Genomic DNA, 45,872 nt, shown 5'->3' with positions numbered 1-45,872 from the left:
TGCAAAAACCGCTTACGCGGTGGCAATATGATTTGCAAAAACCGCTTACGCGGTGGCAATATGATTTGCAAAAACCGCTTACGCGGTGTTTGCCTCCCACAGCTTTTTTATGTTATTTGTGCGAAGTAAATTCGCACGAATGCAGGCCATAAAACTTCACTTGCTTCTATATTATTGCAAAAACCGCTGATTTAGGTTTTGGCTTGGCGGGCAACGATATTGATTTTTTATTGGGTTCGGTGCATAACCGCTTATTATGTTTGATAATCTGGGCAAAAAATTACAGGCGCAATTTCGCCAACTGACCAGCCGTGGCGTGCTGTCAGAAAAAGACGTCGATAACATGCTGGCCGAGGTCAGGTTGGCCCTGTTGGAGGCCGATGTCGCCCTGCCGGTGGTTACAACCCTATTGGCGGATATAAGGGGCGAGGCGATTGGCCAAAAGGTGTTGGCATCGATTCGCCCGGGCGACGCGGTGGTTAAAATCGTCCATGATTCCTTGGTAAAATTATTGGCGACTAAGGAAGGGGCGGGGGCGCGCGACAAACTCCTCAACCCAAAAACTACACCGCATATTATGATGATGGTCGGGTTGCAAGGGTCGGGCAAAACCACCAGCACCGTGAAATTGGCCAAATGGCTCGATAAAAATAAAAAGGGCAAAACCCTGGTGGCGTCGCTTGATATTTATCGGCCGGCGGCGCAGGAGCAATTGGCGGTCTTTGCCAAAAAAAATGATGTCGCCAGTTTAGAAATTGTCGCCGGCGAGGAGGTTACCGCCATCGCCAACCGCGCGGTCAAGGCGGCGAAGCAAGATGGCTACGATTATCTTCTGCTCGACACGGCTGGTCGCCTGACGCTGGATAAAGAATTAATGAACGAATTGGTTGGTTTGAAAAAAACCATCAAGCCGAAAGAAATCTTGCTGGTGCTTGATGGTTTAAGCGGCCAATCGGCGATTCAAACCGCTAAGGGGTTTAACGACCCATTGTCCCTGTCGGGGGCGATGATGACGCGGATGGATGGCGATGCGCGCGGCGGCGCGGCCCTGTCGCTGGCGCATGAAACTGGTTGCCCATTGTGGTTTGTCGGTACGGGCGAGGGTGCGGATAAATTGGAATTGTTCGACGGCGCGCGCGTTGCCGGCCAAATTTTGGGCATGGGGGATATTGTCGCCCTGGTCGAGCGGGCGCAGGACGCCGCCGATGAAGACGACATGGCCGAGATGGAGGCGCGGTTTAAAAAAGGCCTTTTCACCCTGGTCGACATGCAAAAACAAATTCGCCAGATGAAAAAAATGGGCGGCATGAAGGAAATCTTGGGCATGTTGCCCCAGGGGTTATTGCCGCAGAATGTTAAAAACCTGCAGAATGCCAACCTCGACGACACGGTGTTTGCGCGCCAAGATGCGATTATTAATTCCATGACGCCGCGCGAACGCGAACGCCCCGATATTATTTTGGCCAGTCGCAAGAACCGAATCGCCAAGGGGGCCGGCGTGCAATTGGCCGACGTCAACCGCCTGCTGAAACAATTCATGACCACGCAAAAAATGATGAAGCAGGCCGGCAAGATGGACCAGGCGCAGATGATGCGCCAGATGCAGGCGATGAAGGGGCAGATGCCGCGAGGCTTTCGTTGATTGGTAAAAATGCCTTAAACATGTTATAATTGTTTTTGAGAATATAGACATGACCAACCAACCAAAAAATCCCTTTGCCAATTTTGTAACCACGCTCCAGGTTGCGACCGACCAACCAGGGGCTTACCATTATTACCCGATTGCAAAAATCGCCAAGGATGTTTTCAACACCGAGATTACCCAATTACCGCGTTCGTTAAAAATTTTATTTGAAAATGCGGTGCGGGCCGGCGATGAAACATCGGCGCGCGAAATTATCGCCTGGCTTAAAAATCAAAAAAACGACCGCGAAATTGGTTTTCGGCCGGCGCGGGTGCTGTTGCAAGATTTCACCGGCGTGCCGGCAATTGCCGATTTGGCGGCGATGCGCGACGCGATGCGCGATTTGGGCCGCGACCCCAGCCTTATCAACCCCGATATTCCGGTCGATTTGGTGATTGACCATTCGGTGATGGTTAATGAATTTGGCCGCGCCGATTCATTATCCGACAACATGGCGATTGAATTCCATGAAAATTTGGAACGTTACCAATTTTTGAAATGGGGCCAGGGATCGTTCAACAACCTGCGCATTGTGCCGCCGGGGTTGGGCATTTGCCACCAGGTCAATATCGAATATCTGGCGCAGGTGATTTTTGCAAAAAGCGAATCGGGCGCAACGGGCGATGTCATGCTCTACCCCGACACATTGGTCGGCACCGACAGCCACACCACCATGGTCAATGGCTTGGGCGTGTTGGGGTTCGGGGTCGGGGGGATAGAGGCCGAGGCCGCGATGCTCGGCCAGCCGATACCGCTGGTTATTCCTGAGGTGATTGGTTTTAAGCTAAGCGGTAAATTGCCGGTCGGCGCGACCGCCACCGATTTGGTGTTGATGGTGACGCAGATGTTGCGCAAAAAAAATGTCGTGAATAAATTTGTCGAATTTTATGGCGATGGGCTGGCGCTTTTGTCGGCCGAAACCCGCGCCACCCTGGCCAACATGGCGCCGGAATATGGCGCGACGGTCGGCCTGTTCCCGATTGATAAGGAAACGATTCGTTACCTGACCACCACCGCCCGCGCACCCGAATTATTGGCGCGGGTCGAGGGTTACGCCAAGGCCAATGGCCTGTGGCACGATGAAACCATGGCCGACCCGGTTTTCACCGACAGCTTGGCCTTAGATTTGGCCGATGTCGAACCGGCACTGGCCGGGCCAAAACGGCCGCAAGACCGCGTGCCATTGCGCCAGGTTAAGGCCGCCAGTTTACAATTGGATGAAGAAAATAAAAAATTGGCCGACGCATTGGCCGACCCGGTGGCGACGGGCAAAACCGGCCAAGATAAGATTGAGGGCGACCTCGGCGATAAAAAAAATACCCTGCCCGACCATGCGGTGGTGATTGCCGCCATTACGTCCTGCACCAACACATCGAACCCATTTGTCATGTTGGCGGCCGGGTTGGTGGCGCGGCGCGCGGTGGCGTTGGGTCTTAAACCAAAGCCGTGGGTTAAAACGTCACTGGCCCCCGGGTCGCGCGTTGTGCGCGATTATTTGCAAAATGCCGGCCTGTCGGTCGCGCTCGACCAATTGGGTTTTAACATCGTTGGTTTTGGTTGCACCACCTGTATTGGTAACAGCGGGCCGCTGAAGGATAAAGATATCGAGGAAGAAATAAAAAGGCGCGACCTGACCGTGGCGGCGGTGTTGTCGGGCAATCGCAATTTCGAGGGGCGGATTCACCCGCTGGTCAAGGCCAATTGGCTGGGTTCGCCGCCGTTGGTGGTGGCCTATGCCTTGTTGGGGTCGACGGCGCGCGACATCACCACCGAACCACTCGGCCAAGATAAAAATGGCAAGGATGTTTTTTTGAAAGACATCTGGCCGACCGAGGCCGAGATTCAAAAAACGGTCGATGAATTTGTAACGCCGGCGATTTACCAGGCGCGTTACGCCAACATCTTTGCCGGCACCGACGAATGGCAAAAAATCAAAAACACCTCCTCGCCCGATTTTGATTGGGGGGTCAATTCGACCTATATCAAACAGCCGCCGTTTTTTACATTGGCGGCGAACGCCAGCGGTGATATTCGCGGCGCGAAAATATTGGCGTGGTTGGGGTCGTCCATCACCACCGACCATATATCGCCCGCTGGTTCAATAAAACCCGAAAGTCCGGCCGGCGAATATCTATTGAATCATCAGGTCACGGTGCAACATTTTAATAGCTTTGGTTCGCGGCGTGGCAACCACGAGGTCATGGTGCGCGGCACGCTGGCCAACATTCGTTTAAAAAATAAATTGGCGAGCAAGACCGGCGGCTTCACCAAATACAATGGTAAGGAAACCACGATATTCGAGGCGGCGATGGATTACCAAAAACATCAACAACCGCTTATTATTATTGCTGGCCGCGAATATGGCACCGGCTCGTCGCGCGATTGGGCGGCGAAGGGGGTAAGGTTGCTGGGGGTGCAGGCGGTGGTGGCGGTTAGTTTCGAGCGGATTCATCGGTCGAACCTTATCGGCATGGGGGTGGTGCCGTTGGAATTTGTCAATGAAGATGATTACAATAATTTACAATTGAATGGTTCGGAAAATTTTGAGATTGTTGGCTTGGCCGATTTGACGCCGCAAAAAATAGTAAGCTTGGTGATTTCTGGCCACGAGAAAAAAATTGAAATCAAGGTCAAGGCGCGAATCGATAACGACACCGAATTACAATATTTTAAAAAGGGTGGGGTCTTGCCATTCATGTTGCAACAGATGGCAGGGCAAGTTGCGGCCTAAGCTGGGGACTAGGCTGGGTGGTGGCGCATCGGGACATGAAAGCCATCAAAACCAGCAAGCGATAAAATTATGGTGCAATTAAATAACGATTGTTTTGCGACGGGCGGTAACAATGGCCTGCTGACCCTGGCACAGGCCTTGGCGCGGTTGGAAAAAAACCTTGGGCATGCCCTGGCGAAAAAACCCCTTGCCAAAAAAACCATGGTAAAAATTTCGGAGGCGGTGGGGCGAGTCGCGGCGGTCGAGGTGTGGGCAAAAAACCCGGTGCCGCATTTTGCCAACAGCGCAGTCGATGGTTTTGCCTTTCGCCTGGCCGATGTTGTCGCCATGGAAAAAGAATTGGAAAAGGCGATGGAAAAAAATGGTGCGGCAAAAAATTTATCGGTCACCCTGCCCGTGGTCGGGGCGATAGCCGCCAACCCGCGGCCTGGCCTGGCAACATTGCCGCCGCGCCAGGCGGTGCAGATTTTCACCGGCGCGCCCATGCCCAAAAATGCCGACAGCGTGGTGATGATTGAGGATGTGGCGGTAACGCCGGATAAAACGCCGCGCGGTAATAAAAAACCTGACGACAATAAAAATGCCGCGATGTTTATCACCCTGCCGGCGAATATGGCTGGCAAATTTCACGCCGGCGACAATGTGCGGCGGGCGGGCGACGACGTGGCGCGCGGGCAAATGTTGTTGGCGCGTGGTGATATTATCACGCCGTTGCATGTTGGTTTGCTGGCGGCGCAAGATATTCAGCAGGTGGCGGTGTTCACCGCCTTGCGGGTTGGCGTTTTTTCCAGCGGTGATGAAATAAAATCAAGCGCGACAGCAAACCACAAATTAAAAATCGGCGAAATTTTTGACAGCAATCGGCCGATGATTATCGCGCTGTTGCGGGCTTGGGGTTATGACGCGGTTGATGGCGGGGTTCTGCCCGATGACGAACCCATCATGATAAAAAAAATGACGGCGGTGGCGCGCCGCACCGATGTGATAATCACCAGCGGCGGCATGGCGGTGGGCGATTACGACATGGCGGCTGGCTTGATTAAAAAAAGCGCGATGCAATTTTGCGGCGTGGCGATGAAACCCGGCCGACCGATAGGCTTTGGCACCATCGGCGGCAAACAATGGCTCGCCATGCCTGGCAACCCGGTGGCGGTGATGATGGGTATGTTTTTTTTGATAAAACCATTCTTGGGGTTGTTGCAAGGGCGCGGCCGCATGGTGGTGGCACGCCCCAGCCTGGCGGTGGTGGATTTCGCAATGAAGAAAAAACCTGGCCGCCGCGAATGGCTGCGGGTGAAATGCAGGCAAGAAAATACCGGCGAAAATGACGGCTTGTGGCGGGCAACAAAAATTGCCAAAACCGGTTCGGCTGTGCTATCATCGCTGAGCGAGGCCGATGGCATCGTCGCCCTGGCGGAGGATGTCACCACCATTGCCGCGGGCGACCGCTTGCCATTTTACCCCATCGAACAATTGTTGGGACATTAAATTGCACACTAATTGGGACACTGAATTGCATATTGATAAAAAAAATTCACAACAGATAAAACCATGATGATACAGGTGCGTTATTTTTCTTGGGTGCGCGAAAAATTGCAAAAGGACCGCGAAACACTCGAACTGCCGGCCAACGCCAGCCGGTTGCAGGATGTTCTGGCGACGCTCGACCAACGCGGCGGCGATTATGCCTTACTGAAAAAAAATAACGGCATGTTGCGCTACGCCCTTAATTACCGCCTTGCAAAACCCAGCGACCAGATAAAAAATGGCGACGAGGTGGCGATTTTCCCACCAGTGACCGGCGGCTAAGGAACAACAACATGAAACAAAAAATTATCATCCAGCAAGAAAAAATTGACATGGCCCAGGCCTATGAATTTTTGCAGGCGCAAACGGGCGATGACAATAATGGCGCGTTGGTGGTTTTTTCGGGGGTGATGCGTGGCCGCAACGAACACGGCGCGATAAAAAAAATAACCATGGAGCATTACGACAAGATGACCGAAACAACCATCGCCGAGATTATCGCCGCCGCCCAAGAAAAATTTTTGATAAACAAAACCATTGTCCTGCACCGCGTTGGTGATATTTTGCCGCATGATACCATTGTTGTCGTTGGCGTGGCGGCGACCCATCGGTATGACGCATTTCGCGCCGCCGAAATGGTGATGGATTATTTAAAAAGCGACGCGCCATTTTGGAAAAAAGAAATAATGGTGGATGACAATAATGATGGCGATGAATTGTGGGTTGCGCAAAAACCAACCGACCAGGTGGCGCGCAAAAAATGGCAATAGATAATAATAAAAAAAACAAGGCTTGCTTACCATGGTTAATAAAAAAAAGATGAAGACAACCACCGCCCTGCCGGCTGGCGTGGTGGCGGCCAACACCGGTGTCAGAAAGCACATGGCCAGCCTAAGCAATTTTTTGTTTCGCACCCATTACCGGATAGAATTGGCCGATGTCGGCGACACCGACCTGGTGGCGTTGTTGATTGATAAATTGTTGCGCGAATCATTCTTCCCCGAGGATTTGCCGCGCCCCGAGGAAATCCAGCAAACCACCGAATATCTTTTGAGCGACGGCCGTTACCAAGCGATTTTGGCCTATAGCGAGGATAACCAAGCGGTCGGGGTGATGACGGTGGTCGAGGGGGTTTCCCTGCGGTCGAAGGGGCGTTACGGCCAAATCATGGGGGTTTATGTCTCGCCCGAGGAAAGGTCGAAGGGGGTGGGGCGCGCCCTGATGGATTTTTTAAAAGACCTGGCGCGGCAAAATAATTGGACGCGGCTTGAGGTGTTGGTGCCGGCGCGCGGCGACCCCATTACCGCCGAACAATTTTTTCAACGCGCTGGTTTTGCCAGCACCGGCAAGGCCCTGACCATCATGCTGTAATTTTTCGTTTAAGGAAAACGATTATCAACGAACAACAAAATTATTGCACAATGACCATCTGGTCGCCCAGGCCGATGCCATATTGCCGCGCTTGACCGGCCATAACCTCCAACACCCATTTCACCGGATATTGCGAGCTGATGGAGTCTTCGCTGTATGGTGTGGCGTGGCGCGCAATGTGCCGCACCCGCCCGGCGGCGTCGATAAACACCATGTCGAGCGGCAGGATGGTGTTTTTCATCCAAAAATAAACGACCTGTGGTTTGTCGAACAAAAACAACATGCCGCCATGGTCGGGCAGGCTGGTGCGGAACATTAACCCCTGGTCGCGGGTGGCGTCGCGGGTGGCATATTCAACCAACAGCGTAACCTTAGCCGCCTTGGTGTTTTTATCGTTGAAGGTAATTTTTATTTTATCCAGCGGGGTTATATCCTGCGCCACGCCATGGCGCGGCCACACCGCCGGCGCAACCAAGACACTTGCCATGACGCACAGGGTTAAAATATTTTTTATCATCTTAATTTTTTATCTTAACGAAAGAATAAAATACTTATCAATAAATAGCTAGGCAATAGAATCAACAGGGCATAAAAGCTGTAAACAAAAAAATGCGGCGTTTTTATTTTGTAATGTTCGGCCATGGTTTTTACCATAAAATTAGGCGCGTTGCCGATATAGCTGTTGCCGCCCATAAACACCGCGCCAAGCGATATCGCCATCAGGATGGTTTTTTGACTGGTCATCAGCTCGGCCGCGTTACCGCCGGCCAATTCAAAAAACACCAAATAGGTTGGCGCATTGTCAAGGATGCTGGAAAAAAAACCGGTTAGATAAAAATAACCCATCGGGTTGCCGGTGCCATCGGGCTTGGTGAGGTAACCACCAAACAGGTTGCCGTCATTATTGTTGGATAAAACCCCCAGCACCGGAATCAATGTAACAAAAATACCAAAAAATAAAATCGCCAATTCGCTTAATGGCGCAAAGCCGAAGCCATTGGCACGGTGAATCGCCGCCGGCGTGGTGCGATAGGAAATGACCGCCAGCAGAACCAACGCCCCATCGCGCAACAGCGCGGTCACGGCAACCGGCACGCCGCCCAGGTTAAACACCATCGCATTTGACGCGAAGCCACTGCATAATAAGGTGATAATAACCCCGAGGAGGAGGAGGCCGTTATAACCGGCGCGAATGGTTAATTTGCCGCTCGGTTTATTTTTTGTTTTTTTATGTTCGCCCGCCCGTCGCCAGCAATAGTTGTCGAACAGAAAAAACATCAGCAACACCAAACCGGCGGTTAGCAAAAATGGTTGCCACAGGTTTTTTAGCGGCCAGAAAAAATCGACACCGCGCAAAAAACCCAAAAACAGCGGCGGGTCGCCCAACGGGCTGAGGGCACCGCCCACATTGCCAACCAGAATAATAAAAAATATTACCAGATGCGCCTGGTGCTTCCTTTGCGCGGCCGAGCGAAGCAACGGGCGGATAAGCACCATTGCCGCCCCCATTGACCCCATGATGCTGGCCAGCAACGTGCCGAGCAATAATAATTGCAAGTTGCGTATTGGCCGGCCGTCGAAATAACCCGCGACCACAATGCCGCCGGCAATAATAAATAATGTCGCCAGCAAAATAATGAATGGCAAATAATCATGAATCATGGTTTCGAGCAAGTCATGGGTCGCACCGCCCAGGCCGCCGCCCAACAGCAATAACGGCAAAACCAACAGCACCCAGCCGAGGGTTATTTTGTCAAAATGCCGGTCCCACAGGTGGCGAAAAAATAACGGCACCAGGGCCAGGCTTAACAACAGCCCGGCAAAGGGCATGACCGGTAAGACCCCGCTCAAGAATTCGCCAAAATTATATTGTGCCAAAAAATCCGCCATGATGTTGTTATTTTATGATGACTTGTTTTATGTTTTCAAAATTGTTAAGGCAAAAACCACACCGATAATATAACATATCATGTTACAGCTTGCAAAAAATTACCACGGAAAAAACCTGCTGGTGCGGGCCGACCTTAACCTGCCGATAAAAAATGGCGTTATAACCGACGACACGCGGTTGGTGCGATTCTTGCCCTCCATCAAAAATTGGCAAGCCGGTGGCGCGGCCAAAATAATCGTGCTGTCGCATCTTGGCCGGCCAAAGGGTAAAAACGAAAGCGATAGCCTGAAACCCATCGCCGCCAAAATGGCGGCATTATTGGCGCAGGAGGTTATGTTCCTGCCCGATTGCATCGGCGATGATATTATCGCGATGATAAAAAAATCATCGGCAAAAATTTTCCTTGCCGAAAATTTGCGTTTTCATGCGGGCGAGGAAGGCAATGACGAAGGATTCGCAACGTCGCTGGCTGGGTTGGGCGATGTTTATATCAACGATGCCTTTTCCGTCAGCCACCGCAAACATGCGTCTGTTTATAGCATTACAAAATTTTTGCCGTCCTTCGCCGGCCCGTCGCTGTTGGCCGAGGTTTCAGCATTGGAAAAGGTTTTGGTGACGCCGCAAAAACCAGTGATGGCGATTGTCGGCGGGGCAAAAATTTCCAGCAAGATTGCCATATTGGAATTTTTATTACCACGGCTGGACCATTTGGTTATCGGCGGGGCAATGGCCAATACATTTTTACGGGCGCGGGGTTTGGCGGTCGGCAAATCGCTGGTCGAGGATGACCAAATACCCGTGGCACAAAAAATCATGGCCATGGCCGCCGACAAAAATTGTAAAATCCATTTACCGCTGGACGTGGTGGTGGCCGACAAATTGGCGACCGGCGCAAGGGTGGCGACAAAAGAACTCCTAATCGCCAACGCAATCGCCGATGACGAAATGATTTTGGACGTGGGGGATAAAACCATCGCCGACATTACCGCGACGTTAAAACAGGTGAAAACATTATTATGGAACGGGCCGTTGGGCGCGTTTGAAACCGCGCCGTTCGACCGTGGCACGGTGTTGGTGGCGCGGGCGGCGGCGGCATTGACCCGCGAAAAAAAATTGCTGTCGGTGGCGGGCGGCGGCGACACCGCGTCGGCCATGAACCACGCCGGCGTGGCCGACGATTTGACCTATCTATCGACCGCCGGTGGCGCGTTTTTGGAATGGTTGGAGGGCAAGGAATTGCCCGGCGTCGCCGCGTTGCAAGGGCAATAAATCCGCCCTACCACTTCGTTACTTGAGGGCAACAATTTATTTGATGAAAAAATCGCGCCGCGATTTGTTCATGGCTATATTGCTTTATTATCTTCGCTGAAGAATGCGCATAAGGCACACAAGATGTCAAAAAATTTTATGAAAAAATTGCGGCGCAATTTTTTATAAATTACCTTCCGCCAATGTTATATCGTCCGGCGTGCCGATGGCGAAAAATTTGCCGGCCATGGCCAGGCCGTAAAGTTTTTGTCGTGCCATCGCCTGGTCATAAATTTTATTCAACGAAAAATACTTGTCGGTGATATCATCAAACACCCGCGGCGTCATCACCTGCACGCCGGCGAACACCATGGCGTCCTCGCCCTTGTCGCGTTGCAACAAACCATGGGCATCGACCAAAAAATCACCATGGGTAATCGACGTCGCCACCAGCTGATTGCGCGCCACCAAGGCCAATAAAACATCCATTTCGGTCGGCGCAAAATTGTTGGCAAGGTTTTTTAACCAATCGCCGTCTTGCCAAAAACCATCGCCGTTGATAACAAAAAATGGCTTGTCGCCCAATAATGGCAAAGCATTTTTAACCCCGCCGCCGCTTTCCAAAATATCCGGTTCGTAAATTACGTGGCATGGCGTGTTGCCCAAAATATCGCGGCCCACACCGCGCATGAATGAATCAATTTGCGGCGCCAGGTGGTGGCTGTTGATAACCACCTGGCCTACGCCATAATCCTTCACCGCCCGCAACACCCGCGCCAACACCGCCACCCCCGCCACCGCCACCAATGGTTTGGGCGTGTGGTCGGTCAGGGGTAGCAATCTTTTGCCAAACCCCGCCGCCAAAATCATGGCGGAATTTATCTGCATCAATGAAAATTATAAAATTTTACAGGCGATGTCAAACCCATGGCGGTGGCCGCGCGGGTGCAACTTGCCGGCATCGCCATAACCAATATTGCACAGGAAGTTTGATTTGAAACGCCCGTCGGGGAAAAATTCCTTATCCACCGCCGCATTGTCAAACCCCGACATGCCGCAGGTGTCTAACCCCAGGGCGCGTGCCGCCAGGATAAAATAACCGCCCTGCATCGACCCATTGCGAAACGCCGCCTGTTCGGCGACGGCCGGGTTTTTTTCAAAAACGTCCTTCATGGTTGGCACGGCGGGAAATGTTTTTGGCAAATGTTCGTGAAACCGCGTGTCATAGGCAACAATCACGGTGACCGGTGCGGCCTTGGTCTGGTCAACATTCCCGGCCAGCAAAAATGGGACAAGCCGCGCCTTGGCGGCATCGGTCGTCAAAAAAACAAAATGCGCCGGTTGCGAATTGAGCGAGGTTGGCGCCCATTTCATCAGGTCATAAAGCTTATGTAGGGTGGATATCTCCACCGGTTTTTTTTGCCAAGCGTGAAATGTTCGTGCCTCGGTAAATAATAATTTTTGGCCGTCAGCCGACAATGCTGTTGATGTCATTTTTTTGGTTCTTTCTTAATGATGTGGTGATTGTTTTTATGTCACCAATATATAGCATAATGATACGACCAGCGGTAGCTAAGTTGTAAGACAAATAGGGCAGGCCAACAATGGGGCGACTATCGGGCTTGCCATCTTTCCCGCAACCGCGCTAGAAGCAAGGGCGATATGACAAATAATCTCTATTTCATTTTGGGCGGTCAGGCATCGGGCAAGACGGCGCGTGGGTTAGATGTGGCGGAGCAGGTTGCAAAAACCCCCGCCCTATCCGTAACCTACATCGCCACCGCCGTGGTGCAAGATGATGAAATGAAAAAAAAGGCAACCGCCCATGCCGCCGAACGCCACGCCCGCAACAAAAATTGGCAAATGGTCGAGGAAGCAATCGCCCTGCAGGATGTTATAAAATCAGCGACCGGTGTTTTGCTTATTGATAGTGCGGCCTTTTGGTTGTTTAATATTATCAACGCGCAAAAAAACATTGCCGATGAAATCGAACAATTAATCGCGGCCTTGGAAGCGGCGACCCACCCAATTATTGTGGTCAGCGACGAAATAAATTTTTCACCGGTCGCGGGCGATGCCGAAACCCGCGCATTTTGCCGGCAACTTGGGCAATTGCATCAACGGGTGGCGCGGGTCGCAACCCATGTCGAGCTGATGGTGGCGGGCATCCCGCATAGGATTAAATAGCGGGCAATAAATTCGCCCTATCGCTAACGCTACTTGAGGGCAACAATTTATTTGATGAAAAAATCGCGCCGCGATTTGTTCATGAACATGTTTGCTTTATATTATTTGTGTGAATAGAAGCACCAGACTTCACTTGCTTCTATATGTTACGCTCAATTTGAATCGCCCTATCGCTGACGCTACATGAGCGTGGCAATTTTATTCGGCCTTGGGTGCGTTGGGTGCGGCATCAGCCGCTGGCGCGGCGGCGGTATCAGCGGCGGGTTTTTCCGCGGCTTTTTTAACTTCGGGCTTTTTCACCGCCGGTGCCGCGGGTTTTGCCTTGGCAACCGCTGGTTTGGCGGCGGCTGGCGCAGATGCCTTTGCCGTGAAGGTTTTGCCTTGGAAACGGCGACCAAAACGGGCGACCTGGCCGCCCTCTAACACTTTTTGAATACCGCCGGTCCAGGCGGGGTGGGTGTCGGGGTCGATTTCCAATTTCATTTTTTCGCCGGCCTTACCCCATGTCGAACGGGTGGTATATGCCCCACCATTGGTGGTTTCGATAACGATTTCGTGATATTCGGGGTGAATGCCGGAACGCATGATGGTAACCTTAATTTTTTAAAAATTCTTTTGTTATTTCTTATTAAAACCCTTTAAGCAAAAACGCCAACAAAAAGCAAATGAAAAATGTCGCCGCGTTTAAAGCAAGTAAGACATGGCGGAATTTTTCATCAGTTAAATTATATAGAAGCAAGTGAAGTCTGGTGCTTGAATTCGTGCGAATGCAATAAATTTGCCCTATCGCTTCGTTAAGTGAGTGCGGTTCGCACGAATAATATAAAAAAGCTTGCTTCATGAACAAATCACGGAGTGATTTTTTTATCAGTTAAATTGCGCCGACCAAGGACATAACCGCGCCAATCAAGCCCAGGGCCAGCAAGATAAGAATGGGCAATGCCGACAAAGCAAACCCAAGGTGCCGCGTCGCCGGGTTGGTGATGTAATCGCGCCAATAAATATGACGCCCCAGAATATAAACCGCCCCCAGCACCGCAACCAAACTATCTGACCAATAATGCACCGCCAAGAACAAGGCCGGCAGGAACATAACCAGCAGTTCCATGGTATTCATCTGGACGCGAAAGGCACGTTCAAACATCGGGTTGCCGGTGGTGGCCGGTGCCTTAACGCCGGTTTTGCGGCGCGTGCGACCAACCATCAGGCCAAAGCCAAAAAATTGCAACAGGGCGAGGATGGCAACCAATTCAGTAAACATGCGATTTTTTATTCTTATTCTCCTATAGCGGATAATTGTAAAAAAATCAATAGCAGGGCTGAGCCTCCTCGCGCCACATCAGAATGCTTCAGGTAAATAAAATCGTGACGCAAAAAACCCTATTGCGCGTCGGCATAAAATACGCTACAAGCCGCCTATTGCGTTTCAACTTAATAAATAGTAACAGAAAAATAATAACTGGATAGCAACCTTATCATGCGTAAGATTTTTTTCGCCCTTTTATCACTAGCTGGTTTGTTGGGTATCATCGCCCAACCGGCCATGGCCCAGGACGCCGGCAACCAATGGGGTAACGCCAGCCCGTGGCAAATGAACATGGGCGGTGCCGCGTCGCAGGTGGCGGAGCAGGTGCAATGGTTTCACAATTGGGTGTTGATGCCGGTTATCGTCTTTATTTGTTTGTTTGTGCTGGTGTTGCTGTTTATTATTATCTTTCGTTTTTCGGAAAAGAAAAATCCGGTGCCGTCAAAAATTGCCCATAACACACCGCTGGAAATTGTTTGGACCGCGGTGCCATTGTTGATTTTGGGTTTGATGTTTATTCCGTCGATTAAAATTTTGTATTTCATGGAATCCACTGGCAAGTCAGACATGACGGTAAAAATCACCGGCCACCAATGGTATTGGTCTTACGAATATGCCGATGTGAAAGATTACGGCGGCGAAGACGGCAATCCGGTGAAATATGATTCGATTATCGCGCCTGAGGATTCATTGCCCGACGACCAAAAAAGCCTCTATAAGTTAAAGGTTGATAAAGCACTTTATATTCCGGTCAACAAACGGGTTAAGATGATATTGACGTCGCAAGATGTGATGCATAGTTTTTCGGTTCTGCCGCTGGGGTTGAAGATGGACGCCGTGCCCGGCCGCAACAATGAAACATGGGTCAATGCAACGCAACCCGGCATCTATTACGGGTTTTGCACCGAATTATGCGGCGCAAACCATGCCTATATGCCGATTGAAATCCATGTCGTCAGCGACAGCGAATTCCAAGATTGGTTAAAATCACAAAGCGGCGCACCGGCGGCACCAGACGCCAACAACAATAAAAAAGCCAGCTAGTGGGTATCATCAGAAACAACTTGCCAGCAAATACAATTACATCTAAACAAACCATCACATAAACATCGAGCAAAATCAGGAAAATATCATGGCTTATAATAATCATCATGGTGGTAATCACGGCGCGCCAACCGGTTGGCAACGCTGGCTTTTTTCAACCAACCACAAAGACATCGGGTCGATGTATCTTATTTTCGCGATTATCGCCGGCGTGATTGGCGCAGTATTTTCGATTATGATGCGCATGGAATTGCAAAGCCCCGGCGTGCAAAATATTGTCAATGCCGACGGCACACCCAACGGCCAATTGTGGAATGTTATCATCACCGCCCACGGGCTTATCATGGTGTTTTTTGTGGTTATGCCGGCAATGATTGGCGGCTTTGGCAATTGGTTCGTGCCCTTGATGATTGGCGCGCCCGACATGGCTTTCCCCCGCATGAATAATATTAGTTTTTGGTTATTGCCACCGGCCTTTGTGCTGTTGCTGTTGTCATCGGTGGTGGGCGGCGGTGCCGGCACGGGGTGGACCCTTTACCCGCCCTTGTCATCGAACCTGGGGCACCCGGGGGCATCGGTTGACTTTGCCATTTTGTCCCTGCATTTGGCGGGGGTGGCGTCGATATTGGGCGCGATTAATTTTATCACCACGATATTCAACATGCGTGCCCCGGGCATGACATTGCACAAAATGCCATTGTTCGTTTGGGGTATGTTGGTTACCGCCTTTTTGTTGGTGTTATCATTGCCGGTGTTGGCGGGTGCCATCACCATGTTGTTGACCGACCGCAATTTTGGCACGGCCTTCTTTAAGCCCGAGGCTGGCGGCGATTCATTATTGTTCGCCCATCTTTTCTGGTTCTTTGGCCACCCCGAGGTTTACATCATGATTCTCCCCGGCTTTGGCATTATTTCGCAAATTGTTTCGACCTTTTCGCGCAAACCGATATTTGGTTATTTGGGCATGGCCTATGCCATGGTTACCATCGGCCTGGTTGGTTTTGTCGTCTGGGCGCACCATATGTATGTGGTTGGCATGAGTGTTAATACCAAGGCCTACTTCACCGCCGCCACCATGATTATCGCGGTGCCGACTGGTATTAAAATTTTCTCTTGGATTGCCACCATGTGGGGCGGTTCGATTCGCTTCCGCGTGCCGATGATTTGGGCATTGGGTTTTATTTTCCTTTTCACGGTTGGCGGCGTGACCGGCGTGGTGTTGTCTAACGCCTCGGTTGATGGCGCGTTGCATGGCACCTATTATGTGGTGGCGCATTTCCATTATGTGTTGTCGCTGGGGGCGGTGTTCAGCATCTTCGCCGGCTTCTACTATTGGTTCCCGAAAATGACTGGCCGCCTGTTCCCCGAATGGGCGGGCAAGGTGCATTTTTGGACAACCTTTGTCTCGGTTAACCTAACATTTTTCCCGATGCACTTCCTCGGCTTGGCCGGCATGCCGCGCCGTTATATCGACTACGCGTCGGTCTATAGCGGTTGGAATTATGTCGCCTCGATTGGTTCTTACATGACCGCGGTGTCGACCCTGTTCTTTATTGTGATGGCGTGGCGTTCGTTGAAATACGGCGCAATAGCACCGAAAAACCCGTGGGGCGATGGCGCCACCACCCTGGAATGGACCGTGTCATCACCACCGCCATTTCATAGTTTCGACGAATTGCCAAAAATTCGCTAGGGGGAATAAGGCATAAAGATGAAGTTGGGTTATGTTATTATTTACGTGCCCAATGTAGCGGAGACCTTGGCGTTTTATGAAAAGGCCTTTGGCCTGCAACAACAATTTTTGCATGACAGCGGCGATTACGGCGAATTAAAAACCGGCGAAACGATTTTGGCCTTCGCCAGCGAGCAATTGCGCGACAGCAATGGCATGACCACCCTGAATAACCGATTACCAAAAGACGGCACCACCGCCACACCGGCCGGCGCGGAAATTGCCTTCGTCACCGATAATGTTGATGTGCAATATGAAGCGGCATTGCGCCATGGGGCGCGGGCGGTAAAAAAACCCGCCGCCAAACCCTGGGGTCAGGTGGTGGCTTACGTGCTCGACAATAATGGTTTCTTGGTGGAGATTTGCTCGCCCGTGCAATAGGGGGCAATTTATTTTTTGGTTGCAGAAAAATTTTCATTATTTCTTACCGCTTGCGATGACGATGCAAATTGTTTAAAAACCAGCCATGGTTAATATAAAAAATCGCACGATTTATTGTCGCGATAATATAGATGTTTTGCGCGGTATCAATTCCGATTCGATAGATTTAATTTATCTAGACCCGCCATTTAATAAAAAGAAAGTTTTTACCGCGCCGATTGGTAGCAGTGCCGAGGGCGCGGAATTCAGCGATATATTTAGGGAAGAGGATATTAAAGACGAATGGGTAAAAGAAATTGAAGCCGATAATTACGAACTCCATTCATTGTTAAAAGGCATAAAAGATTTTAGCAACCAATATAATTATTGTTATTGCGTTTATATGGCCATTAGGCTGATAGAAATAGGGCGAATATTAAAAAATACTGGCAGTGTTTATTTGCACTGCGACCCGACCATGAGCCATTATTTAAAATTGGTGATGGATTGCATTTTTGGTGAAAAGAATTTTAGGAATGAAATCATTTGGCATTATGACCAGGGCGCGAGGGGAAAAAATAATTTTGGCAAGAAGCATGATATTATCTTTTGGTATAGCAAAACTGAAAATTATTTTTTTAATATAGAAAAAATTTTAGAACCATTTAAGTCTAAAATGACTGAATGGCGTTATACAAAAGGCGGACAGAAAGGCAAAGAAATGCCTTTGGGTAAAGTGCCATCCGACGTGTGGGATGTAAAATTTAATTCCATGGCAAAAGAACATACAGGCTACCCCACGCAAAAACCACTGGCCTTGTTAGAAAGATTAATAAAGGCCAGTAGCAAAGAGGGCGACATGGTGCTTGACCCATTTTGTGGTTGCGCCACGGCTTGTGTGGCGGCCGAAAGGCTAGGTCGTAAATGGGTCGGGATTGATGTCAGCGTTAAGGCCTATGAATTGGTAAAAGAAAGATTGGGCAAAGAAAAACATGATATTATAAGTTGGGATAAAGAAATTCATTACAGCACGACCCCACCCAAAAGAACCGACGACGGCGATAGTATATCGCTTAACGATGGTTATATTTATATTATCTCTAACAAGGCATTTAGAAAACAATTAAAGGTCGGTATTGCCAGAAACCCCGAAGCGCGGCTAAACAATTACCAAACATCCGACCCCAAAAGAGGTTATAGGTTAGAAAAAACCCATCAAACAAAATTTAACGCTGTCATTGAAAAAATGATACACGACCATTACGAATCGCCCAATGAATGGGTGGCGACAGGTGATATTGACGAGGTCTTTAATCTTATTAAAAAGTTTGATGACGAATTAAAAAATAAGTAAACTTATTTCTTCTCGTCCGTTTTCTTAAGGGCCCAGTGGCACAAAATATCGTGCAGAACATGCGCCCCGGCCAGGGCGGTGATTTCCGATACGTCGAACGGCGGCGACACCTCGACCAAATCACAACCGACGATGTTCAACCCGTCGATGTCGTTTAAGCCGCGAATGATTTTTAATGCCTCGCGCGATGTTAACCCGCCCGCGACCGGCGTGCCAGTGCCGGGGGCGTGGCTGGGGTCCAGGCAATCGATATCGAATGTTAAATAACATGGCGTGTTGCCGATGGTTTTCGCAATCGCGGTCAGCACGCCCTTAACCCCGATGTCATGCACGTCGTCGGCGGTGATAACATTAACCCCGACATCGGGGGCGACGGTGCGAATCCCCACCTGCAACGATTTTTCGGGGATAATTAATTTATCCTTAACCGCGCGGGCAAACATGGTGCCGTGGTTCATTTGCGTGCCGTCGTCGGGCCAGGTATCGGGGTGGGCGTCAAAATGCAACAACGCCACCGCGCCATGCACCCGATGGTGGGCGCGTAAAATGGGGTAGGTGATGAAATGATCGCCGCCGATGGTCGCCGATTTCACCCCCTGGCTGATGATTTTAAAAATATGGTCTTCGATAGAATCGGGAATGGTTTCGGGGTGGTCGAACACCAATTCGCAATCGCCGTAATCGACAACATTCAGGTGCGAAAACGGGTCGAAGCGAAACGGGTGAGCGTCAAGTTCTGAAAGTTGCACCGACGCCGCCCGCACGCCGCGCGGCCCCAAACGCGTGCCCGGGCGATAGGTCACGGCCAAATCAATCGGCACGCCCGACACCGCCACGTCAACGCCGGTTAAATCGCGGCTGTAACGGCGACGGCAAAATGATAATGCGCCAGCCCAGGTTTGTTCAAAATTACGGCCGAGGTTTTCGGTTGCGCGAAACGCCTGGTCGCCGCCGCCGCCCGTGCCATTTGGCATTTCCAATTCGGCCGGTTGGTTGCTGGGGCGCAATGGCTTGCGTGGGAAGCGATAATCTTTTTTCATTGGGGATAAATTATTTTTTATTTTACTGTTCTTGGTATGTTTTAAAAAACACGATGGTCACCAAACATACTACAAACATGCAATTGTTAGCAAGGATAATTAGAAAAAAATAATTGCGCAATAATGCGGCGACCGATGCTGTTGCCGCATTCTTTACCCGATAAAATAATGTCTTTGCTGGTCATTCTAAGTTTTATTAAAACCCCTTACCTTGTTCTTAATTAAACGCGTAAATATTAATCCGAGGGGGGCTGGCTTCGCGTTCCATTACATAATGGGGTTGGCTGGTGTTACAAAAAAAAAGGAAAAACATTATGAAATCATTATCGCACAAAAACAATATCTCACCCGCCGCATTATTATTGGTGGCAATACCCCTGACCATGGTTATGGGTTTGACCCACGCCACCACGGCGCGGGCGCAGGATTTGTCCGGCCTGCATGATAACGATAAATCGGGCATTAAGGCCACGTTCGGCGGCGGCATTGGCGGTAATATCGGCGGCAACCAAGACGCTGGCACCAATGTCGATTTGCCATCTTGGATGAATTTTTTCAGTTTGAAGGTCGATGGCCAAGTCGATAAATTTGGCTTAACCTATGGCGGGTTTTTACGTTATCGCCCGTTCGATGGTGCCGACGGGCCGGATAAAGCCTACGTCTATATTGCGCAAAAAACCATTGGTAAACTCAGCCTGGGGCGCGACAGCACGGTGATTGGCAACCAAACAATCGACGCGGCCGAAATTGTCCCCGGCAATTCACAAAACAGCGATAACAATGATAACAAAACCATCGCCGCCAGTTTGTATAACAAAGATATTCTTGATATCACCGCCGCCGGCAACCCCTTGGGGGTTAGCTACGTGACGCCCAAGTTTTTTGGCGTTACCTTGGGTTACAGCTATATCCTGCCGCCCGGTAACGCGGTCGACGCCGCAAACGACACCACCGCGGTTGGTGACTTGGCCGCCACCCACGACGCCATGGCGCGTTACGACGGCGAATTTGGCCCGATTAGTTTTTCGGCCATGGCCGGTGCGCGTTATGGTAACTTGATTGGCAATTCGTCTGGCCATGTGGTGGCCTATACCGCCGGCGCAAAATTCCGTTACACCGATGCCAAAAACATCGGGGTGCAACTTGCCGGTGGTTATCACCATGCCCATAATTTGCATAATGCGGCTAAGGCCTCAGCCTGGTCGGTTGGTGTGGCGTTTGACACGCCGCGGGTTTCCGGCCTGACGCTTGGCCTGTTGTTTGCGCGCGGCGATAGGTCAGGGCCATTTGCGGCGGGCGATGCGCCATTGGATTTACCAACCGCGAGTGATAATAATGACAAGGCCATTTACAATTATCACCTGGGGGTCGGGGTGGGTTACGCCTGGAGCGATAATTTCAGCCAAACCTTAAGCTATGATAAAGGCTTTGGCGGCAACGCCGGTGACATCGGCAATGGTTACGGCTGGGCATTGTCGAACCAATTGTCGTTTTAATTCTCGGCTAATTCTCGGCTAATTCTTGGTCAAAATTTTTTTGTAAAAAATTATATAATTGCCACGGCGTGATAATCCATGGGACAAACCATGGGGTAAAACACGGCCGTTGCAATTGTAAAAACGATTTTATCAGCGACACGCAGGAATAAACCTCTCCCCAGCACAACCCCGACCGGCGCGGGCGATATGGTTGCGGGGTTGATGGGTTCAGCGCGGGGGTTAGGGAAATGCCGCACCGGCGGTAAATGATACGACAACCCAACCGTTCGTAATGCGCCATTGCCATTTGCAATGTTATTGGCGGCGGCAATATCACGACCTTAAAATTTGGTGCCAGGGCGTCGACCAAACAAACGCCATGGGTTTGTTCGACCAATAAAAAACAATGGCAGAATCCTTTTTTCAACCAGCCCTGCCACCAATGGTGCACCCGGCCGTCAAAACAAACGGCAAAACCGGTTAAGCGATAATCGATAACATCCTTCATAAAAAGAACATAAAGTGAACAGAATCGATTTGCAAGCGCAATATCGCCCGCAACGATTTTGAGAATGACGGGGGGGAGGGGTGAGTGAGCGGCGGCTGAAGACCGCCGACGAGGCACTGCGGCATCGCTATCCCCGCGCGCCCTAACGCAATAGGCGGTTGATGAAATATGAAAGCCAATGATATAGTTCCTCGGCCTGCGGAATATGGCGAACAATTGGGTCGCGGAAAATAATCAACAATACCAAAAATAAAAATGCCGCCACCACCAACCCCAGTATAAGGCCGATGATGCTGAACCAATCTAACCCGCGGTGCAATTCGTTATATGACCCGGGCGTTTTAATTTTGCGTTTGAATTTTTTTAATCGTTCTTGGTTGGCCTGGTATTGTTGGTAATCGGTGTCGTTCATGCGCGATAAATCCAACGACAATAATTCGTCGTCGGCGATATCGGTTGCGCCCGCCGAACCACCGCTGGTGTTATCGTTTGCCACATCGCCCCCCATGTTGCCCTTAATCGTGCCGCTGACATTAATTGCAAATGGTGCGCCGGCGGGGTTGCGACCGGTCGGCATGGTATCGCCCGCAACCGGTGATGGGGCCGAGGCGCGACGGCCAGCACCGGCTATATTATCGGGCATATTATCGGGTGCATCATGGGGCCGATTGCGCGGCGACGCCGTGTTGATGGGCGGTGGCGGCCGTGTTTCCAACGCGACCAACATGCCCTTATTGGCGTGCCATTCATAAAAACAATAGGGGCAACGCACCCGTTGGTAACGGGTGGTCAATAACCCGGGGGCAACCGTGGCATTTTTTTTACACGCCGGGCAAGGTAACCTGTAACTAACGACCATATATTTCTTTTATTTCCTTTTTGTCTCTGCTTATACCTTATATAACCATTGCAATTTTTTTGCCATTTGTTTTGTTACAAATAGGTGGGATTTTTTATAAAGAATCGGCTATGGAATCGGCAGAAAGCAAACGTAACAAAATAAATCATGACAGAAAACCCCGCAAAAGATAAATTAGAAAAGAATCGCCTTCTTTCCTCGGCATTACGCGCCCTCAGCGTCGCAATGGTCGAACGGGCGCAATCGGGCCACCCCGGGTTGCCCTTGGGGTCGGCCGATATTGCCGCGGTGTTGTTTGCCAAGCATTTACGTTGTTCACCGCGCGACGCCAACCACATGGCGCGCGACCGATTTGTTCTGTCGGCCGGCCACGGCTCGGCCTTGCTTTATAGCTTGTTGCATCTGTTGGGTTATGACGATTTTTCCCTGGCGGCGTTGCAACGTTTTCGCGCCCTGCATTCGGTGGCGGCCGGCCACCCCGAACATGGCCATGGGGCGGGAATCGAAACCACCACCGGGCCCTTGGGCCAGGGCCTGGCCAATGCGGTGGGCATGGCGATTGGCCTGCAAAAGATATTTGCCGCAACGCCAAACTTAACGCCACAATTAATGCCAAAGGTTTATGTTTTGCTGGGCGATGGTTGCCTGATGGAGGGGATATCGGAGGAGGCAATATCCCTCGCCGGTAACCTGCAACTCAACAATTTAATTTTATTGTTCGACGACAACCATATTTCAATCGACGGCGACACCGCCATGGCAACCCGCACCGACCAGGAAGCCAGATTCCGCGCCAATGGTTTCCACACATTATCGGTTGATGGCCACGACGCGGCGGCGATTGATAAGGCATTGACCGAGGCACGTGGCATGGACCGGCCATGCTTCATTGCCTGCCGAACGATCATCGGCAAGGGCGCACCGACCAAGCAGGGCACGGCCTCTGCCCACGGTTCCGCCCTGGGGAAGGAAGAAGCCAAGGCGGTTCTGCAAGGTTTGGGCATAGGCGACAGCGATAAGTTCTTGCAAGATTTTATCCTGCCCGATGAATGGCGAAAATGCTGGGCCGATGTGGCGGCGCAAAAAACCGCGGATTTTATGCAACATGCCAAACAATTTTCTGGTTTGGACAGCCCGAAAAATGACATGACGGGTTTTTCGGGCGAGCTGGCACAGGATATTAAAAATTACAAAGAAAATACCTTGCAAGAAAACAAACCCCTGGCGACGCGGGTCGCCAGCCAACAGGCGATTGGTGTTTTTACAAAACGCCTGCCGCAATTGGTTGGTGGGTCGGCCGATTTGACCGGTTCGAACGGCACAAAAACGCCCGACCACAAAATCATCAACCGCAACGATTTCACCGGCAATTATATTCATTACGGCGTGCGCGAACATGCCATGGCGGCGGCCATGAACGGTCTGGCCCTGACCGGTTTTGTTCCCTATGGCGGCACATTTTTGGTGTTTAGCGATTACCTGCGCGGGGCGTTGCGATTGTCGGCGATTATGAAGCAAAAGGTTATTTACGTTTTGACCCATGATTCGATTGGCGTGGGGGAGGATGGGCCGACCCACCAACCGGTCGAGCATTTGGCGGCGTTGCGCGCCATGCCACACCTGTTGGTATTGCGGCCATGCGATACGATAGAAACCATCGAGGCCTGGGAAATTGCCCTGACGCGCCCGCAACCATCTATCCTCGCCCTGTCGCGGCAAAACCTGCCATTGCTCCGCACCGCAACCAACAGCGGCGACAACCACACGGCGCGCGGCGGTTATATTATTTATGGTGATGAAAATAAAGACCAGCGGACGATAACATTGTTGGCCACCGGGTCGGAGGTTTCATTGGCCGTGGCGGCGGCAAAAATGTTGGAAAAGGACGGCAAAAAATCCGTGGTGGTTTCCATGCCGTCGTTTGAATTATTCCGCGCGCAAGATTCCGCGACGCGCGACAAAATATTGGGGTCGGCACCGCGCATCGCCATCGAGGCCGGGGTCAAGCAACCATGGTTTGAATGGTTGCGGACCGGTGATGGATTCGGCGACGAATTCATCGGGTTGGACGATTTTGGTGCCTCGGCCCCCTATCAAGAGGTTTATAACGAACGTGGCATCACGGTCGAAAATGTCTTGAAGGTCGCCAATAAGTTGCTATAATAAATAATAGGGGACGCACATGTCAGGACATATCGGGGCATATCAGGAAACGGCCATGGATGCAGGGGCATATTTAGGGGACAATAAGGCGGGATAAGGGGGCAAAAACCAGGGCATATAGCGCTAAAGACTGAATCCATGATAGATATATCCGTGATGGCTATGGTATTTTTTTAAAAGAGGGGGGAGTTGAGAGCAATGACAGCTTATCAGAAGCGGGCAGAATTGCCTCACAAAATTAGTGTCGCCCATCAGCAGATGGCGGAAAAATTGGCCGCGGCCTTTATCGCCGAGGAGGTCTTTGCCGCCGGCACGCCGAGCTTTTCGGAGGATGATGCTTTTTCCATCAAGCGGGCGATGTTTCGCGCCCTGAAGGCGACCCTGCCCCAGCAGAAACCAGAATCAAAAATCATCGGTCGCAAAATTGGCCGCAATGATAGGGTGGGGTTGATTGCCACACCGATATACCAGCAGGGGGTTAAAACCGACCAGTATTTGCCCAATAACCTTATCGGCTTGGAACCCGAATTGGCGGTGGTGTGGGGCGATGACCTGCCCAGTCGGATTAAAAATGAAAAGGATTTCACCCGCGCCCTGCGCGATGCCGGTGCAAAATTGGTGATGGGGATTGAAATCCTCGCCAATCGTTTTGCCGTGCCGCCCTTGCCGTGGAACGAAACCAACCGCCCCGATTTTTCGCTCATCTTGGCCGACCATTTGCACCAATGGGGTTATATTGTCGGCGATGAATTGCACGATATCGACAGCGACGGTGATTATCACAAACAACCTTTTAGCTTTCGCTGTGGCGCGCGCAACATCACGGCGGCCGGCGCGACCTTGCCCTTTGGCAACCCGCTGAATATCTTGTGGCAATTTTATCAAACCCGGCCTTTTAACCCACTAACCGCGACCGAACATTTTAACCGCGGCGAGGTTATTACCCTGGGGTGCTTGCTGGGCACGGCGGTGCCATTTACCAAGGCCGATGCGACGCAATTTTTTACCGACAATAGCGACAACAGCCAGCCGGCGATTTCATTTTCCTTCGCCGGTTTTAAGCCGCTGAATGTTGTGTTGCGGCGGGCGTAACAAATGGCCGTGATAACCGCGCGACTATTTGGTATAAAAAAATCTTTGTCGTTTTGTGCCGTCTTTTTCGCGCTTGACATTATTGGCGGCAAATGCGATAGGAAATAATAGAAACATACAACAATTCGCTCGGCGAATATCTTAAATAAAAAGGGAAAAAATAATAATGTCTCTGCTTACCTTATCTGAAAAACAAACCCGCGACCTGTGGCCCGCGCTGTTTAACATGTTGAACACTGGTCTTGGTGCCATAAATTTTGGCTTATTTTTTTATGGGTTTTATTTGGTGTTCAGCGCGCAACTTAGCGCGTGGTATCTGCTGGTTGGTTTTGTTTTTTATTATTGGTTTGGTTTATTCGGTTTGACGATTGGCCTGCATCGTTATTTTTGCCACCGCAGTTTTAAAACCAACAAATTTTGGCATTATGTTTTTGCCATCACTGGCACCTTGACCTCGGTCGGCACTGTCGTTGCTTGGGTTGGGTTGCATCGCCACCACCATTTGAACACCGACACCGAAAACGACGCGCACGACCCGCGCCGCAATGGTATTTTGAAAACCTGGTTTTATATTTACAAACGGGTTGTTATTTCCGATAAATATGTGCGCCCCGAATTGAAAGATCCCTTGTTGATAATTTTGCACAAATTTTATTTTCCGATTATTTTTACCTACATCGCGGCCTTGCTTGGCATTGCCATGTGGATGGGGTTGGCCAACCCACTGGCGTTGGTTATCTGGTGCTACGCGGTGCCGGCCTGCGGCGTTTATGTCGGCCTGTCGGCTGTTACCACCATCGCGCATTTGCATGGTTACAAAACATACGAAAGCAAGGACGAGGCACGCAACAGCTGGCTGGCCAGTTTGTTAAGCGGCGGCGAAGGTTGGCATAACAACCACCATGTGTTTCCATCGCACTATCGCCAAGGCCACCAAAAATGGGAACTGGACCCGGCGGCCTGGATGATTGAACATTTCATTGGTAAGGACGTGCGCCGCATCGATTATTCGACCAAGAAAAAAATCTCGGCTTAAAAAATAACCTTGCGGCCAAAAATATAGGGCAAGATATTAATTGCCCAGCGGGTGACAAAAACCCGCGCCGTGGTAAAAAAATGCCGCACGCCGGCGAAGACAAAAAAACGGCCGATGGCATAAATATATTTATAAAAAAACCACGGGCGGGTCAGCATTGCCCGGGTGTTTTCCAACAAAAACCAATTTATTTCATTGCTGATATTTTTTTTTATCGCTGGGTAGGCGGGCTTGGCGTAAAGCAAGCGAAAATCCTTTGCCGTGATATTTGGCAAATTGTCAAATGGGTCGGGCAGGTTTTTTTGCCGCAATTCATGCGCCAGCCGCACCATCATGCCGCAGACAAATTTTTGAAAATGATTTTTGGTCAGGCCGTGGCCGTGTTTGCGATAATAATAAAGCGGTTGCGGCAGGTTTTTTATAACGCCATTTTTTTCCAGCAGGCGATAACACCAATCGGCGTCTTCGCCCTGAGCAAATGGTCGATAGGGTGCCCGTTGATAGGCATCGGCCCGCACCAACAGCGTCGGGAAATGGATGCCCACTGGGTCGCTGTGGGGTTGCCTGTCGCCATGTTTTTTCGCCGCCAATTTAGCCAAGGCAATGGGCGTCTTGCCAAGTTTTATATCGCGGCCGCGCCGAATGTAAAAACCACTGCCCACCGCCGATAGGGCTGATAATTTTTTTGTCGGTTGCAACACCGCCAACAATATTTGCAATCGGTCGGGCGATGAATAATCGTCGGCGTCTTGCCATAAAATATATTCGCCGCGCGCGTTGGTAATGCCGGTTTGCCGCGTGGCACCAGCCCCCAGGTTGCGGTCGTGGCGGATGATTTTTATTCGCTGGTCTTGAGCTTGATAATGCTGGACAATTTTTAATGTATTGTCGGTTGAGGCATCGTCAATAATTAGCAATTCAAGATGGTGATAGCTCTGCGCCAAGATGGAGGAGATGGACTGGCCGATATAATAGGCGGCGTTAAAGGCCGGCATGATAACCGAAACAAGCGGTTGGTCTTTTTTCATGTTTTTCAAAATACAGATGCTTCCTATTATCTACCGCGAATGGCATTTTTTTACTAGATTTTTTTTGTTTTTTGCGTTAATAATTGGCCATGAAGAAAATTATAACAACCCTCCTCACCCTCCCATTGTTATCGTTAGCCATGGCCAATGTTGCCGTGGCGCAGGCGGCGGCGCCCGGCGACCTGTCCTCGGCCATGTTGCAATTGTTTCCGCTGGTATTGATATTTGGCGTTTTTTGGTTTTTGTTGATAAGACCGCAGATGAAAAAACAAAAACAACATCAGGCCTTGGTCGCCGCCGTGAAAAAAGGCGATGAAGTTGTTTTGTCATCGGGCGTTTATGGTAAAATCACCCAGGTTGTCGACGCGGTTAAGGTCGAGGTCGAAATTGCCCCCGGGGTTAAGGTCAAGGCCGCCAAGGCCATGTTGGCCGATGTTTTAACCAAGCCGGTGGCGACCGCCGCCAAGGCCGACGACAAACCATCGTTAAAATCGTTGTTTGGCGCAAAGAAAAAATAGGGAAAAAATAGCGAAAAAATAGCAAGGCCGATTTTTTGTGCAATGACCGATTGGTCATCAATCATTTTTAGCTATGTTTTATAAATGGCGCCCGTCATTAAAAATTTTTTTGGCTAACCAGCAAACAAACGGAGCCGATAAAAAATCTAAATAAGTTGGTATAAAAACATGGTGCTCGATTATCCGCTATGGAAAAAATTGCTGGTGGTGATAGTTCTTGCCCTGGGCTTGGTTTACGCCGTGCCGAATTTCGTTCCCAGTTTACAAAACAAAAACGCCAAAGAATTTTTCGCCCTGGGGTCGACCATGAACCTCGGGCTTGATTTAAAGGGCGGGGCTTACCTTCTGCTTGAAATCGACAGCAAGCAATTCATGCAGGAAAAAACCGCAAGGCTGGAAGACGATGTGCGCAACCTGCTCCGCCAAAATAATATCGGTTACCTCGCCCTCAGCCATAATGAAAATGGCGTTCGGGTTGCGTTGCGCGCAACCGATGTTGATGTGGTTAGCAAATTATTGAATAAAAAACTCAACCAACCGGCGGTGTCGCCGACGGGCGTGGCGCAAACCCCGTTGGATATTGCAAAAAGCGGCAATGGTCTGTTGTTGTCCTACACCACCCAGGGCCAGGCGCAGATGTTAAAACAATTGCAAGACCAGGCCGCCAATATTGTGCGGCGGCGGGTTGATGCCCTTGGCAACCGCGAGGCGGTGGTTTCGCCGCAAGGTAGCGACCGATTGATGGTCGCGGTGCCGGGCGAAAAAGATTCGGCCAGTTTAAAAACCGCCATCGGCAAAACCGCCAAATTGTCTTTTTACTTGCCGGCGAAATCGGGCGAGCAAAGTTTCACCCTTTATGACGCGGGCGGCCGCGGTTATTCCCTGGGCCTGTTACCGGTGGTGGGTGGCGACGATTTGGAAGATGCCAGCGCGTCATTTTCAGAAAACCAACCGGTGGTTAGTTTCCGTTTTTCCGGCGCGGGGGCACGTGCCTTTGGCCAGGCGACGACCGACAATGTGGGTAAGCCATTGTTCATTGTGCTTGATGGTAAAATTATCAGCGCGCCAAATATCCGCCAACCGATAACCGGCGGCAGTGGTATCATCACCGGCAATTTCACCGTGGCCGAAACCCAAACCTTGGCCTTGTTGTTAAAGGCTGGGGCATTGCCCGCGCCGCTAAAAATTTTGGAGGAACGTTCGGTCGGGGCCGGCCTGGGGGCGGACAGCATTCGCGCCGGGCAAATTGCGTCGCTGGTTGGGTTTTTGGCGGTGTTGTCGATTATGGTAATTATCTATCGCATTCCCGGGTTGTTTGCCGGTATTGCGCTGATTGGCAATTTGATTCTGTTGGTGGCGGTGATGACGGCGTTTCATTCGACCCTGACCCTGCCTGGCATCGCCGGCATTGTGTTGACCATGGGTATTGCGGTCGACGCCAATGTGTTGATTTACGAACGGGCGAAGGAAGAATTGATGAAGGGTAAATCGGTGGTCGCCAGTTGGCAAGATGGTTTCAACCTTGCCTTCGCCACCATTTGGGATAGCCACCTGACCAATTTGCTCAGCACCTTATTATTATTTATTTTTGGTGCCGGCCCGATTAAGGGTTTTGCCCTGTCCTTGACCTTGGGGATTGTTACCTCGCTTTTTTCGGCCATCATGGTGACGCGTATGTTGGTGGTGTGGTGGATAAGAAAATTTAACCCGAAAACCGTTGGCTTTTAAATTAGGATAAAAAACATGTGGAAAAAATTACGCCAAACCCATCATTTTGATTTTGTCAAATACCGGCCGTTGCATGTTGGCCTGGCGGCGGCGATTATTGTCATCTCCTGTATTTTGTTTTTTACCAAGGGGTTGAATTACGGCATCGATTTTAAGGGCGGGGTGTTGTTGGAAATTAAAACCGCGCCCGGGGTAACCATCGGCGATATGCGCGCCGCGACGGCGCAATTGCCGGTAAAATCCTATTCGTTGCAAGAATTTGGTTCGCCCGATGTGTTGCTTATCCACATGGATAAGGACGAGACATCATCGCCCGAGGCGTTGTTGGCCGAGGCCAAGACGATATATGGCGCGAAGGTGGTTGATTATCGGCGGATAGAAACCGTCGGGCCGGTGGTTGGGGGCGAGTTAAAACAATCGGCGATTTGGGCGGTGCTGGCCGGGTTGGTGATGATATTTATTTATGTTTGGTTGCGGTTCGAATGGCAATTTGCGCTGGGCGGCATGTTGTCGCTGTTCCACGATGTGATGGCAACCCTGGGGCTGTTTTCATTGATTGGTTTAGAATTTAATTTGGTGTCGGTCGCGGCCTTGCTGACTATCGCCGGTTATTCGATAAATGACACGGTGGTTATTTACGATAGGTTGCGCGAGAATATCCGCCTGACGCCCAAAAAACCGCTGGATGAATTGATTAATGTTTCGATTAACGCCACCCTGTCGCGGACGCTACTGACCTCGGTCACGACTTTTATGTCGATGGTTGCCCTTGCCATTTTTGGCGGCGCGGCGATAAGGGGTTTTGGCATCGCCATGGTGTTTGGCATTTTTGTTGGCACCTATTCGTCGATTGCTTTGTCCTTGCCGGTGGTGGCTTATTTTCAGCCAAAACGCGCCAAGGGCAAGGATAATAAGGACGAAGGCTATAGCGATTTATTTATGAAAAAATAATGGTTGGTTTATAATGGATATTCTCCCCCTTTCCGCCGATGGTAAGTTTTCGATAGCTTCCTATGGCGGGGGCGGGTTTGTGATTAAGGATACCCATGGCGCGGAAAAAAAATGGCACGGGTCGATATTTATCAAGCCCGAGGGGGTGGTGCCGATAACCCATAGAACCCTCGACGATATAAAATTGGCCGATGTTATCCCGCTGTTGCCGTTGAAATTGGAATTGTTGTTGTTGGGCACCGGCGCGCGCATGGCGCGGCCCGAAAAATTGCAACGCGATAATTGGCAAAGATTGGCGAGCGGCGTGGAATGGATGGCGACACCGGCGGCGGCACGAACCTATCAAATAGCGGTGGGCGAGGGGCGGTTGGTGGCGGCATTGTTGTTGGCGGTGGAATGATAATAGCGCGGGCGGTAGTGGTTGGCGTGGCGCCGTTATGGTGCTTTGATTTTTGGCGCGGATTTGATAGAGATGGGACATGACCGATTCACATAATAACAAACAAGTTGGTGGCCGCCTTGGTGACCGCATGGGTGGCCCGAATGTGTTTGCCGACATTCACCACAAGATAGAAAATATCATTCGGCGCGAATATGAATTGGTCGATGGCAGGGCCTTGCCGCCGTTTCAGGTCGAGCGGCCAAAGGAAGAATCTTTTGGCGATTTGTCTTGCAACGCGGCGATGGTGTTGACAAAATTTTTATCCAACCCGCCGCGTGCCATTGCCGAAAAAATTATCGGCGAATTGCAAAAAGATAAGGTGGTGAAATCGGTCAGTATTGCCGGCCCGGGGTTTATCAATATTTTTTTGACCGATAATTATTGGCAAGGGTTGCTGGCCGCGATATATGACGCCGGCGATAATTACGGCAAAAATATTGACGGCGCGAATGAAAAAACCAATGTCGAATTTGTCTCGGCCAACCCGACTGGCCCGTTGCATGTTGGCCATGCGCGCGGCGCGGTGGTGGGCGATGTGTTGGTGCGGCTACTCCGCTTTGCCGGTTTTGATGTCACCGCCGAATATTATATCAACGACGCCGGGGCGCAGATTGATACCCTGGCGCGGTCGTTGTATTTTCGTTACCAACAATCCGCCGGCGCGGTTGATAAAAATTTGGAACCGCCGGCGGGGTGCTACCCGGGCGATTACCTCATCCCGCCGGCGGAGGATTTGTATAAAGAAGTTGGTGATAAATACGCGGGGCAAGCGGAGGTCGCCTGGCTGGATTTTTTTCGCGATTACGCGGTGGGGAAAATGATGGTCGAGATAAAAAAAGATTTGGCCGATATGCACATTGCCCATGATGTTTTTTCGTCAGAAAAAAAACTGGTGGCGGCCGGTAAGGTGCAGGAGGTGTTGCAAGAATTGGAAAAAGAAAATAAAATTTATGAAGGGGTGTTGGAAAAACCAAAGGGCAAAACGGTCGATGATTGGGAGCCGCGCCCACAAAAATTATTCCGGAGCACCGCCGATGGCGACGAGGTTGACCGGCCGATTCAAAAATCGGATGGGTCATTTACCTATTTTGCGAACGACATAGCCTATCACCTTGACAAATGCCAACGCGGCGCGACGCGGTTGATAAATATATTGGGTGCCGACCATGGCGGTTATGTCAAGCGCATTTCGTCGGCGACGCGCGCCGTGTCGCACGGCCGGTCGCGGTTGGAATGTCTGTTGATGCAGGTCGTGCGGTTTATGCAACATGGCGCGCCGTTAAAAATGTCAAAACGCGCCGGCAATTTTATCATGTTGCGCGATGTGATTGCCGAGGTCGGTGCCGATTCGCTCCGTATTTATTTATTGTCGCGCCGCCCCGATAGCCAGATGGATTTTGATTATGACGAGGTGATGGCCACCAAACGCGACAATCCGGTTTTTTATTTGCATTATGGTTTTGCCCGCGCCCATTCGTTGATGAAAATTATCGACGGGCAATTTGCCGGCCTCGCGCCCGATTTTTCGCCGGGCGCATTGGCAAAAATAAACCATCCGTTGGAATTGCAGATGATAAAAAAAATCGCCGAATTCCCAAACATGGTGGAGAAGGCGGCGTTGTTGGCCGAACCGCACCGCATTGTTTTTTACCTGGCCGATTTGGCGACATGTTTTCACCAATTATGGACGGCGGGGCGCGACGACCTCGACCTGAAATTTTTGCAAGTTGATGACCGGCAATTGACCGCGGCGCGCCTGGCCCTGGTGAAGGGTTTTTGCCGCGTGATGGAAATCGCCGGCCGCATCATGGCTATTGAATGGAAAACCGAATTGCGATAAGGGTATAAATAATAAAAAAATGAGTAACGATATTTTGGATAAAGGTTCACCCGGGCGGCGGATTATTCTGCTCCTCACCCTTTTGTTGTTGTTGATTAGCGCGTTGATATTTTTGTTTAACCGCGCCAGTTTTTTGGGCGGCGGTGGTAAATCGACCGAACCGGTTGTTATAACGCCGGGCGGTGCGGTGAAAACATTTCCCGATGATTCGCAAAAAAATGGGGAGATGCCCGCCGCCAAGGTTTACGATATGTTGCAAAAAACCCCGCCGGCGTCATCGAACACGGCGACCAATAAAAAACCCAATTCGGTGGGCGATATTGTTGATAACAGCGCGGGCAAGCCCGCAACTGGTCAAGCGACTCAATCGACTCAAGCGACCCCGGCACCAGCCACCGCCAATCAAAATAAAAAGCAAGCCACCAATAATACCGCCGCCGCGAAAAAACCGAATGATAAGCCAAATGACAAGGTGACGGCGAAACCGACCGTCAACAACGCCGCCAGTAACGCGGCGAACAAACCCGCCGCCAAACCCACGACGTCGGTCGCCGATTTGGTCAGCAGTAATGGCGGCAATGAAAAACCGAGCCAAGCGACCAAAGAAGCAAAAAAACCCGCCGATAAAACCGCCACCACCAAACCGGCGGATAAAACCGCCAGCACAGCCACCACCAAACCGGCCGCCAAACCAACCGATGATTCGGCGAAAAAAATGGCGAAGGATATTGCGACCAATGTTGCCAATCAGCCTGGTAAATATGTGTTGCAATTGGCTTCCTTCACCGACGAGGCAACGGCGCAAAAATATTTGAACAGCATCAAGCCACGGCTGGATAAAATTATCGGCGGCAAGGGTATAAGCCTTCGCGTTGGCAGTGCGGTGTTGAGCACCGGCCAAAATGTTTATCGGTCGCAGGTGGTTGGCTTCCAAACCAAGGAGCAAGCCAACGAGGCCTGCGAAAAAATAAAATCGCAACTAGCAACCTCGGCCAAGCCCGATTGTTTGGTGTTGAAGTCGTTTTAAAAAAACATTTATGACGCAAATGCCAAACCCTGCGCCAACCGGTTCGCCGCCCCCATTGTCGACGCTCTTACCGACAGCATTGTCTAACACATTGCCATTGATTGTCGGGCTGGCGGGCACAAGCATCAGCGACGATGAAAAAAAATTCTTCCGCAATCACCCGCCGTTTGGTTTTATTTTGTTCGGCCGTAATATTGAAACATCGGCGCAGGTTATATCCCTGACCCGCGAATTGCGCGCCATCACCAACAATGAAAAAATTTGGATATTTGTAGACCAGGAGGGTGGCCGCGTCGCGCGGCTGAAACCGCCGTTGGTAAAACCCGCGCCGCCGATGGCGGCCTTCGTCGATTTATATCACCGCAACTATGATGACGGGTTGCGGGCGGTCGAGCTTTACGCGCAATTGCAATCGGCCGAATTGGTTGGGCTTGGCATCAATGCCAATTGCGTGCCGGTGCTCGATATTCGGTTTAGCGGCGCGCATGATATTATTGGCGACCGGGCATTTGGCGATAATGGTGATGACATCATCGCCCTGGCCGGTCATTACACAGCGGCGGTGATGGCGGCGGGCATTATGCCGGTGATGAAACATATCCCCGGCCATGGCCGCGCCCTGGCCGACAGCCACCATGAATTGCCGGTGGTTACAACCGACCTGGCCGAATTGCAACGCACCGATTTTTTGCCCTTTCGCCATTTTGCCAAAACCATCCCCCTGGCCATGACAGCCCATGTGCTTTATGCCGCTATCGATGACAAGCCGGCCACCCTGTCAAAAAAAATTATCGATGAAGTGATAAGGGGTTGGATGGGGTTCGATGGGTTGTTGATGACCGACGACCTGTCGATGCAGGCATTGAGCGGCGACATGGTGGCGCGTGGCCGCGAATCGCTGTTGGCGGGTTGCGATATCCTGCTCCATTGCAATGGCAAGATGGATGAAATGACGGCGTTGGTCGCCGCCATCGATGCGGCGTGGGATGATAAAAAACAAGCGCGGTTTAAAAAATCCTGTCAAAATCTTGCGAATCTAGCTACAGCATGGCAGAGAGAAAAAAACATAGCCGAAGCAAGGCAAGAAAATTTGTCGAATGAAAACATTTATCAAGCAATGAAAACTTTATTAGCACCACACTGGCAAGCATGATGACCGAAAATTTTTTAGACGATGAGTCGCGCGACGCATTGCTGGGGGCGGATGGCCAAGCGCCGCACCAGGCGATGAGTGGCGAGGAGGCCTTCACCCGCGCCGAGCCAGCGGGCGAGCCGCTTGACCCCGAACGCGACCCGTCGGAGGTATTGAAAATCAGCCTGAATAATTATGAGGGGCCGTTGGAATTGTTGCTTGACTTGGCGCGCCAGCAAAAGGTCGATTTGAAAGAAATTTCTTTGTCGTTGCTGGTCGACCAATATATTTTATTTATCGAACGGGTCAAGAAAGACCATATCGATATCGCCGCCGAGTATTTGGTGATGGCGGCGTGGCTGGCGTTTTTGAAATCAAAATTGCTTTTGCCGCAGGCGGCTGACGCGGTGGACGAACCGCCCGAGGCGATGATAGCGCGCCGCGCGTTGCAGATGTTGGATGCGATGCGGCAAAAATCGGTGGAATTATTTGCGCGCCATCGCTGTGGTGTTGATTTTTTCTTGAAGGGTATGGTCGAAGAATTGCCGGAAGAGGTCGAAACCCGATGGGAGACCGATGTCAATAAATTGATAAGCGCCTATGCCGAGGCGCAAAATGCCAAACCGGTCAAGCAATTGGATATTTTGCCGACCAAGTTGACGTCGCCCGAGATGGCGATTGAAAAATTGCGCCGCGCCCTGCCGTTTTTAACCGATTGGACGGTGTTGGAAAATTTCTTGGGAAAATTATTTAACGAAGGGTTTGATAATGATTTGCAATGGCGCGCGGCCTATGCCTCGAGCTTTTTTGCATCGTTGGAATTGGCGCGCCAGGGGTTGATTGAAATTCGCCAAAATGGCATTTTTAAGGATTTAGAAATTCGGCAAAAAACGTCACCGCAAGAAACCAACCAACAATAAAAGCAAATAAAAAACCATGGCCAAAGAAAAAAAATCAAAAAAAGTTGATGATGCCGGTGCACCGCACCGCATTGTTGAGGCCGCGATTTTCGCCGCCACCGCGCCGCTCAACAAAAAATCGTTGCTTGCCATGTTGCCAAAAAAACCCAAAGCCGACATCGACGATATTTTGGCGCAATTGAAAAAAAATTATCAGTCGCGCGGCATACAATTATTGGAAAGCAAGGATGGTTTTTATTTTCGCACCGCGCCCGATTTGGCACCCTACCTTACCCAATTTCGCGTCGAGTTAAAAAAACTATCGCGCGCCGCGATGGAAAGCCTGGCGGTGATTGCCTATCACCAGCCGATAACCCGCGCCGAGATTGAAACGATTCGCGGCGTGGCGATTTCAAAAGGCACATTGGATATTTTGTTCGACACCGGTTGGATTAAATTTAAGGGGCGACGCAAAACCCTTGGCAACCCAATCACGCTGGGCACGACCGATAAATTTTTGGTCGATTTTGGTTTGGCGTCGTTGCAAGAATTGCCCGGGGTCGAGGAATTGAAAGAAATGGGGCTGTTGCACCTCGGCCATGATTTTTCGTCCATCGGCATGGGCGAGGAGGAGGAGGATATATCGATGGGCGAACAATTGGATCTGTTGCAATCGTCGCTCGATGATATTCTCAGCCAAGACCAAAATGCCGATGAAAACGAAAACGAATTGTTGATGGACGAACCAACCGACGAAGAAACCCCGAGCAACAAAAGCAAAAAAAAGAAATAGTCTTTTTACAATTTTTTACAATTCTGTTTTTTTTGGGCGGTTTCTGCTATATAAAAAAAATGGTGGCGTTAAGCGTTAATATCAACAAGGTGGCATGGTTAAGAAATAGCCGCGATGGCGACAGCCCGTCGCCGCTGGCGGCGATGGTGGAAATTATTGCCGCCGGGGCCGACGGCATTACCATTCACCCGCGACCCGACGAACGGCATATCACGACGCGCGACGCCGTGGCAATTGCCGCCGAATGGCAAGCCCACAAAAAAAATAATATCGAATTTAATATCGAGGGCTTCCCCGACGACCAGTATTTATCATTGATAGAACAATTGCAACCCAGCCAGGCCACGTTGGTGCCCGACGCGCCGGCGCAAAAAACATCTGACCATGGTTATTTTTTAAGCGATAAGATGGCGGCGATGACGGCGACGATAAAAAAAATAAAATCCTTTGGCCCGATTCGCGTGTCGTTGTTTGTTGATGCCGACCATGGCGAAGCCGATGCGGCGGAAATAAAGGCGGCGCGCGATGTTGGTGCCGACCGCGTTGAATTATACACCGGGCCATTTGCCCATGCTTATGCCCAGGCCAATGCCGTTGCGCAAATTTATGGCGCGGGCGACAAACCCGCCGACAAATCGGCCAGCATGGCGGTGGAGAAGATGTTGGCAAATTATGTTGCGGCCTATCAAACGGCGTTGGATTGTGGCCTTGCCGTGAATGCCGGCCATGATTTAAATTTGCAAAACCTGCCGCTGTTTATAAAACACCTGCCAAACTTGGCGGAGGTTTCCATCGGCCACGCGCTTATCGCCGATGCCCTGTGGTTTGGGTTTCGCGCCACCATAAAAAAATACCGGCAGGCGTTGCAACCCTGATGGCGGGCGATTTTTCTTCACGGGCATTTTCATGGCCATTGCCACAGCCATTATTGTGTTTTGACACGGCGGGCAACCAATTGTTGGTGGCCTTGGCACAACACGATGGCGCAATCGCGACCGAACGGCAAAAAATGGTGCATGGCCAGGCCGAGGAATTATTGCCGGCGATTGAAAAAATATTGCATGATGCGCAACGGCCACTTAACGCACTGCGCGGTATTTTTATAACCTTGGGGCCGGGGTCATTCACCGGCCTGCGCGTGGCGGTGGCGGCGGCGATTGGCTTGGGGTTTGGTTTGGATTTTTCCGTGGCGGGTGATGATAAAAAAATTCATGGTATCGGCAGTTTGCCGGCGATGTTGTTGACGCATATTGCTGATAAAAAATATCGCGATGATAAAGAATTTTTGGTGCTGGCCGAAAGCCGCCGCGATGAGATTTTTTATCAACGTTTTATATTGCATGTTGCTGATAAAAAAATTGCGCCCATCATGCCACAGCCGATGATGGCGCGGCGCGATGAATTGTTGAAAACCCACCCCGATGATGAGGTGGTTACGGGCGACGTGGATTTTGCGCGATTATTGCCCGCCCTGCAACAATATAATGGACAGGATTTTATCACCGACCATATCATGCCGATTTATGCACGCAACCCCGATGCGCGGGCATTGCCAAGGCCGAGCGATAATCAAAAAATAAAATAAACATGTTGCTGTTTTGTAACCCGTGGTTGGCCAATGATTTGGCGGCGTTGCATGGGGCATGCTTCCGTGGAGACGATGTATGGTCGGCCAATTTTTTGTCGCAACAATTAAAAAATCCGGCGGTGCTTGGCTTGGCGGCGCATGATGGCGGAAAGATTTTATCCTTTGCCTTGTTACAAATGGTGGGCGATGTCGCCGACGTGCTGACCCTGGCGACGCACCCCGACCATCGCGCGCGGGGTTATGCCAGCCATATCGTAACCGCGCTGTTGGGGTTTTTGCCGCAAGGCGGTAAATTGTGGTTGGAGGTTGCAACCGATAACCACCCCGCCCTGTCGCTTTATCAAAAAATGGGCTTTGGTGAGGTTGCGGTGCGGCCCAATTATTATCGCGCGGCACAGCATGATGGCCGTGATATTGCCCGCGCCGCCAAATTATTGATGTTTGAAAAAAAATAAATTACAATAATAATTCTATAATAAGAATTCTTGCGCAACAATAATTTTCTTTTCGGCGGTGATTATTTTTATTATCGATGATGCCTGCCACGGCAAAAAAACCTCTTCACCCTGATGGTTCTTTATCACCATGATATCACCCGCGCCATAATTGGTGAAGCCGACAACCTGGCCAATTGTTTGGCCAGCTGAAACTTGACTAAGCGGTTCGGCGGTTGATGCTGTTTTGTTTTTATCGTCGGGCGCAATGGGCGTGGCCACCACGGCAAAACCCACCAGGTCATGTTGGTAATGTTGATTGGCGGCCGTCGCGGGTAAAAATTGGCGTTTGATAAAAACCTCTTGGTTGGTCAGGCGGCTGGCCGCGTTGCGGTCGGCCGCGCCGCGCCACAGCACCAAAAAACCATTATTGGTTGGTCGCCATTTTTCGACCACCAATTCGGTGCCGTTTTTGGTTTGCAACGGGCGCAGGGCAAAAACAGCCTCCGCCGGGGTGGTGTGGCTTTGCAGGTAACATTCGCCGCGCAACCCGTGGGCGCGGCCAATTTTTGCCAGCAACACCAAATTATCGGGTGTCATTTGTTGTGATGATTTTTTTTAATATAATGCGCGCCATTATTTATAATAGCGTCTTTTCCATTCCTGTTCAAGGAAGCTGGTCCAGGCGGGGTTAGGCTCCGGCAAAATGGTGGCGGCAATTGGTGGCACCGGGTTTTTGCCGGCGTTGGTCAGAAAATCCTGGCGGGCGGCGGCATCGAGCTTGGCAATATCCAACACCGATGGTTCACCCCAAAAATCGGGGTTGGTTTTTTTACCCTGCGCCACCGGCGACAGCAAGAAATTGATAAACACCATCGCCCCTTCCTTATGCGGGGCATTAAAGGGGATGGCGAGGTAATGTTGGTTGCCCAAAATGCCGCGTTGCCAGGCGTAGGTTTGCACCGACGGCGGCACCAATTTTTGCTTTATCGCCGCCGAGGCAACACCAGCGTTGTAGGAAAAACTTAAGAGCAAGGTTTTGCTGGCAAACATTTTTAACATGTCCGATTCGTTTTTCGGGAAATTCTTGCCCTGTTGCCACAGGTAAGGATGCAGGGCGTCAAGGTAAGCCCACAAGGCCTTGGTTTTTTGGCGGGCATAATTGTCGTCTTTGAAGGCTAGTTGAAAATCGCGCGGGTTGCCAAGGTCGAGCATTAATTGCTTCAAAAATGCCACGCCGGTAAAATCGGGCGGCGCGGGATAGGAAACTTGCCCCGGGTTTTGTTTGGCAAATTGCAACAATTCAATGGCACTGCGCGGTGGGGTGGGGGTGGTGGCCGCATCGTTGACAAAAACGAAATAGGCGCGACCCCATGGCATTTCCAACCCATCGACCGCTATGGTGAAATCGCGGAGCAATTCCGGGTGGTTGGCGACCGCCAACCATTTATAATTGGGCAGGCGATTGATGAATGGGCCGTAAAGCAAATCCTTATCCTTCATTATTTTAAAATTATTGCCGTTTATCCAAACCACGTCGGCGGTGCCGGCGGTATTGTTACCGGCCTGTTTATCGCTTAAAATTTGGTTGACCACCACGGCGGTATCGGTCAGGCGAACCTGCTTCACGCGCACGCCATAAAGGCGAAAGGTCTCACCCGCCGCCCAAGAAATATAATTGTTGTAAAGTTCTGACCCGCCCCAGGCATAGAAATAAACCACCTGGCCACGGGCGCGTTGCGTGATGTCGTTAAAATTGGTGGGGGTGGAATCGGCGGCGGCGCGGTGCGCCCCGAGTAATAACATGACGCCCAAGGTAAAACTTGCGGCAAGATGTAGGGCGCGTGATGATAAAAATCTTTTCAACATTTGCGCGAACTTAGCAAACCCCTCCATAACTGGCAAGCGGAATAATGTTGGATAGGCATTATTGTCATGAAAGGTTATGGCGATGGAATGGTTATTGCAATTTTTTATCCATGCCACCATGCCCAAAGACATAATGCCCAAAGACATAAATAACGCAACCGACGCCATTAATAAATGGGCGGGGGTTTTTTCGGCCATGAGCCAAGAAACCCGCCTGCGGTTATTGATGGCACTGGCCGCGCGCGAGACATTGGGCCTAACCCCCACCGCCTTGGCGGCAAGCCTGGCGATACCCGCCAATACTTTATCATTTCATTTGCGGGCGTTGGAAGCATCGGGCTTGGTGAAGATGCGCAAAAAAGGTCGGGAGAAAATCTATTGCATCGAATTTCATTTGGTCGAGCAAGCCATTAGATTTTTGATGAAGGAATTTTTTGGCGCGACCGATATTCGGTTTCGTGTTGCGCGCCGTTTGAGCGAGGCCATCATCAACCCGAACGACGTGGCAAGCAAGCCGACAAACAAGGATAATATAAAAAAATAACCTTGCCGTTGCGAGAGGGTGCTTGACTGCCATGAATTCGTTATGAATTCGACGCGCCGTGTGGCAGTGATTTTTATATAATAATCATTGATTTTTAAAAATATATCCCTTATAGATTGTAAAGTAGTATTTTTGTTGTTTATAATTGTTTTCTTATCATGCCCCGAACTGTAGATTATCGAATAATAACTTATTATCTACGCTGTTTTAAAACCGACTTGACCAATTGTTTGCGCCGTTATTTGTTGCGGGGTGGGTTATTGCTCGGCCTGTTGTTGGCAACCCCTGTTCTTGCGCTGGGGCAAACGTCGTCGCAAGTCGCGTCGCCCGCGCCACCCGCCACGCCGGCCGTAACCCGCACGGTGGTGCAAAAACGATTTGTCTTTCCGCCATCTGCCATGTTTGGGGCGTCGCGGCAATTATTGCCGGGCAATAATGTGGTGGCAAGGGTCGGCGGCGATATTAACACGGAATATAGCGCGGTGCTTGGCGCGGGTGGTGGCAATTATTTGTCTTTCCCATTAAGCCCATCGGGCAGGGGCAACCTGCTCCGCCTGGTGGTGGATGGCGAGAAAAACGATTTCAACCCGGTTGCCCGCACCATCAGTTATGAAATTATTTACGGCGGGCAATTGGTATTTTTTTCGTTCCCCAATTTTGAATTGCAACGCGCCTATATTTATTTGGGCGCGGGCGCATGGACAGCGACCGGCCATTTGCCATTTGGCATCATATCATTGGGTAAGGATTTTGGCGTGTTGACGCGTTACGCGATTGATGGTTCGAGCATTTTGCCGCCCGGTGCGATAAAAAATTGGCAATGGTTTAGCGGCAAAAGCACCGCCGGCGGTGTTTTAAATAATGATATTGTTGAGGGCTATGGCCGGTCATCGGCCGATAATTTTGATACCAGCGCGAAGGTTGCCTATCAAACCCCGTCGGTTTATGGCCTGTCGGCCGCGGTTAGCTATGCCCCGCAAGCGGTTTTTTGGTCGCAAAATAATTGGGCTGGCAACAACCCCAAAACCCACCAGAACGAGGTTGATGTCGCATTAAGTTATCACCTGAATGCAAAAACCATCAACCACCAATTTTTGTTCGATATAACCGGCGGTTATGAATATGCCGAGGTGTTGCCAGAATATAGCAATCAGAATAACCAATTTTTTAACACACTTAACGGCGCGCTAAGAACAAAATTTATCAATGACGTGACGAACGACGCCATTAGTAGGGTTCCCGGCATTACCCAAGCCCAGGCACAGCAGACCGCCCTGGCCGCCTATCAAAACTACATCACCTATGGCGACCCGACCAGCGCGGGCACAAGTTTGGGTTACGCCAATATAACGCGTGGCGCGGGGAGCTTTGGCCTGAGCAACCAGGAGGCATATCAAATTGGTTTTAAATTTGGTTACAACCCGTTGAACATCACCCGCAGTTTGGAAAATATTTTTTCCGGGGTTAATTACGATTTGCGTTACGGCAATGCCGACAGCGGCGAGAATCAATTCCGCGATAACGGCGATAAAAACACAAACAAAATGGGGGATTTTTTTAATATCTCGGCCGGCATGGGTTGGAACAAACTTTATGGCAATTTGTTCTCGGTCGGGCTGTCGCTTCGCCCCTTGGCATTTTTAAGCATCTATGGCGGTTATGGTTACGGGGTTTGCAACACGCAATCTTGCATGGCGGCGCGTTTTTTAACGCAGGCCGCCAGTTCCAATATCTGGACCGGCGGTGTTACCTTCGCCCTGTCGAGCAATTTTTTTATTTATAGCCAAGCGATGGGCATCAGCGGCGATGTTGAATTCCCGCGTTATGACGCCGCCGGTTATTTGCATAATCAAACCAATGGTTATTTTAACCGCGCCACCATCACGGTGGGCACCATGGCGTCTTTTTAAGGGCGCGTTTTTAGGGGGGCGGTTTTTTTTAGGCATATTTTTTGGGGATAGGGCTTGCTATCTTGGTTAAAAATTGCTACGCAGATGCCATGAGAATAAACGTGCGCGAAAACAATGTCGACCAAGCCATCCGTGTCTTGAAAAGGAAACTGGTGCGCGAGGGGATTTTTCGCGAAAGCAAACAACGGCGTTATTATGAAAAGCCGTCTGAAAAAAAGAAGCGCGAAGGCACCGAGGCCGTTCGCCGTGCCCGCCGTTTACAACGGAAAAAATTCTTTAATAATTAATTTGCTGGCCTTGCGGGGTTGATTTTAAATATAGCCATTGCTGGCTGGGGTTTTTGCCCCCTTTTTTGCTTGGCGGTATGATGGTATGGTGGCCAAGCGTAAGATGATGCCTAGGGCAACATCGCAAAAAAAAATAAGTAAATAAATAATAGGGCAACAAGATGGCAAGCGATAAGAAAAAAATTGTTTTTATGGGGTCAAGCCCCTTTGCCGCCGCAACATTACGCGATCTGTATGATTTTTTTGCCGATGGCAAGGCCGAATTGGTGGCGGTTTACACCCAGCCGCCCAAGCCGAAACATCGCGGCAAAAATATTGAAAAAACGCCGGTGCATGAATTTGTTATGGAAATAGCGGGCGCAAAAAATCACCCGATACGCACCCCCGAAAGATTTGATGAGGCCGAGGTTCAATGGCTGTCAGCGTTGCAACCCGATTTGATTATCGTCGTTGCCTATGGCCTGTTATTGCCGGCGGCGGTGTTGTCGGTGCCCCGCATCATGGCGGTGAACATTCACCCGTCGTTGTTGCCGCGCCATCGCGGCGCGACGCCGATAGAATCGGCATTGTTGGCGGGCGACGCCGTAACCGGCGTGACATTAATAAAAATGACAGCGGCGATGGACGCCGGCGATATTATCGCCGCGCAACAAATAGCGGTGGCCGATGACGACAACCGCGAATCCCTAAGCCAAAAATTATTGAACCTGTCGCTGGCGATGTTGCGCGACCAATTGCCAATATTATTGGCGGGGGAATTTTCGTTACAGCCGCAGGAATCGCAACGGGTAACCTATAGCCAAAAAATAAAAACCAGCGATTATCAATTGCACCCGACGGAGGAAGCCAATATTGCCATCGACCGAAAAATTCGTGGCTACTACCCCAAGGCATTTTTGTTATTGCCGAGCGAAAAAGGCGATGGCGGTAAGAGATTGCAAATTTTGTCAGCAAGAAAACATGATGGCGATGATGACGCAAAAGATATTTTTTTTGCCGACGGGCGGGTGCTGTTGCCATGCCATGGCGGCGCGATGGAATTATTAACCGTTAAGCCGGAAAACAAAAACGCCATGGCCGCCGCCGATTGGTGGCGTGGTCGGCGGCAATAACCACTTCACAAAAATTATTTATAATTGATAGCCGCGCCACAGCATGTAGCCGGCCATGAGAAAAAGAAATATCGAAAACACGCGGCGCAGGGTGCGAAGCGGCAGGCTGTGCGCCAACCACGCGCCAAGCGGTGCAAATAAAACCGATGTCATGGCGATAATAAAAACTGTAGGCCAATGGACGAAACCAATGGTTTGCAACAGGCCCACGCCGCCCCCCATGCCGCCGCTCAGGCCACCATTGTCGGCGAGCAAAAACCCGATGCTGTTAACCGCCGCGATGGGGAAACCGGTGGCCGACGAATTGGCAACCGCGCGGTTGACCGGAATGCCAAAATGGGTTTGAAACGGCACCATTAAAAAACCGCCGCCGGCCCCCACCAACCCCGACAAAAAACCAACCACCACGCCAAACGCAACCAACCATGGGCTGGTCGGTAACAATGTTAGGGTGTCTTTGGGGTTAAATTTTTTGCCAATGGGTTTTGCATGGTGGCCGCGCCACATTTGCAAACCGGACAAAATCACCAAGCCGCCAAATAAAAAATAAAGCCAGCTGGATTTTAAAAAACCAAAAACCCCCAGGCTGGCCAACAACCCGCCGGGTAAAATACCAATTGTAAAAATGGCCGCCAACCGCCAATTGATGGCGCCACGCGCGTGGTGGGCGCGCATCGACGACAATGATGTAAAACACACCACCGCCATGGCGGAGGCAATGGCGAATTTGATGGTGCTGTCGCCGAACAAATTCATATGGTCGAACAGCGGCACCAAAAACGGCACCATAATCATACTGCCGCCGATGCCGAACAAACCGGCGAGGAAGCCCGACATAACGCCGAGCGATAATAAAATAACAATCAGGGTCATTAGAGCTTTCTTTTAACAGAACTTGCCAGCGAAGCAAAGGGGAAATACTTAGCCGCCAGAAATAACATGACATTTATATTCGCCCTACCGCTCCGCTGTTTGAGGACATATATGTTGCCCTACCGCTACGCTGCTTGAGGGCATATATGTTGCCCTACCGCTTCGCTGCTTGAGGGCGATTGAAATAGGCGATGGGAATTGCTACAGCGCGATTATGTTGAAAAGAAAATCGCCCTCAAGTAACGCAGTGATAGGGCAGAATAAATTGCCCTCAAGTAACGCAGTG

General features: G+C 50.6%; 45 protein-coding genes. 32 read left to right on the top strand and 13 right to left on the bottom strand.

Going from position 1 to position 45,872, the window contains the following annotated elements; all coding sequences use genetic code 11:
• Window positions 1–256 precede the first annotated feature (256 nt).
• From ffh to QM529_02445, 6 genes are all read left to right on the top strand, one after another.
• Complete coding sequence (gene ffh / locus QM529_02470) at window positions 257–1,642, top strand: signal recognition particle protein (protein ID MDI9313528.1); 1,386 nt, start codon at window positions 257–259, stop codon at window positions 1,640–1,642.
• Between the two features lie 49 nt (window positions 1,643–1,691).
• Complete coding sequence (gene acnA, locus QM529_02465; protein MDI9313527.1) at window positions 1,692–4,415, top strand: aconitate hydratase AcnA; 2,724 nt, start codon at window positions 1,692–1,694, stop codon at window positions 4,413–4,415.
• Window positions 4,416–4,484: 69 nt separating this feature from the next.
• Complete coding sequence (locus QM529_02460) at window positions 4,485–5,903, top strand: molybdopterin molybdotransferase MoeA (protein ID MDI9313526.1); 1,419 nt, start codon at window positions 4,485–4,487, stop codon at window positions 5,901–5,903.
• 63 nt (window positions 5,904–5,966) lie between these two features.
• A complete protein-coding gene (moaD, locus tag QM529_02455) occupies window positions 5,967–6,224 on the top strand; it encodes a molybdopterin converting factor subunit 1 (protein ID MDI9313525.1) in 258 nt (85 codons plus the stop codon).
• A gap of 11 nt (window positions 6,225–6,235) precedes the next feature.
• Window positions 6,236–6,712, top strand: a complete 477-nt coding sequence (locus QM529_02450) for a molybdenum cofactor biosynthesis protein MoaE (GenBank protein ID MDI9313524.1) — start codon at window positions 6,236–6,238, stop codon at window positions 6,710–6,712.
• Between the two features lie 31 nt (window positions 6,713–6,743).
• Window positions 6,744–7,313: a GNAT family N-acetyltransferase gene (locus QM529_02445; protein MDI9313523.1), complete on the top strand. Its 570-nt coding sequence runs from the start codon at window positions 6,744–6,746 to the stop codon at window positions 7,311–7,313.
• Between the two features lie 40 nt (window positions 7,314–7,353).
• Here the strand turns inward: QM529_02445 and QM529_02440 are convergent, their stop codons facing one another.
• Window positions 7,354–7,830 (bottom strand): DUF192 domain-containing protein, encoded by a 477-nt coding sequence (locus tag QM529_02440; GenBank protein MDI9313522.1) that lies wholly within the window; start codon window positions 7,828–7,830, stop codon window positions 7,354–7,356.
• A 14-nt stretch (window positions 7,831–7,844) separates the two neighbouring features.
• On the bottom strand, window positions 7,845–9,203 hold the full coding sequence (locus QM529_02435) for a sodium:proton antiporter (GenBank protein MDI9313521.1): 1,359 nt from the start codon (window positions 9,201–9,203) through the stop codon (window positions 7,845–7,847).
• A 79-nt stretch (window positions 9,204–9,282) separates the two neighbouring features.
• On the opposite strand from QM529_02435, the gene QM529_02430 reads away from it, so the two are divergent.
• Window positions 9,283–10,473 (top strand): phosphoglycerate kinase, encoded by a 1,191-nt coding sequence (locus QM529_02430; GenBank protein ID MDI9313520.1) that lies wholly within the window; start codon window positions 9,283–9,285, stop codon window positions 10,471–10,473.
• A 162-nt stretch (window positions 10,474–10,635) separates the two neighbouring features.
• On the opposite strand, the gene QM529_02425 is transcribed toward QM529_02430, so the two are convergent.
• Both QM529_02425 and QM529_02420 read right to left on the bottom strand, forming a co-directional pair.
• Window positions 10,636–11,340 (bottom strand): nucleotidyltransferase family protein, encoded by a 705-nt coding sequence (locus QM529_02425; protein ID MDI9313519.1) that lies wholly within the window; start codon window positions 11,338–11,340, stop codon window positions 10,636–10,638.
• A 9-nt stretch (window positions 11,341–11,349) separates the two neighbouring features.
• Complete coding sequence (locus QM529_02420; protein ID MDI9313518.1) at window positions 11,350–11,946, bottom strand: malonic semialdehyde reductase; 597 nt, start codon at window positions 11,944–11,946, stop codon at window positions 11,350–11,352.
• A gap of 168 nt (window positions 11,947–12,114) precedes the next feature.
• Here QM529_02420 and QM529_02415 point away from each other — a divergent pair, with 168 nt between their 5' ends.
• Window positions 12,115–12,639, top strand: a complete 525-nt coding sequence (locus QM529_02415) for a bifunctional adenosylcobinamide kinase/adenosylcobinamide-phosphate guanylyltransferase (GenBank protein ID MDI9313517.1) — start codon at window positions 12,115–12,117, stop codon at window positions 12,637–12,639.
• Between the two features lie 198 nt (window positions 12,640–12,837).
• Here QM529_02415 and rpmE read toward each other — a convergent pair whose 3' ends face one another.
• Entirely contained in the window at window positions 12,838–13,224 is a 387-nt protein-coding gene (rpmE, locus tag QM529_02410) for a 50S ribosomal protein L31 (GenBank protein MDI9313516.1), read from the bottom strand.
• A 286-nt stretch (window positions 13,225–13,510) separates the two neighbouring features.
• Entirely contained in the window at window positions 13,511–13,900 is a 390-nt protein-coding gene (locus QM529_02405) for an MAPEG family protein (GenBank protein ID MDI9313515.1), read from the bottom strand.
• Between the two features lie 216 nt (window positions 13,901–14,116).
• Between QM529_02405 and coxB the strand changes: the two genes are divergently transcribed.
• The 4 genes from coxB (at window position 14,117) to QM529_02385 (ending at window position 18,435) form a co-directional block, all read left to right on the top strand.
• The gene (gene coxB / locus QM529_02400; protein MDI9313514.1) at window positions 14,117–14,989 is read left to right on the top strand and encodes a cytochrome c oxidase subunit II; all 873 of its coding nucleotides are present in this window, start codon (window positions 14,117–14,119) and stop codon (window positions 14,987–14,989) included.
• An 88-nt stretch (window positions 14,990–15,077) separates the two neighbouring features.
• Window positions 15,078–16,682, top strand: a complete 1,605-nt coding sequence (gene ctaD, locus QM529_02395; protein ID MDI9313513.1) for a cytochrome c oxidase subunit I — start codon at window positions 15,078–15,080, stop codon at window positions 16,680–16,682.
• A gap of 18 nt (window positions 16,683–16,700) precedes the next feature.
• Window positions 16,701–17,102 carry a VOC family protein gene (locus QM529_02390; protein MDI9313512.1) on the top strand — a complete coding sequence of 134 codons (402 nt, stop codon included), beginning with the start codon at window positions 16,701–16,703 and terminating at the stop codon, window positions 17,100–17,102.
• 85 nt (window positions 17,103–17,187) lie between these two features.
• Entirely contained in the window at window positions 17,188–18,435 is a 1,248-nt protein-coding gene (locus tag QM529_02385; protein MDI9313511.1) for a DNA methyltransferase, read from the top strand.
• Window positions 18,436–18,437: 2 nt separating this feature from the next.
• On the opposite strand, the gene speB is transcribed toward QM529_02385, so the two are convergent.
• Window positions 18,438–19,475, bottom strand: a complete 1,038-nt coding sequence (gene speB, locus QM529_02380) for an agmatinase (GenBank protein ID MDI9313510.1) — start codon at window positions 19,473–19,475, stop codon at window positions 18,438–18,440.
• A 314-nt stretch (window positions 19,476–19,789) separates the two neighbouring features.
• Between speB and QM529_02375 the strand changes: the two genes are divergently transcribed.
• On the top strand, window positions 19,790–20,971 hold the full coding sequence (locus tag QM529_02375; protein MDI9313509.1) for a hypothetical protein: 1,182 nt from the start codon (window positions 19,790–19,792) through the stop codon (window positions 20,969–20,971).
• A gap of 7 nt (window positions 20,972–20,978) precedes the next feature.
• Here QM529_02375 and QM529_02370 read toward each other — a convergent pair whose 3' ends face one another.
• Entirely contained in the window at window positions 20,979–21,461 is a 483-nt protein-coding gene (locus tag QM529_02370; protein MDI9313508.1) for a hypothetical protein, read from the bottom strand.
• Between the two features lie 142 nt (window positions 21,462–21,603).
• Window positions 21,604–22,320 carry a hypothetical protein gene (locus tag QM529_02365; protein ID MDI9313507.1) on the bottom strand — a complete coding sequence of 239 codons (717 nt, stop codon included), beginning with the start codon at window positions 22,318–22,320 and terminating at the stop codon, window positions 21,604–21,606.
• Window positions 22,321–22,467: 147 nt separating this feature from the next.
• Here QM529_02365 and tkt point away from each other — a divergent pair, with 147 nt between their 5' ends.
• The 3 genes from tkt (at window position 22,468) to QM529_02350 (ending at window position 26,611) form a co-directional block, all read left to right on the top strand.
• Window positions 22,468–24,483, top strand: a complete 2,016-nt coding sequence (gene tkt / locus QM529_02360; GenBank protein MDI9313506.1) for a transketolase — start codon at window positions 22,468–22,470, stop codon at window positions 24,481–24,483.
• Window positions 24,484–24,681: 198 nt separating this feature from the next.
• Entirely contained in the window at window positions 24,682–25,575 is an 894-nt protein-coding gene (locus QM529_02355; protein MDI9313505.1) for a hypothetical protein, read from the top strand.
• Window positions 25,576–25,741: 166 nt separating this feature from the next.
• Window positions 25,742–26,611, top strand: a complete 870-nt coding sequence (locus QM529_02350; protein MDI9313504.1) for a fatty acid desaturase — start codon at window positions 25,742–25,744, stop codon at window positions 26,609–26,611.
• Here the strand turns inward: QM529_02350 and QM529_02345 are convergent.
• Complete coding sequence (locus QM529_02345; protein MDI9313503.1) at window positions 26,608–27,639, bottom strand: glycosyltransferase family 2 protein; 1,032 nt, start codon at window positions 27,637–27,639, stop codon at window positions 26,608–26,610. The genes QM529_02350 and QM529_02345 overlap by 4 nt on opposite strands.
• An 89-nt stretch (window positions 27,640–27,728) precedes the next feature.
• Between QM529_02345 and yajC the strand changes: the two genes are divergently transcribed.
• From yajC to QM529_02285, 12 genes are all read left to right on the top strand, one after another.
• Entirely contained in the window at window positions 27,729–28,157 is a 429-nt protein-coding gene (gene yajC / locus QM529_02340; GenBank protein MDI9313502.1) for a preprotein translocase subunit YajC, read from the top strand.
• Between the two features lie 168 nt (window positions 28,158–28,325).
• Window positions 28,326–29,885, top strand: a complete 1,560-nt coding sequence (gene secD, locus QM529_02335) for a protein translocase subunit SecD (GenBank protein ID MDI9313501.1) — start codon at window positions 28,326–28,328, stop codon at window positions 29,883–29,885.
• A gap of 15 nt (window positions 29,886–29,900) precedes the next feature.
• Complete coding sequence (gene secF, locus QM529_02330) at window positions 29,901–30,836, top strand: protein translocase subunit SecF (protein ID MDI9313500.1); 936 nt, start codon at window positions 29,901–29,903, stop codon at window positions 30,834–30,836.
• A 13-nt stretch (window positions 30,837–30,849) separates the two neighbouring features.
• Complete coding sequence (locus QM529_02325; protein MDI9313499.1) at window positions 30,850–31,236, top strand: Mth938-like domain-containing protein; 387 nt, start codon at window positions 30,850–30,852, stop codon at window positions 31,234–31,236.
• 79 nt (window positions 31,237–31,315) lie between these two features.
• Complete coding sequence (gene argS / locus QM529_02320; protein ID MDI9313498.1) at window positions 31,316–33,118, top strand: arginine--tRNA ligase; 1,803 nt, start codon at window positions 31,316–31,318, stop codon at window positions 33,116–33,118.
• Window positions 33,119–33,137: 19 nt separating this feature from the next.
• Window positions 33,138–34,145 carry an SPOR domain-containing protein gene (locus QM529_02315; protein ID MDI9313497.1) on the top strand — a complete coding sequence of 336 codons (1,008 nt, stop codon included), beginning with the start codon at window positions 33,138–33,140 and terminating at the stop codon, window positions 34,143–34,145.
• 10 nt (window positions 34,146–34,155) lie between these two features.
• Window positions 34,156–35,298, top strand: coding sequence for a beta-N-acetylhexosaminidase (nagZ, locus tag QM529_02310; GenBank protein MDI9313496.1), 1,143 nt, complete (start codon window positions 34,156–34,158; stop codon window positions 35,296–35,298).
• Window positions 35,295–36,197 carry a ScpA family protein gene (locus QM529_02305; protein MDI9313495.1) on the top strand — a complete coding sequence of 301 codons (903 nt, stop codon included), beginning with the start codon at window positions 35,295–35,297 and terminating at the stop codon, window positions 36,195–36,197. The genes nagZ and QM529_02305 overlap by 4 nt, the downstream gene beginning before the upstream one ends.
• Before the next feature lie 16 nt (window positions 36,198–36,213).
• Entirely contained in the window at window positions 36,214–36,969 is a 756-nt protein-coding gene (gene scpB / locus QM529_02300; GenBank protein MDI9313494.1) for an SMC-Scp complex subunit ScpB, read from the top strand.
• A 59-nt stretch (window positions 36,970–37,028) separates the two neighbouring features.
• Window positions 37,029–37,844: a pyridoxine 5'-phosphate synthase gene (locus QM529_02295; GenBank protein ID MDI9313493.1), complete on the top strand. Its 816-nt coding sequence runs from the start codon at window positions 37,029–37,031 to the stop codon at window positions 37,842–37,844.
• Window positions 37,844–38,554 carry a tRNA (adenosine(37)-N6)-threonylcarbamoyltransferase complex dimerization subunit type 1 TsaB gene (tsaB, locus tag QM529_02290; protein MDI9313492.1) on the top strand — a complete coding sequence of 237 codons (711 nt, stop codon included), beginning with the start codon at window positions 37,844–37,846 and terminating at the stop codon, window positions 38,552–38,554. Before QM529_02295 ends, tsaB begins: the two co-directional genes overlap by 1 nt.
• A gap of 2 nt (window positions 38,555–38,556) precedes the next feature.
• Window positions 38,557–39,012 carry a GNAT family N-acetyltransferase gene (locus QM529_02285; GenBank protein MDI9313491.1) on the top strand — a complete coding sequence of 152 codons (456 nt, stop codon included), beginning with the start codon at window positions 38,557–38,559 and terminating at the stop codon, window positions 39,010–39,012.
• A gap of 15 nt (window positions 39,013–39,027) precedes the next feature.
• Here the strand turns inward: QM529_02285 and QM529_02280 are convergent, their stop codons facing one another.
• Both QM529_02280 and QM529_02275 read right to left on the bottom strand, forming a co-directional pair.
• Window positions 39,028–39,591, bottom strand: a complete 564-nt coding sequence (locus QM529_02280; GenBank protein MDI9313490.1) for a ribosome maturation factor RimM — start codon at window positions 39,589–39,591, stop codon at window positions 39,028–39,030.
• Window positions 39,592–39,627: 36 nt separating this feature from the next.
• Window positions 39,628–41,007 (bottom strand): ABC transporter substrate-binding protein, encoded by a 1,380-nt coding sequence (locus tag QM529_02275; protein MDI9313489.1) that lies wholly within the window; start codon window positions 41,005–41,007, stop codon window positions 39,628–39,630.
• Between QM529_02275 and QM529_02270 the strand changes: the two genes are divergently transcribed.
• From QM529_02270 to fmt, 4 genes are all read left to right on the top strand, one after another.
• The gene (locus QM529_02270) at window positions 40,994–41,404 is read left to right on the top strand and encodes a metalloregulator ArsR/SmtB family transcription factor (protein MDI9313488.1); all 411 of its coding nucleotides are present in this window, start codon (window positions 40,994–40,996) and stop codon (window positions 41,402–41,404) included. The genes QM529_02275 and QM529_02270 overlap by 14 nt on opposite strands.
• Before the next feature lie 218 nt (window positions 41,405–41,622).
• Entirely contained in the window at window positions 41,623–43,314 is a 1,692-nt protein-coding gene (locus QM529_02265) for a hypothetical protein (GenBank protein MDI9313487.1), read from the top strand.
• Window positions 43,315–43,403: 89 nt separating this feature from the next.
• Entirely contained in the window at window positions 43,404–43,601 is a 198-nt protein-coding gene (gene rpsU, locus QM529_02260; GenBank protein MDI9313486.1) for a 30S ribosomal protein S21, read from the top strand.
• 161 nt (window positions 43,602–43,762) lie between these two features.
• Complete coding sequence (gene fmt / locus QM529_02255) at window positions 43,763–44,713, top strand: methionyl-tRNA formyltransferase (GenBank protein MDI9313485.1); 951 nt, start codon at window positions 43,763–43,765, stop codon at window positions 44,711–44,713.
• A gap of 18 nt (window positions 44,714–44,731) precedes the next feature.
• Here the strand turns inward: fmt and QM529_02250 are convergent, their stop codons facing one another.
• The gene (locus QM529_02250) at window positions 44,732–45,586 is read right to left on the bottom strand and encodes a sulfite exporter TauE/SafE family protein (GenBank protein ID MDI9313484.1); all 855 of its coding nucleotides are present in this window, start codon (window positions 45,584–45,586) and stop codon (window positions 44,732–44,734) included.
• Window positions 45,587–45,872 lie beyond the last annotated feature (286 nt).

The sequence above is a fragment of the Hydrotalea sp. genome, assembly GCA_030054115.1.
GTDB lineage: Bacteria > Pseudomonadota > Alphaproteobacteria > JASGCL01 > JASGCL01 > JASGCL01.
This window is presented reverse-complemented; position numbering and strand designations above follow the sequence as displayed.

Excerpts from the sequence above, each read along its gene's own strand:
- ffh (MDI9313528.1), top strand. The coding sequence starts at position 257 with ATGTTTGATAATCTGGGCAAAAAATTACAGGCGCAATTTCGCCAACTG.
- acnA (MDI9313527.1), top strand. The coding sequence starts at position 1,692 with ATGACCAACCAACCAAAAAATCCCTTTGCCAATTTTGTAACCACGCTC.
- QM529_02460 (MDI9313526.1), top strand. The coding sequence starts at position 4,485 with ATGGTGCAATTAAATAACGATTGTTTTGCGACGGGCGGTAACAATGGC.
- moaD (MDI9313525.1), top strand. The coding sequence starts at position 5,967 with ATGATGATACAGGTGCGTTATTTTTCTTGGGTGCGCGAAAAATTGCAA.
- QM529_02450 (MDI9313524.1), top strand. The coding sequence starts at position 6,236 with ATGAAACAAAAAATTATCATCCAGCAAGAAAAAATTGACATGGCCCAG.
- QM529_02445 (MDI9313523.1), top strand. The coding sequence starts at position 6,744 with ATGGTTAATAAAAAAAAGATGAAGACAACCACCGCCCTGCCGGCTGGC.
- QM529_02440 (MDI9313522.1), bottom strand. The coding sequence starts at position 7,830 with ATGATAAAAAATATTTTAACCCTGTGCGTCATGGCAAGTGTCTTGGTT.
- QM529_02435 (MDI9313521.1), bottom strand. The coding sequence starts at position 9,203 with ATGGCGGATTTTTTGGCACAATATAATTTTGGCGAATTCTTGAGCGGG.
- QM529_02430 (MDI9313520.1), top strand. The coding sequence starts at position 9,283 with ATGTTACAGCTTGCAAAAAATTACCACGGAAAAAACCTGCTGGTGCGG.
- QM529_02425 (MDI9313519.1), bottom strand. The coding sequence starts at position 11,340 with ATGCAGATAAATTCCGCCATGATTTTGGCGGCGGGGTTTGGCAAAAGA.
- QM529_02420 (MDI9313518.1), bottom strand. The coding sequence starts at position 11,946 with ATGACATCAACAGCATTGTCGGCTGACGGCCAAAAATTATTATTTACC.
- QM529_02415 (MDI9313517.1), top strand. The coding sequence starts at position 12,115 with ATGACAAATAATCTCTATTTCATTTTGGGCGGTCAGGCATCGGGCAAG.
- rpmE (MDI9313516.1), bottom strand. The coding sequence starts at position 13,224 with ATGCGTTCCGGCATTCACCCCGAATATCACGAAATCGTTATCGAAACC.
- QM529_02405 (MDI9313515.1), bottom strand. The coding sequence starts at position 13,900 with ATGTTTACTGAATTGGTTGCCATCCTCGCCCTGTTGCAATTTTTTGGC.
- coxB (MDI9313514.1), top strand. The coding sequence starts at position 14,117 with ATGCGTAAGATTTTTTTCGCCCTTTTATCACTAGCTGGTTTGTTGGGT.
- ctaD (MDI9313513.1), top strand. The coding sequence starts at position 15,078 with ATGGCTTATAATAATCATCATGGTGGTAATCACGGCGCGCCAACCGGT.
- QM529_02390 (MDI9313512.1), top strand. The coding sequence starts at position 16,701 with ATGAAGTTGGGTTATGTTATTATTTACGTGCCCAATGTAGCGGAGACC.
- QM529_02385 (MDI9313511.1), top strand. The coding sequence starts at position 17,188 with ATGGTTAATATAAAAAATCGCACGATTTATTGTCGCGATAATATAGAT.
- speB (MDI9313510.1), bottom strand. The coding sequence starts at position 19,475 with ATGAAAAAAGATTATCGCTTCCCACGCAAGCCATTGCGCCCCAGCAAC.
- QM529_02375 (MDI9313509.1), top strand. The coding sequence starts at position 19,790 with ATGAAATCATTATCGCACAAAAACAATATCTCACCCGCCGCATTATTA.
- QM529_02370 (MDI9313508.1), bottom strand. The coding sequence starts at position 21,461 with ATGAAGGATGTTATCGATTATCGCTTAACCGGTTTTGCCGTTTGTTTT.
- QM529_02365 (MDI9313507.1), bottom strand. The coding sequence starts at position 22,320 with ATGGTCGTTAGTTACAGGTTACCTTGCCCGGCGTGTAAAAAAAATGCC.
- tkt (MDI9313506.1), top strand. The coding sequence starts at position 22,468 with ATGACAGAAAACCCCGCAAAAGATAAATTAGAAAAGAATCGCCTTCTT.
- QM529_02355 (MDI9313505.1), top strand. The coding sequence starts at position 24,682 with ATGACAGCTTATCAGAAGCGGGCAGAATTGCCTCACAAAATTAGTGTC.
- QM529_02350 (MDI9313504.1), top strand. The coding sequence starts at position 25,742 with ATGTCTCTGCTTACCTTATCTGAAAAACAAACCCGCGACCTGTGGCCC.
- QM529_02345 (MDI9313503.1), bottom strand. The coding sequence starts at position 27,639 with ATGAAAAAAGACCAACCGCTTGTTTCGGTTATCATGCCGGCCTTTAAC.
- yajC (MDI9313502.1), top strand. The coding sequence starts at position 27,729 with ATGAAGAAAATTATAACAACCCTCCTCACCCTCCCATTGTTATCGTTA.
- secD (MDI9313501.1), top strand. The coding sequence starts at position 28,326 with ATGGTGCTCGATTATCCGCTATGGAAAAAATTGCTGGTGGTGATAGTT.
- secF (MDI9313500.1), top strand. The coding sequence starts at position 29,901 with ATGTGGAAAAAATTACGCCAAACCCATCATTTTGATTTTGTCAAATAC.
- QM529_02325 (MDI9313499.1), top strand. The coding sequence starts at position 30,850 with ATGGATATTCTCCCCCTTTCCGCCGATGGTAAGTTTTCGATAGCTTCC.
- argS (MDI9313498.1), top strand. The coding sequence starts at position 31,316 with ATGACCGATTCACATAATAACAAACAAGTTGGTGGCCGCCTTGGTGAC.
- QM529_02315 (MDI9313497.1), top strand. The coding sequence starts at position 33,138 with ATGAGTAACGATATTTTGGATAAAGGTTCACCCGGGCGGCGGATTATT.
- nagZ (MDI9313496.1), top strand. The coding sequence starts at position 34,156 with ATGACGCAAATGCCAAACCCTGCGCCAACCGGTTCGCCGCCCCCATTG.
- QM529_02305 (MDI9313495.1), top strand. The coding sequence starts at position 35,295 with ATGATGACCGAAAATTTTTTAGACGATGAGTCGCGCGACGCATTGCTG.
- scpB (MDI9313494.1), top strand. The coding sequence starts at position 36,214 with ATGGCCAAAGAAAAAAAATCAAAAAAAGTTGATGATGCCGGTGCACCG.
- QM529_02295 (MDI9313493.1), top strand. The coding sequence starts at position 37,029 with ATGGTGGCGTTAAGCGTTAATATCAACAAGGTGGCATGGTTAAGAAAT.
- tsaB (MDI9313492.1), top strand. The coding sequence starts at position 37,844 with ATGGCGGGCGATTTTTCTTCACGGGCATTTTCATGGCCATTGCCACAG.
- QM529_02285 (MDI9313491.1), top strand. The coding sequence starts at position 38,557 with ATGTTGCTGTTTTGTAACCCGTGGTTGGCCAATGATTTGGCGGCGTTG.
- QM529_02280 (MDI9313490.1), bottom strand. The coding sequence starts at position 39,591 with ATGACACCCGATAATTTGGTGTTGCTGGCAAAAATTGGCCGCGCCCAC.
- QM529_02270 (MDI9313488.1), top strand. The coding sequence starts at position 40,994 with ATGCCCAAAGACATAAATAACGCAACCGACGCCATTAATAAATGGGCG.
- QM529_02275 (MDI9313489.1), bottom strand. The coding sequence starts at position 41,007 with ATGTCTTTGGGCATTATGTCTTTGGGCATGGTGGCATGGATAAAAAAT.
- rpsU (MDI9313486.1), top strand. The coding sequence starts at position 43,404 with ATGAGAATAAACGTGCGCGAAAACAATGTCGACCAAGCCATCCGTGTC.
- fmt (MDI9313485.1), top strand. The coding sequence starts at position 43,763 with ATGGCAAGCGATAAGAAAAAAATTGTTTTTATGGGGTCAAGCCCCTTT.
- QM529_02250 (MDI9313484.1), bottom strand. The coding sequence starts at position 45,586 with ATGACCCTGATTGTTATTTTATTATCGCTCGGCGTTATGTCGGGCTTC.